General features: G+C 66.0%; 56 protein-coding genes, 2 pseudogenes and 1 riboswitch (2 of these 59 only partly in view). Of the genes and pseudogenes, 37 read left to right on the forward strand and 21 right to left on the reverse strand.

The features are described 5' to 3' along the window. The 5 genes and pseudogenes from AC1MEQ_RS08000 to AC1MEQ_RS08020 all read right to left on the reverse strand — a co-directional run. Nucleotides 1–382 carry the 5' portion of an ImmA/IrrE family metallo-endopeptidase gene (locus AC1MEQ_RS08000; protein WP_479795539.1) on the reverse strand. The gene continues 491 nt to the left of window position 1, outside the view, so the window shows 382 of its 873 coding nt (coding positions 1–382); the start codon lies at nucleotides 380–382; its stop codon lies beyond the left edge, outside the window. Beyond that, nucleotides 379–576, reverse strand: coding sequence for a hypothetical protein (locus tag AC1MEQ_RS08005; protein ID WP_479796190.1), 198 nt, complete (start codon nucleotides 574–576; stop codon nucleotides 379–381). The genes AC1MEQ_RS08000 and AC1MEQ_RS08005 overlap by 4 nt, the downstream gene beginning before the upstream one ends. Nucleotides 577–582: 6 nt before the next feature. Then, nucleotides 583–708 (reverse strand): annotated as a pseudogene (locus AC1MEQ_RS08010) (helix-turn-helix domain-containing protein); the annotation flags it as partial. Nucleotides 709–846: 138 nt separating this feature from the next. After that, the gene (locus AC1MEQ_RS08015) at nucleotides 847–2433 is read right to left on the reverse strand and encodes a GMC family oxidoreductase (RefSeq protein ID WP_479795541.1); all 1587 of its coding nucleotides are present in this window, start codon (nucleotides 2431–2433) and stop codon (nucleotides 847–849) included. Then, a complete protein-coding gene (locus tag AC1MEQ_RS08020; RefSeq protein ID WP_479795543.1) occupies nucleotides 2430–3008 on the reverse strand; it encodes a hypothetical protein in 579 nt (192 codons plus the stop codon). Before AC1MEQ_RS08020 ends, AC1MEQ_RS08015 begins: the two co-directional genes overlap by 4 nt. A gap of 176 nt (nucleotides 3009–3184) precedes the next feature. Here AC1MEQ_RS08020 and AC1MEQ_RS08025 point away from each other — a divergent pair, with 176 nt between their 5' ends. Further along, the gene (locus tag AC1MEQ_RS08025; RefSeq protein ID WP_479795544.1) at nucleotides 3185–3823 is read left to right on the forward strand and encodes an MBL fold metallo-hydrolase; all 639 of its coding nucleotides are present in this window, start codon (nucleotides 3185–3187) and stop codon (nucleotides 3821–3823) included. Nucleotides 3824–4004: 181 nt separating this feature from the next. Then, complete coding sequence (locus AC1MEQ_RS08030) at nucleotides 4005–4793, forward strand: acetoin reductase (protein ID WP_479795546.1); 789 nt, start codon at nucleotides 4005–4007, stop codon at nucleotides 4791–4793. A gap of 118 nt (nucleotides 4794–4911) precedes the next feature. On the opposite strand, the gene AC1MEQ_RS08035 is transcribed toward AC1MEQ_RS08030, so the two are convergent. Next, nucleotides 4912–5535, reverse strand: coding sequence for an NADPH-dependent F420 reductase (locus AC1MEQ_RS08035; protein ID WP_479795548.1), 624 nt, complete (start codon nucleotides 5533–5535; stop codon nucleotides 4912–4914). A 275-nt stretch (nucleotides 5536–5810) separates the two neighbouring features. Between AC1MEQ_RS08035 and AC1MEQ_RS08040 the strand changes: the two genes are divergently transcribed. After that, nucleotides 5811–6479 (forward strand): TetR/AcrR family transcriptional regulator, encoded by a 669-nt coding sequence (locus tag AC1MEQ_RS08040; protein ID WP_479796090.1) that lies wholly within the window; start codon nucleotides 5811–5813, stop codon nucleotides 6477–6479. Between the two features lie 64 nt (nucleotides 6480–6543). Here the strand turns inward: AC1MEQ_RS08040 and AC1MEQ_RS08045 are convergent, their stop codons facing one another. Beyond that, the gene (locus AC1MEQ_RS08045) at nucleotides 6544–7935 is read right to left on the reverse strand and encodes an MFS transporter (protein ID WP_479795550.1); all 1392 of its coding nucleotides are present in this window, start codon (nucleotides 7933–7935) and stop codon (nucleotides 6544–6546) included. A 271-nt stretch (nucleotides 7936–8206) separates the two neighbouring features. Here AC1MEQ_RS08045 and AC1MEQ_RS08050 point away from each other — a divergent pair, with 271 nt between their 5' ends. The 7 genes and pseudogenes from AC1MEQ_RS08050 to AC1MEQ_RS08080 all read left to right on the forward strand — a co-directional run. Then, entirely contained in the window at nucleotides 8207–9280 is a 1074-nt protein-coding gene (locus AC1MEQ_RS08050; protein WP_479795552.1) for a LacI family DNA-binding transcriptional regulator, read from the forward strand. 160 nt (nucleotides 9281–9440) lie between these two features. After that, the gene (locus AC1MEQ_RS08055; protein ID WP_479795554.1) at nucleotides 9441–10736 is read left to right on the forward strand and encodes an MFS transporter; all 1296 of its coding nucleotides are present in this window, start codon (nucleotides 9441–9443) and stop codon (nucleotides 10734–10736) included. Nucleotides 10737–10796: 60 nt separating this feature from the next. After that, nucleotides 10797–11576, forward strand: coding sequence for an SDR family oxidoreductase (locus tag AC1MEQ_RS08060; RefSeq protein WP_479795556.1), 780 nt, complete (start codon nucleotides 10797–10799; stop codon nucleotides 11574–11576). Nucleotides 11577–11635: 59 nt separating this feature from the next. Next, the gene (kce, locus tag AC1MEQ_RS08065; RefSeq protein ID WP_479795558.1) at nucleotides 11636–12568 is read left to right on the forward strand and encodes a 3,5-dioxohexanoate:acetyl-CoA acetone transferase; all 933 of its coding nucleotides are present in this window, start codon (nucleotides 11636–11638) and stop codon (nucleotides 12566–12568) included. Nucleotides 12569–12570: 2 nt separating this feature from the next. Beyond that, nucleotides 12571–13368, forward strand: coding sequence for a CoA transferase subunit A (locus AC1MEQ_RS08070; protein WP_479795560.1), 798 nt, complete (start codon nucleotides 12571–12573; stop codon nucleotides 13366–13368). Between the two features lie 5 nt (nucleotides 13369–13373). After that, nucleotides 13374–14024, forward strand: coding sequence for a CoA transferase subunit B (locus tag AC1MEQ_RS08075; RefSeq protein ID WP_479795562.1), 651 nt, complete (start codon nucleotides 13374–13376; stop codon nucleotides 14022–14024). 379 nt (nucleotides 14025–14403) lie between these two features. Beyond that, nucleotides 14404–14883, forward strand: a pseudogene (locus AC1MEQ_RS08080) (phospholipase D-like domain-containing protein); the annotation flags it as partial. A gap of 38 nt (nucleotides 14884–14921) precedes the next feature. Here AC1MEQ_RS08080 and AC1MEQ_RS08085 read toward each other — a convergent pair. Together AC1MEQ_RS08085 and AC1MEQ_RS08090 are read right to left on the reverse strand one after the other, a co-directional pair. Next, nucleotides 14922–16031 (reverse strand): AI-2E family transporter, encoded by a 1110-nt coding sequence (locus AC1MEQ_RS08085; RefSeq protein ID WP_479795564.1) that lies wholly within the window; start codon nucleotides 16029–16031, stop codon nucleotides 14922–14924. A 165-nt stretch (nucleotides 16032–16196) separates the two neighbouring features. Then, nucleotides 16197–17933, reverse strand: coding sequence for a long-chain-fatty-acid--CoA ligase (locus AC1MEQ_RS08090; protein WP_479795566.1), 1737 nt, complete (start codon nucleotides 17931–17933; stop codon nucleotides 16197–16199). A 142-nt stretch (nucleotides 17934–18075) separates the two neighbouring features. On the opposite strand from AC1MEQ_RS08090, the gene AC1MEQ_RS08095 reads away from it, so the two are divergent. Further along, nucleotides 18076–19203, forward strand: a complete 1128-nt coding sequence (locus tag AC1MEQ_RS08095) for an ATP-binding protein (RefSeq protein WP_479795568.1) — start codon at nucleotides 18076–18078, stop codon at nucleotides 19201–19203. A gap of 290 nt (nucleotides 19204–19493) precedes the next feature. Here the strand turns inward: AC1MEQ_RS08095 and AC1MEQ_RS08100 are convergent, their stop codons facing one another. Then, nucleotides 19494–20060 (reverse strand): type IV toxin-antitoxin system AbiEi family antitoxin domain-containing protein, encoded by a 567-nt coding sequence (locus tag AC1MEQ_RS08100; RefSeq protein WP_479795570.1) that lies wholly within the window; start codon nucleotides 20058–20060, stop codon nucleotides 19494–19496. A gap of 289 nt (nucleotides 20061–20349) precedes the next feature. Here AC1MEQ_RS08100 and AC1MEQ_RS08105 point away from each other — a divergent pair, with 289 nt between their 5' ends. The 7 genes from AC1MEQ_RS08105 (at nucleotide 20350) to AC1MEQ_RS08135 (ending at nucleotide 26336) form a co-directional block, all read left to right on the forward strand. After that, complete coding sequence (locus AC1MEQ_RS08105) at nucleotides 20350–21135, forward strand: SDR family NAD(P)-dependent oxidoreductase (protein ID WP_479795572.1); 786 nt, start codon at nucleotides 20350–20352, stop codon at nucleotides 21133–21135. Between the two features lie 31 nt (nucleotides 21136–21166). Further along, complete coding sequence (locus tag AC1MEQ_RS08110; protein WP_479795573.1) at nucleotides 21167–22009, forward strand: helix-turn-helix transcriptional regulator; 843 nt, start codon at nucleotides 21167–21169, stop codon at nucleotides 22007–22009. A 77-nt stretch (nucleotides 22010–22086) separates the two neighbouring features. Then, nucleotides 22087–22425 carry an ArsR/SmtB family transcription factor gene (locus AC1MEQ_RS08115; protein ID WP_479795575.1) on the forward strand — a complete coding sequence of 113 codons (339 nt, stop codon included), beginning with the start codon at nucleotides 22087–22089 and terminating at the stop codon, nucleotides 22423–22425. Further along, the gene (locus AC1MEQ_RS08120) at nucleotides 22419–23093 is read left to right on the forward strand and encodes a cation efflux transmembrane domain-containing protein (protein ID WP_479795577.1); all 675 of its coding nucleotides are present in this window, start codon (nucleotides 22419–22421) and stop codon (nucleotides 23091–23093) included. Before AC1MEQ_RS08115 ends, AC1MEQ_RS08120 begins: the two co-directional genes overlap by 7 nt. Before the next feature lie 142 nt (nucleotides 23094–23235). Further along, a riboswitch (glycine riboswitch) is annotated at nucleotides 23236–23327 on the forward strand. A gap of 166 nt (nucleotides 23328–23493) precedes the next feature. Further along, on the forward strand, nucleotides 23494–24243 hold the full coding sequence (locus tag AC1MEQ_RS08125; protein WP_479795579.1) for a DUF5058 family protein: 750 nt from the start codon (nucleotides 23494–23496) through the stop codon (nucleotides 24241–24243). A 28-nt stretch (nucleotides 24244–24271) separates the two neighbouring features. After that, nucleotides 24272–25057 carry a hypothetical protein gene (locus tag AC1MEQ_RS08130; RefSeq protein ID WP_479795581.1) on the forward strand — a complete coding sequence of 262 codons (786 nt, stop codon included), beginning with the start codon at nucleotides 24272–24274 and terminating at the stop codon, nucleotides 25055–25057. 46 nt (nucleotides 25058–25103) lie between these two features. Beyond that, nucleotides 25104–26336 carry an amidohydrolase gene (locus AC1MEQ_RS08135; protein ID WP_479795583.1) on the forward strand — a complete coding sequence of 411 codons (1233 nt, stop codon included), beginning with the start codon at nucleotides 25104–25106 and terminating at the stop codon, nucleotides 26334–26336. 273 nt (nucleotides 26337–26609) lie between these two features. Here the strand turns inward: AC1MEQ_RS08135 and AC1MEQ_RS08140 are convergent, their stop codons facing one another. Together AC1MEQ_RS08140 and AC1MEQ_RS08145 are read right to left on the reverse strand one after the other, a co-directional pair. Continuing rightward, complete coding sequence (locus tag AC1MEQ_RS08140) at nucleotides 26610–26939, reverse strand: helix-turn-helix domain-containing protein (protein ID WP_479795584.1); 330 nt, start codon at nucleotides 26937–26939, stop codon at nucleotides 26610–26612. A 1-nt stretch (nucleotide 26940) separates the two neighbouring features. Beyond that, entirely contained in the window at nucleotides 26941–27294 is a 354-nt protein-coding gene (locus AC1MEQ_RS08145) for a type II toxin-antitoxin system RelE/ParE family toxin (RefSeq protein WP_479795586.1), read from the reverse strand. 376 nt (nucleotides 27295–27670) lie between these two features. Here AC1MEQ_RS08145 and AC1MEQ_RS08150 point away from each other — a divergent pair, with 376 nt between their 5' ends. Beyond that, on the forward strand, nucleotides 27671–28492 hold the full coding sequence (locus AC1MEQ_RS08150; protein ID WP_479795588.1) for an alpha/beta fold hydrolase: 822 nt from the start codon (nucleotides 27671–27673) through the stop codon (nucleotides 28490–28492). A 74-nt stretch (nucleotides 28493–28566) separates the two neighbouring features. On the opposite strand, the gene AC1MEQ_RS08155 is transcribed toward AC1MEQ_RS08150, so the two are convergent. Next, nucleotides 28567–29376 (reverse strand): hypothetical protein, encoded by an 810-nt coding sequence (locus AC1MEQ_RS08155; protein WP_479795590.1) that lies wholly within the window; start codon nucleotides 29374–29376, stop codon nucleotides 28567–28569. 70 nt (nucleotides 29377–29446) lie between these two features. On the opposite strand from AC1MEQ_RS08155, the gene AC1MEQ_RS08160 reads away from it, so the two are divergent. Together AC1MEQ_RS08160 and AC1MEQ_RS08165 are read left to right on the forward strand one after the other, a co-directional pair. After that, a complete protein-coding gene (locus AC1MEQ_RS08160; protein WP_479795592.1) occupies nucleotides 29447–30583 on the forward strand; it encodes a hypothetical protein in 1137 nt (378 codons plus the stop codon). Nucleotides 30584–30652: 69 nt separating this feature from the next. Beyond that, entirely contained in the window at nucleotides 30653–31213 is a 561-nt protein-coding gene (locus AC1MEQ_RS08165) for a carboxymuconolactone decarboxylase family protein (protein WP_479795594.1), read from the forward strand. Nucleotides 31214–31232: 19 nt separating this feature from the next. Here AC1MEQ_RS08165 and AC1MEQ_RS08170 read toward each other — a convergent pair whose 3' ends face one another. Further along, nucleotides 31233–31685, reverse strand: coding sequence for a DUF1905 domain-containing protein (locus tag AC1MEQ_RS08170; RefSeq protein ID WP_479795596.1), 453 nt, complete (start codon nucleotides 31683–31685; stop codon nucleotides 31233–31235). Nucleotides 31686–31874: 189 nt separating this feature from the next. Between AC1MEQ_RS08170 and AC1MEQ_RS08175 the strand changes: the two genes are divergently transcribed. The 4 genes from AC1MEQ_RS08175 (at nucleotide 31875) to AC1MEQ_RS08190 (ending at nucleotide 35615) form a co-directional block, all read left to right on the forward strand. Then, nucleotides 31875–32030: a hypothetical protein gene (locus AC1MEQ_RS08175; protein WP_479795598.1), complete on the forward strand. Its 156-nt coding sequence runs from the start codon at nucleotides 31875–31877 to the stop codon at nucleotides 32028–32030. Between the two features lie 222 nt (nucleotides 32031–32252). Continuing rightward, nucleotides 32253–33035 (forward strand): SDR family oxidoreductase, encoded by a 783-nt coding sequence (locus AC1MEQ_RS08180; protein ID WP_479795600.1) that lies wholly within the window; start codon nucleotides 32253–32255, stop codon nucleotides 33033–33035. An 83-nt stretch (nucleotides 33036–33118) separates the two neighbouring features. Next, nucleotides 33119–34297: an acetylornithine deacetylase gene (gene argE, locus AC1MEQ_RS08185; RefSeq protein WP_479795601.1), complete on the forward strand. Its 1179-nt coding sequence runs from the start codon at nucleotides 33119–33121 to the stop codon at nucleotides 34295–34297. Continuing rightward, nucleotides 34278–35615, forward strand: a complete 1338-nt coding sequence (locus AC1MEQ_RS08190) for an MFS transporter (RefSeq protein ID WP_479795603.1) — start codon at nucleotides 34278–34280, stop codon at nucleotides 35613–35615. The genes argE and AC1MEQ_RS08190 overlap by 20 nt, the downstream gene beginning before the upstream one ends. A 60-nt stretch (nucleotides 35616–35675) precedes the next feature. Here AC1MEQ_RS08190 and AC1MEQ_RS08195 read toward each other — a convergent pair whose 3' ends face one another. Further along, on the reverse strand, nucleotides 35676–36944 hold the full coding sequence (locus AC1MEQ_RS08195; RefSeq protein ID WP_479795605.1) for a Fic family protein: 1269 nt from the start codon (nucleotides 36942–36944) through the stop codon (nucleotides 35676–35678). A 235-nt stretch (nucleotides 36945–37179) separates the two neighbouring features. Next, nucleotides 37180–37989: a DUF4352 domain-containing protein gene (locus AC1MEQ_RS08200; protein ID WP_479795607.1), complete on the reverse strand. Its 810-nt coding sequence runs from the start codon at nucleotides 37987–37989 to the stop codon at nucleotides 37180–37182. A 239-nt stretch (nucleotides 37990–38228) separates the two neighbouring features. On the opposite strand from AC1MEQ_RS08200, the gene AC1MEQ_RS08205 reads away from it, so the two are divergent. The 4 genes from AC1MEQ_RS08205 to AC1MEQ_RS08220 all read left to right on the forward strand — a co-directional run bounded on the left by AC1MEQ_RS08205 (nucleotide 38229) and on the right by AC1MEQ_RS08220 (nucleotide 41515). Continuing rightward, entirely contained in the window at nucleotides 38229–38801 is a 573-nt protein-coding gene (locus AC1MEQ_RS08205; RefSeq protein WP_479795609.1) for an NADPH-dependent F420 reductase, read from the forward strand. Nucleotides 38802–38987: 186 nt separating this feature from the next. Then, the gene (locus tag AC1MEQ_RS08210) at nucleotides 38988–39665 is read left to right on the forward strand and encodes a pullulanase X25 domain-containing protein (RefSeq protein WP_479795611.1); all 678 of its coding nucleotides are present in this window, start codon (nucleotides 38988–38990) and stop codon (nucleotides 39663–39665) included. Nucleotides 39666–39674: 9 nt separating this feature from the next. Continuing rightward, nucleotides 39675–40925, forward strand: a complete 1251-nt coding sequence (locus AC1MEQ_RS08215) for a phospholipase D-like domain-containing protein (RefSeq protein ID WP_479795613.1) — start codon at nucleotides 39675–39677, stop codon at nucleotides 40923–40925. Nucleotides 40926–41050: 125 nt separating this feature from the next. Continuing rightward, on the forward strand, nucleotides 41051–41515 hold the full coding sequence (locus AC1MEQ_RS08220) for an SRPBCC family protein (RefSeq protein WP_479795615.1): 465 nt from the start codon (nucleotides 41051–41053) through the stop codon (nucleotides 41513–41515). Between the two features lie 128 nt (nucleotides 41516–41643). Here the strand turns inward: AC1MEQ_RS08220 and AC1MEQ_RS08225 are convergent, their stop codons facing one another. Beyond that, on the reverse strand, nucleotides 41644–42024 hold the full coding sequence (locus tag AC1MEQ_RS08225) for an NAD(+)--rifampin ADP-ribosyltransferase (protein ID WP_479796091.1): 381 nt from the start codon (nucleotides 42022–42024) through the stop codon (nucleotides 41644–41646). Nucleotides 42025–42069: 45 nt separating this feature from the next. Beyond that, nucleotides 42070–42633: a dihydrofolate reductase family protein gene (locus AC1MEQ_RS08230; RefSeq protein WP_479795617.1), complete on the reverse strand. Its 564-nt coding sequence runs from the start codon at nucleotides 42631–42633 to the stop codon at nucleotides 42070–42072. A gap of 158 nt (nucleotides 42634–42791) precedes the next feature. On the opposite strand from AC1MEQ_RS08230, the gene AC1MEQ_RS08235 reads away from it, so the two are divergent. Then, entirely contained in the window at nucleotides 42792–43139 is a 348-nt protein-coding gene (locus AC1MEQ_RS08235) for a DMT family transporter (protein ID WP_479795619.1), read from the forward strand. Continuing rightward, nucleotides 43139–43459: a DMT family transporter gene (locus AC1MEQ_RS08240; RefSeq protein ID WP_479795621.1), complete on the forward strand. Its 321-nt coding sequence runs from the start codon at nucleotides 43139–43141 to the stop codon at nucleotides 43457–43459. The genes AC1MEQ_RS08235 and AC1MEQ_RS08240 overlap by 1 nt, the downstream gene beginning before the upstream one ends. Before the next feature lie 114 nt (nucleotides 43460–43573). On the opposite strand, the gene AC1MEQ_RS08245 is transcribed toward AC1MEQ_RS08240, so the two are convergent. Then, complete coding sequence (locus AC1MEQ_RS08245; protein ID WP_479795622.1) at nucleotides 43574–44215, reverse strand: maleylpyruvate isomerase family mycothiol-dependent enzyme; 642 nt, start codon at nucleotides 44213–44215, stop codon at nucleotides 43574–43576. Between the two features lie 349 nt (nucleotides 44216–44564). After that, nucleotides 44565–46415 (reverse strand): CocE/NonD family hydrolase, encoded by a 1851-nt coding sequence (locus AC1MEQ_RS08250; protein WP_479795624.1) that lies wholly within the window; start codon nucleotides 46413–46415, stop codon nucleotides 44565–44567. A gap of 182 nt (nucleotides 46416–46597) precedes the next feature. On the opposite strand from AC1MEQ_RS08250, the gene AC1MEQ_RS08255 reads away from it, so the two are divergent. From AC1MEQ_RS08255 to AC1MEQ_RS08265, 3 genes are all read left to right on the forward strand, one after another. After that, complete coding sequence (locus AC1MEQ_RS08255; protein ID WP_479795626.1) at nucleotides 46598–47716, forward strand: ArsR/SmtB family transcription factor; 1119 nt, start codon at nucleotides 46598–46600, stop codon at nucleotides 47714–47716. A gap of 163 nt (nucleotides 47717–47879) precedes the next feature. After that, nucleotides 47880–49436, forward strand: a complete 1557-nt coding sequence (locus AC1MEQ_RS08260) for an AbgT family transporter (protein WP_479795628.1) — start codon at nucleotides 47880–47882, stop codon at nucleotides 49434–49436. A gap of 345 nt (nucleotides 49437–49781) precedes the next feature. Next, nucleotides 49782–50225, forward strand: coding sequence for an HNH endonuclease (locus tag AC1MEQ_RS08265; RefSeq protein WP_479795630.1), 444 nt, complete (start codon nucleotides 49782–49784; stop codon nucleotides 50223–50225). Between the two features lie 79 nt (nucleotides 50226–50304). Here AC1MEQ_RS08265 and AC1MEQ_RS08270 read toward each other — a convergent pair whose 3' ends face one another. After that, the gene (locus AC1MEQ_RS08270) at nucleotides 50305–51198 is read right to left on the reverse strand and encodes a peptidase dimerization domain-containing protein (protein WP_479795632.1); all 894 of its coding nucleotides are present in this window, start codon (nucleotides 51196–51198) and stop codon (nucleotides 50305–50307) included. A gap of 600 nt (nucleotides 51199–51798) precedes the next feature. On the opposite strand from AC1MEQ_RS08270, the gene AC1MEQ_RS08275 reads away from it, so the two are divergent. From AC1MEQ_RS08275 to AC1MEQ_RS08285, 3 genes are all read left to right on the forward strand, one after another. Then, nucleotides 51799–53142, forward strand: coding sequence for an MFS transporter (locus AC1MEQ_RS08275; RefSeq protein ID WP_479795634.1), 1344 nt, complete (start codon nucleotides 51799–51801; stop codon nucleotides 53140–53142). 103 nt (nucleotides 53143–53245) lie between these two features. Beyond that, on the forward strand, nucleotides 53246–54013 hold the full coding sequence (locus AC1MEQ_RS08280; RefSeq protein ID WP_479795636.1) for an aspartate/glutamate racemase family protein: 768 nt from the start codon (nucleotides 53246–53248) through the stop codon (nucleotides 54011–54013). 4 nt (nucleotides 54014–54017) lie between these two features. Continuing rightward, on the forward strand, nucleotides 54018–54802 hold the 5' portion of the coding sequence (locus AC1MEQ_RS08285) for an amidohydrolase family protein (RefSeq protein ID WP_479795638.1). Its footprint extends 649 nt past the window's final position; 785 of the gene's 1434 nt are visible here — the first part of the coding sequence; the start codon lies at nucleotides 54018–54020; its stop codon lies off the right edge, out of view.

Consider the following 54802-nt stretch of genomic DNA (forward strand, 5'->3'; position numbering starts at 1 on the left):
AGGCAGCCGCGAGTCCTCCGAGGGGTACGAGGAGATGACGGGCGAAGGAATTTGCCCGGGACTCTTCTGCACCAGGCTCCCCCCAACCTTCAGTATTCGGATCCAGATGGTCGGCGAACACGATGTGGGCCAACTCGTGTGCCAAGGTACTGCGTTGCCTCATCGGGTGCCGTGTACACGCGACGGCGATCTTTACCCGCCCCGTCTTGAGGTCGCGCATGCTTAGACCGTGGGCTTCCGGATCATCGACGCGCAGAATGGCAACATCTGCCTGCTCCAGCTGCTCGATCAGTGCGACCAAATCCCCCAGCGGCTGGACTCCCAGCCCGTGTTCGAGCCGATACTCCTCGGCCCGCGTCCTCCCCTCCGCTTCCGCGCTCATGCCGGCTCTGGAATTGCCTGGCGGTCGAGGTAGTCCTCGACTTCGAAGTAATAGGCCAATTCGTCACGCATCCCCCGCATCGACTGGACATCAGTAGTCCGCGCGGCACACACCAGGCGCTCGGCAATGGTGTTTCCGGTGAGTTGGCCCAGCGGAACGCCGAGTGCATCTGCTATCGCGATCAGCTCGTTCATTTTGGGTGCCCTTGTGCCCGCCTCAATGCGGTGAAGCGTGGACTGGCTAATCCCCGTCGCGGCCTCAAGGTCGCGTTGGGTCATGTTGGGCAAAGTCCGCCGCGCGGTAGAAATACGACGTGCAACATCCATGTGAATCAAAACTCCCTAGTCTGATTCAATCCTACTCGCGTAGACCGCAGCGGCCAAGAGGCTCCCACCACTATGTGGGCGCACGACGATGGGGCCCGCGCCAGGCGAGCCCCGTCGTCGTACTCGGTGGCGCTGTTCCTAGAGCGCCGAGGTGGCCAGCTGGTCGGCGATGTACTCGGCCTGGCGGATGGCCAGGGCGACGATCGTCAGCGTCGGATTCGCCGCGGCACCGGTGGTGAACTGCGAGCCGTCGGAGATGAACAGGTTGGGCACGTCGTGGGTTTGTCCGTAGGCGTTGACTACCCCGTCCTCCGGGCGTTCGCTCATGCGCGCCGTGCCCAGGTTGTGGGTGGACGGGTACGGCGGGGTGCGGTGGCTCGAGGTCGCGCCGACCGCCTCATAGAGCAGGGAAGCCTGCTGGTAGCCGTGGTCGCGCATCGCCACGTCGTTGGCGTGGTCGTCGAAGTGCACGTTGGGCACCGGCAGCCCGAGCCGGTCGGTCACCGTGGTGTTCAGCGTGATCCGGTTCGACTCCTGCGGCATGTCCTCGCCGATGACCCACAGACCCGCCGTGTTGACGTAGTCGTCCAGCAGGGCGGTGAAGTCCGGGCCCCAGGCGCCGGGGTCCACGAAGCTGGCCAGGAACGCCGGGCCCAGCGAGATGGTCTCCAGGTAGTAGCCGCCGGCGAATCCGCGGTCCACGTCGTGGCGGGATTCGTCGGCGATCAGCCCGGCCATGGTCTCGCCGCGGTACATGTTCACGGGCTGATCGAACTTGGCGTACACCGAGCCGGTGGTGTGGCGCATGTAGTTGCGGCCCAGCTGGCCGGAGGAGTTGGCCAGCCCGTCGGGGAAGAGCGGGGAGGCCGAAAGCATCAGCAGGCGCGGGGTCTCGATGGAGTTGCCCGCGACGGCGACGATGCGCGCTTTCTGGCGTTGGACATTGCCATCGGCGTCGATGTAGTTCACGCCGTCGGCCGTGCCCCCGGCGGTGTGGGTGACCTGGACGGCGTGGGAATCCGGTCGCAGGTCCAGCAGGCCGGTTTTCAGCGACTTGGGGATCTCCGAGACCATGGTGGACCACTTGGAGCCGTTCTTGTCGCCCTGGAAGTTGAACCCGTCCTGGATGGAGGCGGGTCGGCCGTCATAGGGTTCGGCGTTGGTGGCGTAGGGGCCGGTGGAGTAGTGCTTGTAGCCCAGCCGTTCGGCGCCGGCGGCCAGGACCTTGTAGTTGTTGTTCGCCGGCAGCGGCGGGCGCCCGTGCCGGTGGGTGCTGCCCATCTTCTGCTCGGCGCGGTCGTAGTAGGGCTCCAGGTCGGCCAGGGTGATGGGCCAGTCCAGCAGGTTGGCACCGTCGATGCGCCCGTAGGTGGTGCGGGCCTTGAACTCGTGGGCCTTGAACCGCGGGGTGGCCCCGGACCAGTGGGTGGTGGTGCCGCCGACGGCCTTGACGATCCAGGCCGGCAGGTTCGGGAAGTCCCGGGCGATGCGCCAGGATCCGGAGGTGGTGCGCGGGTCCAGCCAGGCCATCTGGTTGAACGCGGCCCATTCGTCCTGGTGGTAGTCCTCGTTCTTCAGGTACGGCCCGGCCTCGAGCAGAACGACCTTGATCCCCTTGCCGACCAGCTCGTGGGCCAGGGTGCCGCCGCCGGCACCGGAGCCGATGATCACCACCACGGAATCGTCGTCGTAGTCAAAGCGTGCCGACGTCTGTTCTGTGCTCATCGTGTCTGTCCTTCCTGGACGGTTCCGGTTCCCTGGAAGACGTCGCCGACGGGTTCGATCCCCTCGTCCGGTGCACGGCGGGCCACCTGGTACGGCAGCGGGCCGACCTCGGTCAGCGTCTCGGTGCTCTCCTCGATGCGCGGATCGGGCAGCCAGGCGAGGTCGTTGAAGCCGCGGTTGATGTACCCGCCCTTCGAAAACGACTCGCCCTCGTAGCCCAGCGCCTCGTAGACCTCGGGGTCGTCGTAGAGGTTCAGGACGACGGTGCGCCGGATGAAGCCAAAGAACTCCAGGTCGGCGATGCGCTTGAGCACGGCGAGGGCCCGGTCATCAGGCAGGTCCAGGAAGTGCTCCTCGGTCAGCGTATCCAGGGTCACCAGGCCCTGGGTCAGTGCCATGCGGAACCAGCGCGACTCCTCGGACGCCTCGATGATCTTGGCCGTCATGCGTTCGTAGGGGCCGTCGGGGAACTGCGGGTGCGGGAAAGCGACCCGGATGATCCGGGTCAGGATCCGGCGGGCCTCATCGGAGAGTTCCAGGGCGTTGAGTGCCGAATATTTGGCGGGAAACACCATTGTTGTCACCTCGGTTGGTAGCGGTCACGTGGTGGTCCCCCGCCGCGGCAGGGGGACGCCGCGGCCGGGAAGCCGTACCAGCAGTCTGTGCCCCGCATCACATTCACGCCAACTATGGTTATCGGCTGGTGAGAATGTCCGCGCACGCGCCGCGGGTGATCGCATAGCCTGAACCCATGATTGATCTCGACGAAATCACCATCCGCAGCCGTTCCGTCAGCGAGATGGCGAACAACGTGTATCTGCTGACCTCCAAGACCACCGGCGTCCAGGTGCTCATCGACGCGGCCGACGACGCCGACGCCATCCGGGCGATGCTCGACCAGGCCCGCGCGGACTCATCGGAACCGTCCCGGGTGGCCTGCATCGTGACCACGCACTCGCACTGGGACCACGTCCGGGCGCTCGACGAGCTGGTCCGGGAGACCGGCGCCCGGACCGCCGCCGGCACCGAGGACGTGCCGGACATTGAGGTGCCGACCGATCTGGCGCTCGACGCCGGCCCGCTGGACATCGGGGGCGCCCCGACGTTGGAGGTCATCAAGCTGCGCGGCCACACCCCCGGCTCGGTCGCCCTGCTCTACCGGGACCCGGCCGGCCCGGCCCACCTCTTCACCGGGGACTCGCTGTTCCCCGGCGGGGTCGGCAACACGTTCGGCGATCCCGGGCACTTCGCCTCGCTGATCGCCGATGTCACCGCGCGGGTCTTCGACGTCCTGCCCGACGACACCGTCGTCCACCCGGGCCATGGGGACGGCACGACGCTGGGCGCCGAACGGCCGCACCTGGCCGAATGGCGCGAGCGCGGCTGGTAGCGCGGGCGCAACGCCACTGCCCCGGGCAGGCAACACCGGGCACGACGGCGGTGCCTCCTTTCTCGCTCTGCGATACAGGGGCTGCCCGGGAACGTGAGGCAGGGCACAGGCTGGTCGCATCGGGCCCCACCACCCCCGAGCGCCGCCCCAGCCCGAGCGGCCGCCACCAGGAGGAAGCACCATGACAGCAACCACTTCACGCGTCGCACTCATCACCGGAGCCGGCCGGGGCATCGGCCGGGCCATCGCCGAGCGGCTGGCCGATGACGGCCAGGACATCATCATCGCCGACGTCCCCGGCGCCCAGGAGAACATCGATGCGGCGGTCGCCGCCGTCGAACAGCGCGGGCAACGGGCGGTGGGCGTCACCGGCGACGTCTCGAACCCCGCGGACGTGGAGCGCATGATCGAGGAGGGCACCGATGCCCTGGGCGATCTGGACGTGTTCATCGCCAACGCCGGCATCGCCCAGGTCGACGAGATCCTCGACGTCGAACCCGACGCCCTGGACCGCATCATCGACGTGAACATCAAGGGCGTCTACTACTCGTACCAGGCGGCGGCACGGAAGTTCATCGCGCAGGGGACCGGCGGGAAGATCATCGCCGCCGCGTCGATCGTCGCCTTCCGACCCTTCCCCGTACTGGCTTCCTACTCGGCCACGAAGTGGGCCGTGCGCGGCCTGACCCAGGCCGCGGCAATGGAGTTCGCCAAGCATAAGATCACCGTGAACGCCTATGCCCCCGGCGTCGTGGGCACCGCCATGTGGGATCTGATCGACGAGAAGCTCACCGAACGGGACGGCAAGCCGCGCGGCAGCGCCCTCCAGGAGCAGGTGGACAACATCCTGGCCGGGCGGGTCTCCGAACCGGAGGACGTCGCCAAACTGGTCTCCTTTCTGGCGGGCCCGGACTCGGACCACATGACCGGGCAAACCGTGTTGATCGACGGGGGCATCAACTTCTCCTGACTTTCCGATTCCGGGGCGGGACCGGGTCGACGACGCCGATCGGTTCACCAGGCGACGCCTGGGTCTGGGCGGTCGCCTCCCAACGACCGCCCAGACCCAGTCGAGCCGTCAGTGGCCGTCAGTGGCCTTCGGCGCCCAAGGCGACGTCAAAGCCGGCGCCGTTGCTGGCCAGCCCCACCAGGAGCAGGCCAGCCCATTCAAGGGCCGAGGCCATCCGCAGCCCTCCCACGTCGCGGGGCCGCATGTCCAGGCTCTCCAGGAATTCCCCGACGCGCGCCTTCGCCTCGGCGCTGTCGCCGGCGAAGAACCCGTCCAGGGGCCTGTCTTGGGCCAGGACGCCGCCGAAGATCGAGTTGAAGGCCTTCACGACGTGGGCGCCCTGGGGGACGACGGCGGCAATCTGCTCGGCCACCGAGTGGCCTTCGGTCGTCATGAGTCCGCTGGCGTCGGCGTTGAACGGGTTGGTGATGTCAACGACGATCTTGCCGTCCAGCGCATCGCCGTAGTGGGCGACCACGTCGACCGCTCCGGCGTACAGGACGGCGACGATGACGATGTCACCTGCCGGCCGGGCGCCGAACGTGCCGACGGTGGTTCCGTTGCCGATCTGGTCGGCCAGCGCCTGGGCCTGGGCGGCGTTGCGGCTCATGAGCTCGACGGCATGGCCGTGCTTTGCCGCCCGGGCCCCGATGGCGGTGGCCATGTTGCCCGAACCGATGATGGTGATGGTGGTGGTGGTCATGATGTGTCTCCTACTGTGAGATGGGGCTGGGTTGTGGACGTCTTGCCGACGCGACGGGCTCGTTGGTGTTAATCGTCGCCACTCCCGTGGCGGTCGAGCCGGAGCACCAAGGTGAGGCACCCCTCCGGTATTGATGTTCGTGTAACCGGAGGAGTGCCTCACTTTATTCCGGAGGGATCCCCGGGTTGGCGGGAGGTCCTAGGGGCCCACCGCGCTCCCCCAGACTCCCGGACCACGCAGGAACTGAGGCCACCCTCCGTATCGGCGGTAGAGTGATGCGTGTGAACCGCAGCGACGTAGAGCAGGCGAGGATGCCCCGGCGCCGCGATGCCCGGGAGCGCCGCGACAAGCTCATCGCCGCGGCACAGCGCGGGTTCGCCGCACACGGCGTGGATGCCTCCCTGGAGAAGATCGCACGCGAGGCCGGCGTCGCCATCGGCACGCTGTATCGCCACTTCCCGACACGCCTGGACCTGCTCATCGCCGCCTTCACTCCCCGGCTCAGGGAGTTCCTCGAAGGGGCCACCAAGGCCCAGGAGATGGAGGACCCATGGGAAGGATTCGTCTACTACCTGGAAAACCTCTTCACCGTGCAGGCCGGGGACCGGGGCTTCAATGACTTCCTCTCCCGCCGCTTCCCCGAGAACGCCGACACCGAGCACATCCACGACCAGATGTGCCGGCAAATCGAGGACGTTCTCGCCCGGGCCCAGGAAGCCGGCGCGGCCCGCCCCGACATCACCCAGGCCGACATCGTCAACCTCATCTGGTCCAACGGCCGGATGATCGACGCCACCAGCACCACGGCACCCAACGCGTGGCGCCGCCAGCTCCACCTCATGCTCGACGCCTACCGGGCCGAGCGTGCCCATGCGATCCCCGAGCCGCCGATGACCGACGCGCAGCTCTACGCTGCCATGGCCCAGCTCAGCGAGCCGAAGTAGGGGCGACCGGAGGCGCCCGTCCCGGGTTCCCGCTCCACGGATCTTGAACCAGATGCCCGCGTATCTACCGCCCGGCGACGTGGGCGGCGGCACCCGACTCCATGCGCAGGGCCCCGGCCAGCGGCAGCAGCGTCAACGCCGCCATCACCACGAACGCCACCTGGTACTTGACCAGCCCGCCGTCCGGCAGCCACCCGCCGCCGGCCGCAGCCTGCAGCAGCAGCGCGGCCACGGCCACCCCGAGCCCGGAGGCCAGCTGCGAGACCGTGGCGGACAGCGTATTGGCCGACGTCAACTGGGGTGCGTCCACGTCGGCGAACTGCAACGAGTTGAAGGCCGTGAAGCCGATCGACCGCAACGCGCCGCTGGCCACCAGCAGCACCACGATGACCGCCACGGGCGTCCCCGGGTCCAGCAGCGTGAAGGAGGCGATGACGATCCCGCCGGCCCCGACGGATCCCAACAGCACGGGCCGGAACCCGAAGCGGCGCATCAGCGGCGTCGTCGTGTGCTTGATCCCCACGTTGCCCACGAACACGCACATGACCAGCAGCCCGGCGGTGACCGGGGACCAGCCGAACCCGTCCTGGAACATCAGCGGCAGCAGAAAAGGAACCGAGTTCACCACGGCCCGGTAGACGAACCCGCCGGAGTTCGCCACGCGGAAGGTCGCCACCCGGAAAACCCGCAGATCCAGCAGCGGCATCGGCGCGCGAAGCAGCCACCGGACGGCGAGCGCCAACGCTGCCGCCGCAAGCGCCAGCACCACCACGGCCACCACGGGATGCCGTGCACCGGTGGCCAGCTCCATCGCTGCGAGCACCCCACCGACCCCGAGCACCACCAGGACCAGGCCCGGCCCATCGAGCCGGCGCGGCTCAGTCTCCCGGTCCTGCACCAGCCGCAGCGCGGCCACCAGCGCGAACGCGCCCAACGGGACGTTGATCAGGAAGATCCAGTGCCAGCTGGCATACTCGGTCAGCACGCCGCCGAGGACCGGCGCCAGCACGGGGGCGAGCAGGGCCGGCCACGTGATGTAGGCGATTGCACGCATGAGATCGACCTTGTCGGTGGCCCGCAGGACCACCAGCCGTCCGACCGGGACCATCATCGCGCCGCCGAGACCCTGCAGGATGCGCCCGGCCACCAGCACGCCAAACCCCGGGCTGGCGGCACACAGCACCGAGGCCAGCGTGAACAGCACGATCGCGGTGCAGAACACCCGCCGCGCCCCGAACCGCGAGACCAGCCACCCGCCCACGGGAATGAACGTCGCCACCGTGATCAGGTAGGCCGTGATCGCCAGGCCCATCTGTGCGCTGGTGACCCCGAAGTCGCGGCCCATCTGCGGGGCGGCGGTGACCAGGATGTTCCCGTCGAGGATCTCCATGAACATCGTGCACGCGACGAGCAGCGCCAGCTTGCGGTTCCATCCGGGCGGGTCGGGCTGCTGCACGTGACCTCCCTGTCAGATGATGCACGACGGCGGTGCTCCCCCGCCGCTCCTACGGTAGCGGCCAGTGCGCGTGCGCGAGATGCTCCCACGCGATCAGGGCCTAGCTACTGTCAAGATGAAGCGTTTCGCGATTCACATCTGTCCAAAAATCCTTAAGACGATTTGAGCGAGCGAACTTAACGTTGCTTAATTGTTGGAACGCGACCTGTAATAGACATCACAGTGACGAGATGCCTCGATCACCCCGGAAGCCCCAACGGAAGGAGAAGCCATGTCGAACGGCGTCGGTACGGTCCTCGCACCCGCAGAAGTGGCCCTTCGTCCGACTAGGGTCTCCGCGGCTTCTGTGGCCCGTGCCTGTGGCGTTTCCGCTGCGACCGTCAGCTACGTGATGAACGGCCAACCCGGTGTTTCAGCCGACACCAGAAGACACATTGTCAAAGTCGCCAACGAGTTGGGATACCGCCCATCGACGCACGGCCGGCTTCCCGACCCGCAACTCACCCGTGTCGTGGGGTTGATCCTGCCGAACATCGTGAACCAGATGTACACCGGGTGGGCCCAGCACATCATCACCGCCACCGCCGCCGAGGGCTTCGAGGTCTTTGTTGCCACCACCCAGGACGACGCGGAATCCCTGGCCCAGGTCGCCTCAACGCTAGCAGCGCGGAACGTCGACGGGGTCATCATCGCCGCGGCGCTGCGTGAGGACTCGCGCGCTCTGCGCACCTTGCGCCAGAAGCACATCCCCTACGTCTACCTTTCCCGTCGATCGGAACACATCCCCGGCGACTTCGTCGGCATCGACGACGATGCCGCAGCCTCCGCCCTGATGTCCCATATCTTGGCCCACGGCTACACCGAGATCGCGACGGTGATCGGCCCGCGCTTCTCCACCGCGTCGCTCGCCCGCGAGCAGGCATTCGTGCGCACAGCAGCCGCGGCCGGCGTCGTCATCTCCGGCGAGCGCAAGATCAGCACTCGGCTCAATTCCGACGGCGGCCTGGTCGCCGCCGAGAAGCTGCTCGGCTCCCCCGCTCCCCCGCGGGCGATCGTTTGCGGCTCTGACGAGATCGCCATCGGCGTCATGGAGCACGCCCTCGCGCTCGGCCTGCGCATTCCCGAGGACCTCGCCGTCGTCGGCAGCGACGGTCTGCCGCACAGCCGCTCCCGGCTGATCCGCATGACTACCATCGTCCAGCCGGTCAAGACCATGGCCGCGCGGGCCTTCGAGCTCCTCCTCAACCAAATCACCACCCCGCGCACCACCTACGCACACACTGTCTGCGAGCACCGCATCCACGTGGGTACCACCTGCGGCTGCCCCCCTGACCCGCCCGACTGACACGCAACCCACCACGGCGCAGGAACAACCCCAGCGCCGCTGGCAGCACACCGACGCGGCACCACAAAACACCCGCCGAGGGGCACGATCCCATAGGCCCTACCCCCGCACACCCATCAACCAGAAGGCAGTCATGTCCATACCCACGAAAGCGACGGCAATGAGGCCACCGCACATCGTCAACAAGCTCATCTTCCGGCGCATCATGCCGCTGCTGATCGCCGCGTACGTCATGGCGTTCCTGGACCGCACGAACATCGGCATGGCCAAGGACCGCATGGAGATCGACCTCGGCATTTCCGCCACCGCCTACGGCGTGGGCGCGGGCCTGTTCTTTCTGACGTACGCCCTTTCCGAGATCCCGTCGAACCTGATCATGCACAAGGTAGGAGCCCGCTTCTGGATCATGCGCATCATGATCACCTGGGGAATCCTCTCGGCCTGCATGGCCCTGGTCCAGGGCGAGTGGTCGTTCTACATCCTGCGCATGCTTCTCGGCATTGCCGAGGCCGGGCTCTTCCCCGGCGTCATCTACTTCCTCACCCAGTGGTTCGTTGCAAACGACCGCGCCAAGGCCAACGGCTTGTTCCTGCTCGGGGTCTCACTGGCGAACATCATCGGTGCCCCGCTCGGCGGCGTGCTGCTAACCCTGGACGGCATGGGCGGCCTGCATGGCTGGCAGTGGATGTTCATCATCGAGGGCCTGCCCGCGTGCGCCCTGGCATTCATCGTATGGAAGTACCTTCCAAACAAGCCGACCGATGCCACGTTCCTCACGCGTGCCGAGGCGGAAGACCTGGAATGCCGTATCGCGGTCGAGGAGAAAGCCGGTGCCCAGGCGTCCGGGAACTCGAAACTGCGCCACGTCCTAAAGGACAAGCAGATCCTGCTGGTCGTCGGCATCTACTTCACCCACCAGATCGCCGTGTACGCGCTGAGCTTCTTCCTGCCCTCGATCATCGGGACCTACGGGGAACTGAGCACCATCCAAATCGGCCTGCTGACCGCAGTGCCGTGGATCTTCTCCGCTGCCGGTGCGCTCCTGCTTCCCCGCTTGGCCACCAACGCCAGCCGATCGCGCATGATTGCCACCTGCACGATGGTGGGCATCGTCGCCGGCTTCACGCTCGGAGCCATCGGCGGTCCGGTCCTCGGCCTGCTCGGCTTCTGCCTGGCCGCGTTCAACTTCTTCGCCCTGCAACCGATCCTCTTCACCTACCCCGCCACCCGACTCTCCGGCGCCGCGCTTGCCGGCGGTATCGCCTTCGTGAACACCGTCGGCCTCTTCGGCGGCTTTCTCGGCCCCTACGTCATGGGGCTCATGGAGGACGCCACCGGGTCCAAATTCGCGGGCCTGTGGTTCATCGTCGCCATGTGCCTCATCGGCGCGGTCCTCACGCGCTGGCTCAAGCGCGGTGCGGAGGACCCGGCCAAGGCCACGATTTCCGGCCACTAGCCATGCGTTTGCCGGATCCCCCGGCCACCCACACCACCCACCGATTCAAGGAGAAAACCAATGGCCTCCACCACTTTGAGCTACACGGGCCGCAGGGTCCTCGTCACGGCCGGCGCCGCCGGGATCGGGCTCGCCATTGCCAGCCGCTTCCAGGAGCTCGGGGCCACCGTATTCGTCACAGACATCAACCAAGAAGCCGTCACTGCCGCCCTCGATGCGGGGTTCGCCGCTGCAGTCAGCGACGTCTCCGACGAGGACGAGGTCCGCACGCTCATGGAGACCGTCGCCGCCGAGCTAGGCGGCCTGGACGTCCTGGTGAACAATGCAGGGATCGCCGGACCAACCGGCCCCATCGAGACATTGGACTCCGCCGCGTGGAAGTCGACGTTCGACGTGAACGTGCACGGGCAGTTCTACTGCATCAAACACGCGCTGCCACTGCTTCGCGCCGCCGAAGCGGGTTCGATTGTGAACCTGTCCTCGGCGGCCGGACGGTTGGGCATGGCGGGCCGGAGCCCCTACTCCGCCTCTAAATGGGCCGTCGTCGGACTCACCAAGACCCTTGCCATCGAACTGGGCGACGACGGCATCCGCGTCAATGCGATCTGCCCCGGTGCCGTCAACGGCCCACGCATCGACGCCGTCATCGAGGCCAAGGCCGCCATGCTGGGGCAGCCCGTGGAGGAGGTCTCCGATCTCTACCACCGCCAGTCGTCGTTGAACCGGCTGGTCGAGGCGTCCGATATCGCCAACATGGCCGTGTTCCTAGCCAGCGATCTTGCCCGCAGTGTCAACGGCCAGGCGATGGCCGTGGACGGCAACACCGAAAAGCTCTACTAGCCCCGGCGAAAATCTCCGTACGCATCAAAATCTTCAGCTCCACCACCAAAGGATCCACCATGGCCTCCAACCGCAAAGTCATCATCACCTCCGCCGTCACCGGCGCCATCCATACCCCCACCATGTCCCCCCACCTGCCCGTCACCCCCGACGAGATCGCAGATGCGGCGATCGGGGCCGCCCAGGCAGGTGCGGCGATCGTGCACATGCACGCCCGTGACCCCAAGGACGGCCGCCCCTCACAGGACCCGAAGCACTTCGAACCGATCCTCGAAAAGCTCAAGGCCAACACCGACGCGATCATCAACATCACGACGGGCGGCTCCCCCCACATGAGCGTCGAGGAACGCATGCTGCCGGTCGCCACGTTCAAACCCGAGCTGGCCTCCTTGAACATGGGCTCGATGAACTTCGGGCTCTACCCGATGTTGGACCGCTACCCCGAGTTCCAGCACGCATGGGAGCGCGAGGGCCTGGAGAAGTCCCGCGACCTCGTCTTCAAGAACACCTTTACCGACATCGAGACCATCCTGGGGATCGGCAACGCCAACGACACCCGATTCGAGTTCGAGTGCTACGACATCTCGCACCTGAACAACCTGGCCCACTTCCACGGACGCGGGTTGGCGCGCGGGCCTCTTTTCGTCCAATCCGTCTTCGGTCTGCTCGGCGGGATCGGCGCCCACCCGGAGGACCTGATGCACATGCGCCGCACCGCCGACCGCCTGCTCGGCGAGGAGTACCTCTGGTCGATCCTCGGGGCCGGCAAGAACCAGATGCCGCTGGCCACCATTGGGGCGGCCATGGGCTCACACGTCCGCGTGGGCCTGGAGGACTCCCTGTGGATCGGCCCCGGACAACTGGCGGCTTCCAATGCCGAACAGGTCACGCGCATCCGAACGATCCTCGAGGCCCTGAACTTCGACGTCGCCACCCCAGACGAAGCACGTGAGATGCTCCACCTCAAGGGTGCGGACAAGGTGGGGTTCTAGCCATGGCGTTGGACAAGAGCGTCGGGTCGGCTGCTGAGGCCGTGGCTGATGTCGGGGATGGTTCCTCGATTGCCGTGGGTGGTTTCGGGCTCTCGGGTAATCCGATGGCATTGATCCAGGCCGTGTTGGAGCAGGGGGCAACGGATCTTTCGGTTGTTTCGAACAACTGTGGTGTCGACGGTTGGGGATTGGGTGTTTTGCTGGCCGCTGGGCGGATCCGGAAGATGACGTCTTCCTATGTGGGGGAGAACAAGGAATTCGCCCGCCGTTACCTCCACGGTGAGCTGGAGCTGGAATTGACTCCGCAGGGGACCCTGGCCGAGAAGCTGCGGGCCGGTGGTGCCGGGATCGCGGCGTTCTACACCCGGACCGGGGTCGGCACGCAGGTCGCAGAGGGCGGGTTGCCGCAGAAGTATGATGCCGAGGGCAACATCGTGCAGGGTTCGCAGCCCAAGGAGGTGCGCACTTTCGCCCCGGGTGGTGAGCCCGATGAGTTCGTGTTGGAGGAATCGATCGTCACCGATTTCGCGCTGGTCCACGCTGCAAAGGGCGACAAGCACGGGAACCTGGTGTTCAACAAGGCGACCCGCCAGTTCGCCCCTCCGGCGGCGATGGCCGGGAAGGTCTGCATCGCCCAAGTCGAGGAGCTGGTGGAGCCCGGGCAGATCGATCCGGACGAGGTCCATCTGCCCGGCATCTACGTTCACCGGGTCCTGGAGGTCGGCAAGGACATCGAGAAGCCGATCGAGAAGCGCACGGTGCGTACGGCTGCTGCCGGTTCGACGACGAAGGAGGCCTGAAGACGATGGCGATGACACGTGAACAGATGGCGGCCCGTGCCGCGCAGGAGCTGGTCGACGGGGCGTACGTGAACCTGGGGATCGGGATGCCGACGCTGGTACCGAACTACATTCCGCAGGGCCGGACGCTGGTGTTGCAGTCCGAGAACGGGATCCTCGGCGTTGGCCCCTATCCGGTGGAGGAGGATCTGGATCCGGATCTTATCAATGCCGGGAAGGAGACCGTGACGGTCAATCCCGGGGCGAGCTTCTTTGACTCGGCAACGAGTTTCGGGATGATCCGTGGAGGGAAGATCGACGCGGCGATCCTGGGCGCGATGCAGGTCTCCGCTACAGGGGACCTGGCGAACTGGATGATCCCGGGCAAGATGGTCAAGGGGCCCGGGGGCGCGATGGACCTGGTCCATGGTGCCCGCGAGGTCATCATCTTGATGGAACACACGGCCAAGGACGGGAGCGCAAAGATCGTCAACGAGTGTTCGCTTCCGTTGACGGGCAAGGCCGTGGTGAACCGGATCATCACCGATCTGGCCGTCATCGACGTCACCGATCACGGGCTGGTGCTCGTGGAGACCCCTCCGGGAGTGAGCATCGAGGAGGTCCGTGCGGCCACCGAACCCGAACTCACCCTCGGCGGGGACCTCTCGAAGCAATAGGCCCCCCGGGGACGACCCGGCAAGCAAGTGGCCACGATCGGACTGCTGGTCTGGTCCGCGCTGATGTGGCACAGGAGCCGGAGGCAGCATCTCAGCCGAGTACGTATAAGGCGGTCGAAGCGTCCAGATCGCCTGAGGTTGTGTTGGGCGAAGATTTACTTCGGGCTCGGAACGTGTTAATCGTTGGGCATGAGCCGGCCATCGCTTCGATCCTCCTGTCCCGGTAGCGCCCCCGGAAGGCCAGATAGCAGGCGATGCCAGGGTGGGCGCAGGACATCGACATCGTCGCCCTCGTGGGCCTTCTGCTGCACGCCGCCTTCGCCGCAGTGGCTGCCGTCCTCGTTTGGGCGAACCGCAAAACCTCGGCCGCGATCGCGCACTCATCAACAAGGCCGAACATTGTGGGAGCATCACGAGCCCTTATTTCGTTCCCGACGAATCGATCTTGCTGGCCATCATCACGGCGGCATCCCGGGGACTGGATGTGGAGCTCTTTGTCTCCGAAATCGACGACCAGGCCATGGTCTACCACGCACAACGCTCGTACTACGAAGCCCTGCTCAGGTCCGGTGTCCGGATCTACCTGTACCGGGCACCCAGCGTGATCCATTCGAAGCATTTCACCATCGATGACGATGTGGCGGTCATCGGTTCAAGCAACATGGATGTCCGCTCCTTCAGCCTCAACATGGAGGTTTCCGTCCTGGTCCACGGGCGATCCACGGTAGGCCAGATGCGCGCCGTCGAGGATTTGTACCGCGCCAACAGCCGGGAGCTGCTTCTGGACGACTGGATAGGCCGGCCGATTCGCGACAAGGTCCTGGACAATCTGGCCCGGCTCACCTCATCGCTTCAGTAGGGGTACGGTCCAGCGAGTTCCGGCCAAACTTTCTGACCCTACTGATGCCCGCCGACCAGCCCCGACTCCCCTGCGCGGCTCGCGGGAACGCCGGCCCAGACCTGCAGTGCCGCCCACGCAGCCGCCGTCAGCGGGACCGCGAGGATCGCACCGAGCACCCCGGCGATGACCCCGCCGACGGCCAGCGCCAGCAGCACCACCAATGGGTGGATCTGCAGGGTCCGGCCCATGACGACCGGCTGGAGCAGGTTGCCCTCGAGCTGGTTGACCACGACCACCACCACGATGACAATGACCGCAGCCACCGGGCCGACGCCGAGCAGGGCGACGAGGGCGGCCAGCAGGCCGGTGACGGTGGCACCGATGATCGGGATGAACGCGCCGATGAAGATCAGCACGGTCAGGGGGACGGCCAACGGGACCTGGAGGATCAGCAGGCTGGCGCCGATGAGCACCGCGTCGACGGTGGCGACGATCGCCGTGCCGCGGACGTAGCCGCCCAGGACCGCCATGGCCCGGATGCCGGCCACCCGCGCCTTGGCACGCTGCCGACCGCGCAGCTTCTGGATGGCGAAGACCCACATGGCCCGGCCGTCCTTGAGGAAGAAGAACAGGATGACGGCCATGAGGACGAACCCGGTGGCGATCGCGGTCGCCTGGGCGGCAGCGGCCAGCGCCTCCGCCTCGGTCTGCTGGCTGCCCAGGATTCCGCTCACTGACTGTTTGGCCTTCTGCAGCATGGACTCGTCGATCGGCAGCGGGCTGCTCTTCAGCGTGGCCCACAGGTCCTCGACCCGCTCCCCCGCCTGCGAGGCCAGCGAGGCCCATTCGGATCGGATCGCGATGACGACGGCGGTCAGCACCCCACCGATGACGATCAGCAGGCCAAGGAAGGTCGTCGCCGTGGCCAACCCGGCGGACCAGCCGTGATGGCGCAGCCAGGTGACCACCGGCGAGATCGCGGCGGTCAGGATGAAGGCCATCACCAGGGGAACGGCCACGACGGTAACGTGCAGCAGGCCGAAGATGATGACGACGGCGAGCGCCAAGATGTACAGGACGCTGCGCGCCCGGTCGCCGGTCCGGCTCAGGCTGTGGGTCCAACGGACGTTGTAGGTCCCGTCCACGTCGTGTTCTCGATCAGCCATGGTGGCCTCCTCTGGTGGTCGCGCGTGCAAAGCTGCTCGTGGCGTGGATTGACCGCCCACCGGCAAGCGTTCCACCTTACCAACCGGCATCGACGACGTGCGGGAACACCCGCTTGGAGGGCCGGCGTCCGGGGGCGGTCGCCTTCGTCGTCCAGGCGGCCGGGCTCACAGTCCTGGCAGCACCTGTTCCCGGACCTGCTTGCGCAGGATCTTCCCAAGCATCGAGCGCGGCAGGTCCTCGATGGCCACGATCCGCTTCGGCACCTTGTAGCCGGCCAGGTGGTCGCGGCAGTGCTGGCGCAGCGCGGCCTCGTCCAGGTCCACGCCGGGCTCGAGTTCGACGGCGGCGACCACCATTTCCCCGCCCCGCTCCAGTGGCTTGCCGAAGGCGGCAGCGTCCTTGACGTCGGCGTGCAGGCGCAACACGGTCTCGACCTCGGTGGGCGAGACGTTGAACCCGCCGGTGATGATCAGCTCCTTGGCGCGGTCCACCACCGAGGCAAATCCGTCGTCGTCCACGGTGACGATGTCGCCGGTGCGCAGCCAGCCGCCGGGCAGCAGGGTCTTGGCCGTCTCATCCGGGTTGTTCCAGTAGCCGGAGAACACCTGGGGGCCGTGGATGAGCAGTTCGCCGGGGTCACCGGTGGGGACCTCGACGGTGGGGTCGTCCGGGTCCACGACCTTCATCAGCGTGGAGGGGAACGGCACACCGATGGTCCCGGTGCGGCGCGTGGGGTGGAACGGGTTGCCCAGTGCGACCGGCGAGGATTCGGTCATGCCGTAGCCCTCCACCAGCAGCCCGCCGGAGACCGACTCCCAGAGTTCGACGACGTGGCCCGGCAGGTTCATGGCCCCGGAAATGCAGTATTTCGCGGACTTCAGCGAGATCCCGCGTTGCTGCGCGGCCAGTGCGGTGCGCTCGTAGATCGGCGGGACCGCGCAGTACACGGTCGCCGGGGACTTCTTCATCGCGTCCAGCACCATGTCCGGGTCGAACTTCGGGAACAGCACCAGCATCCCCTGTTTGAGCATGCCGAACGTCAGGTACAGCGTCATGCCGAAGGCGTGGAACATCGGCAGGATGGCGTACAGGATCTCCTTGCCAGTCTGTGCGCCGGCCATCCACGCCTCGCCCTGCAGCGCGTTCGCGTACAGGTTGTAGTGCGTGAGCATCGCCCCCTTGGGGCGGCCGGTCGTGCCCGAGGTGTACTGGATCGCGGCGAGGTCCCCGACGGACGGACGCGGATGCGACGCATCCAGGCGGCCGTGTCCGAGCAGCTTCTTCCACGGCGTCGTGCCCGGCGCCTTGGCGGTCAGCGACGCCCGGGTGGCGCGCAGCTTGCCCACCGGCAGCGCCAGCGCGGCGCGTTTGACAGTGGGGAAGGCCTCCAGCAGGTTCACCGAGATGACGTGGTCGATCTCGATGTCGGCGGGGAACCCGGTGATCGCGGCGGCGGCCTTGTCCCAGACGATGGCGATGCGGGCCTGGTGGTCCTCGAACTGGTGGCGCAGCTCGCGGGAGGTGTAGAGCGGATTGTGCTCGACGCCGATGGCCCCCAGGCGCAGCACGGCGTAGAACGCGATGACGTGCTGCGGGCAGTTGGGCAGGATGAGGGCGACCCGGTCCCCCGCGCGTACCCCGAGGCGGCGCAGCCCCTCGGCGGCCCGCTCGACCTGTTCGCCGAGGTCGCGGTAGCTGGTGCGGCGGCCGAAGAACTCCAGCGCCGGGGTCCTGCCGGCCTCGGCCACGGAACGCTCGAACATGTCGATCAGCGATTCGGTGGGCAGCTCGATCTCGGCCGGGACGCCCGGCTGGTAGTTCCTGACCCAGGGCTGCGCGGTGGGCTGGCCATGGGGCTCGTCGGCGGCTGGCTGTCCGGTGGGGCCGGTGGCATTGTCCATGGTTCCCATCTTCCCGCGAATGCACGACGACGGCGAATCCCACCAGTTTCTCCTGCAGGTGCCGGTGCCGCCTGCAGCGCCGACTGCTAAGATTCGAAATATAAAGAGTATAAAAACTATAAACGAGTCTAAAGGACTTCCGATGCCCAACCCGTTCAAGCCGACCGCCGGAGCCCGGCCACCACTGCTCATCGGCCGCGACGACATGCGCGAGGACTTCTCCGACAGCATCGAGGATGGGCCGGGCGCACCTGGACTCCTCACTATCTTCACCGGGCCGCGGGGAGTAGGCAAGACCGTCATGCTCGGGGAGATGGAGGATGAAGCCGTCGAACACGGCTGGGTCGTGATCTCCGAAACCGCGACGCCCGGACTAGTGGGCCGGATTGCCGAGTCCGTTCGCCTCGCCGACGAGGAACTGGGGGACGGACCACCAACCCGGAAGCTTACTTCCCTGACGCTCGGCCCGGTCCGTTTCGACACCCAGCTTCCACCGGAGCGGCAAGTCCATTGGCGCCGCCTCGCAGCCCGGCTACTCGGTCGGCTGAAAGGACATCAGTCCGGGCTGATGGTCACCGTGGACGAAGTACACGCTGTCGACCGTACCGAACTATCCGAACTTGCCGCCGTGGTCCAGCACCTAATCCGCGAAGACCTGCCGATCGCCCTGGCTATGGCAGGACTACCCAAGGCCGTCTCCGACCTACTCAATGACGGGGTATCCACGTTCCTGCGCCGCGCCGAGCGTTACGACCTGCACAGTGCGGAAATCCCTGCGGTGCGGGATGCATTCAAGGAGACTTTCAAGAACAGCGGCGTGAGCATCGACCGCGAGCAGCTGGCCAACATCTCGGAGGCGACCGGCGGATACCCGTTCCTCATTCAACTAGTCGGCTACCACGTGTGGAAGAAGGCAGCCAAAGCCGGCAACGCCGTCACCGACGGCGCCTTGCAGGCCGGGGTAGAAGCCGCCCGCCGGCGCATGGGTGCCACTGTCCTACAATCGGCCTACACCTCGCTGTCATCCGTCGACCAGACCTACATGCTGTGCATGGCCGAAGACGAAGGTCCCTCCAGCACCAGCGAGATCGCCGCCCGCATGGCCGTTAGCAACCAATATGCCGGCATGTATCGGCGCCGTCTCATCGACGCCGGCGTGATCGTTGTCGACGGGCATGGGTTGGTCAATTTCGCCGTCCCCAGGCTCCGTGAATACCTACGCGAACAGCCGGGGTTCGGCGTTCGCCCGAAGCCCCCTCGAAGATCCTGATCCACGGGAACCGTGCTCCATCCCTGCCCCAGTCGCGCGCGGAACGCTTCCTCGAAGTCTGCTCCCCGTTGCCGAGTGGAAACGCTCCGTCGTGGCCCGCGTGTCTCGTTCCCCCATGCGGAGCTTGACGCCCATGCCGCCCTTGACGGCGACCGCGTCTGGCAGCATCTGGGTCACGATAAGCGTGCAGAGCATCCGCCGCACACGGGCAGCGGGCACCCCGAGGTCGCGGGACGATTCCTCCATCCGGGCGTTCAGCTGCGCGGTTTTCAGCGGTGGGACCACGGGGCTCATGCGACGTGTTGCTTTCGGCTACCCAGTCCATCGACGTCTCGTTCGTCGATCAGTTCGCGCTTGAACGCCTGGTAGACCAGCGCCTTCCAGTGCTCCGCCGGTATCCTGTCGCGGACATCCTCCAGGGCACGCCGGACGGTGGTCGCCGGGATGCCCTCGTACTGCGTCAGGTCTTCGTCGGGGACATCCGTGCGGTCCTCAAGGTCGACCCACTCGGGAAGAGCCCTACGCACTCGGCGGTGGGTCGCCACCCGGATACGGCGCGGGTTGAACTGCCCCAGGCCGAGCAGGTCGAGCACGGCCTCGCGCTGCAGAAAGGCCCCCTCGCCGGCTAGCGCTGCTGCTGCTGCCGGTTGGGTCAACTCGGTCGCGGGGACATCGCAGTGCACGTACACACCTTGGCCGTAGGCCCTCAGTGCGCCGCGGTGCGCGAGCTTACGCACCTCCACGGCGGGAACCCCCGCTTCCTCGGCCTCGGAAACAGTGACAACGCCGTGCTGCCCTGCGGCGATCTCCCACAGGTCGTGTCGGTAGCCCATCGCCTGCCCTTTCTTGAATGTCAAAAGCGAACCATTTTCGGTACGCTTTTGGCATCCCAAAGTTGCGACCCGTCGCAGACGCCGGTGTGATCGTTGACGGGGTTCGGCGTTCACCCGACGACTCCTCGAAAAGCCTGATTCATGCCGTGACCTCCCAGCCCGGTGCGTTCGAGGTCGAAAGTTCCTGATCCGCTTCTCATGAGATCGGTCCATTCCCACCCGAACGGCGAATCCCAGGCGCTGAGAGGGGGACCGACGATCCCCGGATAGGTGCTGCCTTGTCCAGGTTTTCCGGCCGGCGGAAGCTGGATCCATGACCACACAACAGCTCGAAACCACCACCCCCAAGACCGCTCTCGTGACCGGCGGCAACCGCGGACTCGGCCGCTCGTCGGTCCTGCACCTCGCCGCCAGCGGCGTCGACGTGATCCTGACCTACCGCTCGCACCCGGAAGAGGCCGAGGCCGTCGTCGAGCAGATCAGGGACACCGGCCGCCAGGCGGTTGCCCTGCAGCTCGACACCAGCCGGCCCGAGACCTTCGGGACCTTCGTCGATGCCGTACGCGGCACGCTGTCGGATTCGCTTGACCGCGAGACGTTCGACATCCTCGTCAACAACGCCGGCCACTCCGCACAGACCAAGATCGGCGACACCCGGCTCGAGGACGTCCGCACGCTGCTCGACGTCCACGTCGTCGGCACCGTCATGCTCACCGAGGCACTACTGCCGCTGCTCGCGGACGGCGGACGCATCGTGAACACCAGTTCCGGCCTGGCCCGCTTCACCGGCGACGACGGCTCCTCCGTCTACGCCGCCGCCAAGGGCGCCGTCGAGGTCTACACCCGCTACCTGGCCAAGGCCCTGGGCCCGCGACGGATCACGGCCAATACGATCGCCCCGGGCGTCGTCGCCACCGACTTCGGCGGAGGCAGGGTCCGCGACAACGCACCCGCCCGCGACCAGCTCTCCACGCTCATCGCCATGGGACGGGTCGGGCAGCCGGATGACATAGGGCCCGCCGTCGCCTCCATCGCCTCGGATGCCATGGGCTGGGTCACCGGCCAGCGGATCGAGGCCTCCGGCGGGATGATCCTGTGAACCGGGGGCCAATAAGGGCAGACTGGTGAGCATGGACCGACCGCAGCTTGCCGATTTCCTGCGTACGCGCCGCCACGCACTGCAACCGGAGGACGTCGGGCTGCCCCGCGGCCCGCGGCGGCGCACCGAGGGGTTGCGCCGCGAGGAGGTCGCGGCGCTCTGCGGGATGTCGAACGACTACTACTCCCGGCTGGAACAGGAGCGGGGGCCACAGCCTTCGGTGCCGATGTTGGCCGCGATGGCCCGCGGGTTGCGGCTCTCCCTCGATGAACGCGACCACCTGTTCCTGCTCGGCGGACACCCGGCCCCGCGGCATGCAGGAGGCCCGGACCACGTCGATGCCGGATTGATGCGGATCATGGACCGTCTCCAGGACACCCCGGCCATGGTCATCAACGCGGTCGGTGAAACCCTGTTCCAGAGCCCTCCGGCCATGGCGCTCTTCGGCGATGAAGCCCCGGGGGACGATGGCTTCTCGCGGTCGGTGGTATGGCGCTGGTTCACTGATCCGTCGTCCCGCGAGATCTACCCGGTCGCCGACCATGCCCAGCGCCAGGGCGAATTCGTGGCCACGTTGCGCGCCGCCTACGCCCGCGAGGGCCAGTGCTCACGGGCAGCCGAGCTGGTGGACCGGCTGCTCGCCCGCAGCGAGGACTTCGCCGCGGAGTGGGCCCACCACCAGGTGAGCCAGAAGCATACCCAGCTCAAGTGCTTCCAGCATCCTGAGGTGGGTGCCCTGGAACTGTATTGCCAGACCCTGTTCGACGTCGACCAGCACCAGGCGCTTCTCGTCTTCACCGCCGGGCCCGGGACCGCGAGCGCGGAGAAGCTGGAACTCCTCGCGGTGATTGGCTCCCAACAACTGCAGTCCTGACGCAGTTGCCACCCGCTGAACCGCACCGGGCTTGATTCACTATTTCGTGAATTCATGCTTTCGTGTATCGTTCGGGCATGACCACGACCTCCATGGCAACCGCCTCGCACACCGCAGCCTTGGCCCGCTTCGGGCACGCCGTCTCGGACCCCACACGCGTCGGCGTCCTGCTGGCACTGCGCGAGGCCCCGGCCTTCCCCTCGGACCTGGCAGACGCCCTGGGGGTCTCCCGCCAGGTCATGTCCAACCAGCTGGCCTGCCTGCGCGGCTGCGGACTCGTCGAAGCGGTCCCGGAAGGGCGGCGCTCCTGGTACCGGCTCAGCGACCCGCACCTCGGTGCCGCGATGGACGAGCTGCTGCGGGTCGTCCTCCACGTGGAGCCCGATTGCTGCGCCGGACCGGAATGCACATGCTGACCGCCGCGACGGCCCGGGAACAGCGCCGGTCGCTCCTGAAGCGCCGGATCCGGATCATCGTCGCACTCACCATCACCTACAACGTCATCGAAGCGGTCGTCGCCCTGTCCGCCGGCGCCGCGGCCTCCTCGGTCGCCCTGATCGGCTTCGGCCTGGATTCCATCGTCGAGGTGCTCTCGGCAGCAGCCGTCGCCTGGCAATTCTCGGCCCCCGATCCGGAACGCCGCGAGAAGAAGGCACTGCGCCTGATCGCCATCTCCTTTTTCGGACTGGCAGCATACGTCTGCCTCAGCGCAGTACTCACCTTGACCGGACTCAAGGAAGCCGAACACAGTACCGTGGGCATCGCCCTGGCCGCCATGAGCCTCGCCATCATGCCCATCCTCAGCCTGGTCGAACGCCGGACCGGCCAGGAACTCGGCTCGGCATCGGCAATCGCCGACTCCAAGCAAACGCTGATCTGCTCCTACCTGTCCGCAGCGGTGCTGGTGGGGCTGCTGCTCAACAGCCTCTTCGGTTGGGCCTGGGCGGATCCCGTCGCCGGTCTGGTCATTGCAGTGTTTGCACTCCGGGAAGGGATCGAAGCCTGGAAGGGGGATGCCTGCAAGCAACCGGTGGCGGCCCTGGCGGCGGACCAGGAGCCGGCCGGCACGCCGGGCTGCTGCTGACCGCCACAGCAAAAGTTCACTGACCGAACAATCGTTCAGAAATGTGACAGCATATTTCGTTGAACCTTTGGTGATCTGGATCACCTGGTGCATTCTTGCATGATGCGGGCCCCTTGGCTGGCGCCAATTGAATAGCTTCCGATCACACACGGCTGGAGAGTCCCGACCACACATTCGGGCACCGAAGGGGCAAGCACCCGCAATCTCTCAGGTACCAGGTACAGCCGGGTCAGGAAACTCTGGAGAGCAGCCGCCCGCCGGGCGGCTCACCGACGAGGCACGCCGACGCCCCAGGGTGCCGGTCCAACTTTCAGGTTCAGGACAGAGCGGGCACCGAGCACACGGGGACACCAAGTACCCCCACCGTGCCGCATTGCACCCTTCGATGAACGGCTGACCCATGAACCTGCCCACCGCACTGCCCGCTGCCGCGGACAACAACTCCACGGACATCCTCGCAATTGCCAATTCGCCGGTCCTCTGGGCCTGCGCGATCGGCGTCTTCCTGGTCATCGTCGTCCAGAGCGTCATCTACATGAAGGCCGCCAAGATCGCGGCCCCCGCAATCGGCATGTCCCAGGCCGAAATCAAGACCAGCTTCCGCGCCGGGGCCATTTCGGCGCTGGGCCCCTCCCTCGCCGTCGTGATGGTCGCCGTCGCCCTGCTCACGGTGTTCGGCACTCCCGCAGTGCTGGTGCGCATCGGCCTGATTGGTTCGGTCTCCTACGAAACCGCCGCGGCGGCCATCGCCGCCAACTCGGCCGGCGCCGAACTCGGCGGCCCGACCTACACCCAGGCCGTCTTCGGCCTCGCCCTGGCCGCCATGAGCCTGGGCGGCGCGATGTGGATGATCGCCACACTGATCATGACCCCCTTGCTCAAGAAGGGCGATTCGGCTCTGCGCAAGGTCAACCCTGCCATCATGCTCGTCGTCCCGGGAGCCGCCATGATCGGTGCCTTCGCCGTACTGGGCATCGGCGAACTGCCCAAATCATGGATCCACGTGGTGGCTTTCCTGTCCTCCGCGGTCATCATGACCCTGCTCATGGTCATCGCCAAACGCGTCGGGAAGCCATGGATCAAGGAATGGGCGCTGGGCATTGCGATCATCCTCGGCCTGGCCATCACCTACGCCGCCACCCGCCTCTAAGCGCCCAACAGACTTCCAGGAGCACACCATGCCCATTGCAACCGAAGCACACCAGGCGCTGACCGCGTTCGACAAGACCACCTCGCGGTGGGGCCGCATCACCATGATCGCCGGCCTCATCTTCTCCCTCTCCGCACCGGCCTACCTCGTCTTCTTCTCCGGCCTCGACATCCCGATCTCCGGCATCCTCACCGCCTTCGCGGCCCTGGCCGCGGTGTTCGGCGTGATCTGGATCGTGGAGCCGCTGACGTACTACCCGATCCTCGGCGCCTCCTCGATGTACCAGGCGTTCATGATCGGCAACATCTCCAACAAGCTGCTGCCCTCGGCGATGATCGCCCAGTCGACCATCGGCGCCAAGCCGGGCACCCGCAAGGGCGAACTCTCCGCGGTCGCCGCGATCTGCGGTGCCGCGACCGTCCACCTGGCCTCCCTGTTCGTCTTCGTCGGCCTGCTGGGGACCTGGCTGGTCAGCATCATCCCGGCCGACATCGTCCAGACCGTCCAGGTCTACATCCTGCCCACGGTCATGGGCGCCGTCCTCGTCCAGGCCATCGTCAGCCAGAAGGCCCCTCGCTCGACGGTGATCGCGATCGTCGTCGCCCTGGTCGTTGTCTACATCCTTGTCCCGCTGACCCCCGCCATGGCCCTCTTCTCCACGGCACTGGCAGTGATTGCGACGGCGGTGCTCGCCTGGTTCCTGCGCGATCGCAAGGCCCTGGGCACCCCCGACGACGACGATGCGGACAATGCCGTGAACCGGCGCGACGCGGACGACGACACCCCGGAATCCGTCTCGGGCCCGGTCTACTAGGCACTTCAACACCCCACCAGCCATACCCCTTCTGGAAGGACCACCCATGAGCACCGCCGTCCCGCAGTCGCTGCGGATGACCGAGGCCTCGGAAAACGAGCTCGTCGAAACCTACATGTACCTGCACGCCAACCCCGAGCTGTCCATGCAGGAGCACCGCACCGCCGACTACCTGGCGCAGCGGCTCGAGGCGCTGGGACTCGAGGTGTTCCGCTGCGGAGGCACCGGCGTCGTGGGCATCCTGCGCAACGGCGACGGCCCCGTCGTCGGGCTGCGGGCCGATACCGACGGGTTGCCCGTGCTGGAGGACACCGGGCTGGACTACGCCAGCACGGCGACCGGGGCGCTCGAGGACGGCACGGAGGTCCCGGTCATGCACGCCTGCGGGCATGACACGCACATGGCCACCGCGCTGAAGACCGCCGAGCTGTATGCGGCGGCGACGGATGCGTGGGCGGGCACGATCGTGTTCGTGCTCCAGCCCGGCGAGGAGACCGCGGCCGGCGCGAAGGCCATGGTCGCCGACGGGTTGTGGGACAAGGCACCGAAGCCGGAGATCATGTTCGGCCAGCACGTCATGGGCGGGCTGACCGGCACGGTGACGCTGATGCCCGGCGCCGCGATGACCACCGCTGACTCGTTCAAGGTCACGGTGATGGGCCAGGGTTCGCACGGGTCGATGCCCGAGCACTCCATCGACCCGATCGTCCTCGCCGCCTCCATGGTGGTGCGGTTGCAGACGATCGTCTCGCGCCAGGTGGCCCCGCAGTCCGCCGCCGTGGTGACCGTCGGGTCCTTCCACGCCGGCCTGAAGGAAAACGTCATCCCCGACCGGGCGGTCTTCACGCTCAATGTGCGCACCTTCGATCCCGCGGTCCGCGAGACGGTGCTGACGTCGATCCGGCGCATCATCGCCGGCGAGGCCTCGGCCTCGGGCGCCCCGGAGCCGCTCATCGAGGACATCTCGGCGTTCCCGGCGCTGTACAACGACCCGGCCGCCGCCGGCGAGCTGGCCGCCGAGTTCCGCGACGAGCTCGGCGCCGACCAGGTCATCGACGGCACCCCGGTCATGGGCAGCGAGGACTTCGGCGCCCTGGCCGCGGCCATCGACGTGCCCAGTGTCTTCTGGTTCTTCGGTGGCAACACCGAGGAGACCCTGGCCGCCGGTCCGCCGCCGGCGAACCACTCGCCGTTCTTCGCCCCGGTCCCCCAGCCGACGTTGACCACCGGCGTCACCGCGGCGACGCGGGCGCTGTTCTCCAAGGTCGGCAAGAAGTAGGGCCTTCGGCAACCACACAGGACCAAGGAGGACGACGGCGGTGCGCAGGCACCGCCGTCGTCCTCCCCATCGTGGTGTGAATTTGCGATATTTCCCAGAGAGCGCTGGAGGGGATCTTCCCCTGGGTTCATCCGCCTGATCTCGTGGAACAGGAAATGCAGGCTAAACGATCACAAACTTTCTTCTTGAAATCGCACGACATGGCTGAAGCACACCGAGCCCGTCGCTTGACGGAACGGGTGCTGGAAACGTCAGTAATTCCTCCAGAGCTGGCTATTCCTGGGTGGAAATGACAAGCTTCCGGCTCCCGAACGTTGCAATGATTTCGATACTGCCGCCGAGGGCTTCGACGTAGGACTTGAGGGTGGCCAGTCCGGAGCGGTCGAGGTCGCCAGATTCGAGTGCTGAGATAGTGGGCTGGGTGAGGTCCATACGCTCGGCGAGTTCCTTCTGGGTCACGCCCTGTTCTTCGCGGATCTCACGGAGCCGGTAGGCGCGCTCCTCAGCCTCCATCCGTGCGACATGCTCGGCGACAGCCTGCTCGTCTACGGGGCGCTTGGCGCGCACATCGCTCCACGGCGCGGTCTTAGTCTTGGTACTCATTTCAATCCTCCTCGAGTCTTAGCCACTCATCGAACCTGTCGTCGGCCATCGGTATGTGCACGTCGTACCACTGCTTCCACCTACCCGCCTTGTCACCGGCGATGAGTAGGATGGCCCGACGCTTTGGATCGAAAGCGAACAGGATCCTGATCTCGCTACGTCCCGCCGATCCGGGTCGCAACTCCTTCATGTTGTGGTGCCGAGAGCCCTTGATTCGATCGGCCGTTGGCCTCCCGAGTGTGGGTCCTTCGGACTCCAATCGGGTGATCGCGGCGCCGACCAGGTTGTAGGTCTCGTCATCCAGATCCAGAACCCACGACTCCACGTCTTCCCAGAGCCGCACGTCCCATGTCATGTCATCAGTATAGACCTGACTCGATATTGGCTCAAGTGAATGCCGGACCGATCGTGGACGCACCCGACGCCGTCCTGCACCACCATGTGCTGCAGTCCTCCAGGTTGGCCATCGGCTACACCCTGGCTGAGGCTGCGCACCGCGAACCACCCAAGTCGGCGGACGACCCCACGGCCAGGACCGTCAACGGCTCCCTGAACGATCCGAAGAACCCGCCCTGGGCGGCCGACGGGAATCCTATACGCCCCGGCGACTCCCCGCCTACCGTGGAACCACGAAGACCCGTCGTGCGCCGGATCGGCCGCGCGGTCCAAACCGCAGGACGCGCCGCTCCGAACCAGCACCCACCAGACAGCTACGAGGAAGGCCTGACCCCATGCCGCAGATCACCGGAGCCAACGACAACGCGCTGCACTACGAGGACACCGGGGGTACCGGGCGCCCGGTGGTCCTGATCCACGGGTGGCCGCTCAACGGCCAGGCGTGGAAGGACCAGGTCGGCCCGCTGACCTCCGCCGGCCACCGGGTGATCACCTACGATCGGCGCGGGTTCGGTGAGTCCGTACCGGCGGGTCCCTATGGCTACGACGCCCTGGCCGACGACCTGGCCGCGCTCATCGACGCGCTGGACCTGCGTGACGCGGTGCTGGTCGGCTTCTCCATGGGTGGCGGCGAAGTGGCCCGCTACGTCGCGCGCCACGGCCAGGACCGGCTGGGCGGGGTCGTCTTCGCCTCGGCTGTCCCGCCGTACCTGCTGCACACCTCAGACAATCCCGAGGGTCCGCTGACAGATGAGGCCGCCGCCGACATGGCTGCCGGGCTCACCGACGACCGGGACGCGTTCTTCGACGAGTTCACCACCCAGTTCTTCTCCGCCGGCGAGAAGCTGTGCGTCACCGAGGAACAGCGCCAGGAGGCCATTGCCCTCTGCCGGCAGGCGGACCAGATAGCAGCCCTTGAATGCATGACCTCGTTCGGGACCACCGATTTTCGCGAGGACCTCAAGCACGTCAGCGTCCCGGCCCTGATCCTCCACGGCGACACCGACGGCATCGTCCCGTTCGAGGGCTCCGGGAAGCGGACCCACGCGGCCATCGCCGGCAGCGAGCTCGTCGTCGTCCCGGGGGCTCCCCACGGGGTGAATGTCTCCCACGCCGAGCAGTTCAATACCGCCCTGCTGGACTTCCTCGGACGGTAGGGGCCGGGGAGCCTGGGAGGACGACGGCGGCGCGCAAGCTCCGCCGTCGTCCTCCTCTTTCCCGCATCGCACGGTCAGGGCAGGTGGACAGCCGCCGTTCCCAGGGGCGTAAGGCGGACCGCCATGAGTCCGTCGTAGCGGCTGAGGCGGCGCAACCCTCCGCCGTCCCACACCTGGTCAAAGTCGTCCCGGGCATCTTCGGGGGCGGTGAAGCGCACGTCGACCAGGCCCAGGGTCGCCGCGTACTCGAACAACAGGGCCATGGTGTAGCGGCCCTCCAGGATGCTGAAGGTGGCATGGCCCTCGTAGCCCAGCGAGCCGTACTCGGGGTCCTCGATGTACAGCTTCCACAGGGCCATGCCGTTGCGCTCGATCGTCGGGCTCCAGCCGTCGGCCTGCATGCGGTCGAAGACGTCGTCGATGTCGGTCCAGGCGCCCTCCTCCAGGACCGAGAGGCTCTGCGCGGCCTCGAGTCGCCGGGCCGCCAGCGCGGAGAGGACATTGGTGCGCCGCTGGCCCTTGATGCCCTCGATCCGGCTGAACTCGTCGATGATGCCGCGGCGCACCCACCGTGACCACAGCCCCAGCAGGACGTCGTACGGGTTTTTCTTCAGGGCCGCCGTTCCGGCGCGTGTCAGCTGCAGGCGCGGCCCGGCCGCCAGCCCACCGGCCTGCAGGAGCAGTGGCCAGGCAAAGGTGCTGATCGATTCCTCGGCGTAGAAGTCGCCGCCGGGGAGCTCGGCGCGCAGCAGTCGCATCGTCGTGGCCGACGGTTTCCGCGTCGCGGCGCTGCAGGTGAGACGCCCGGCCTGCACCAGCCCGAGGACGGCATTCAACTGGTCGGCTGCGCGCTCGATCACGAACGTTGTTTCAAGGGCCTGCACGCGAACCAGTGTTTCCCACAGAGGCCCCCGAATCAACCCGCCCGCAGAGAAATCAGGCATGATGGCTGCCATGGACTTTGAAGAACATCTGGGCCTTGCAGTGGAATTGGAAGGACAGCTCTGGGAGTATGCCACGTCGCCCGGCTTCGCGCGCCGGCTGGAGAGCGCCATGGGCGAACTCCACCAACTGGAACCCGACGACGCGTGGAGCGGCGCGGTGGAGGCCATCCTGTTCGACAACGACAGCTCGGGCCGGGAGCCCCTGCTGCAACGCTATCTGCGCACCAACAAGCAGCTGTCGGATCAAGCACGGCACGTCTACGGGCGGTGGATGTACGGGAATGTCCCGGGCCTGTTCCGGGTCAGGAAACGCGAGGGCAACCGCCTGGAGCTGTCCAATCTGCTGGACGACCTCGAGTACACCGCCTACAGCGATGCGGACCCGGCGGTGGTCGAGCACGTCGGCAAGGGCGACATCATGACCGCACGCCTCCTGCCCGTGGATGATTCCTGGTTGCTCGGCGGTCTCGTCGACATCCTGCCAGCCATGAGCCGCGACGAATTGCGGGCCGAGGTCCTCCTGGCCCTGATGGCCCGGCCCTGGCTGCCGTACCGCAATCCGGACCTGCTCGAAGTCGGGCATGAACAGAGCCGCAGGCACCACGACCAGTTCATCCAGCGCTTCGGCTCGTCCATGGTCCGCGGGACAGGGTCCGATGCACTGGAGGCCTACCGCCAGTTCACCGCCGACTGCCTCCAGGCGGAGAACCCGGCGGCCTACGGACCAGACAAGGCGCGGCAGCTGGCCGAAGAAGGCAATCCGGATGACTCGTTTCCCGGCGAGGTGTCCAGCGCGCAGGACGTGGCTCTGCACCATCATCCCCTGCAGTCGGTCACCTTCGCCGTTGACTACACGCTGGCGGAGCAGGCCCACCGCGAGCCCCCACGCTCAGCCGACGAGCCCGCCGCGCGGGTCATCGATGGCTACCTCCACGACCCGGCCATCCCGCCGTACCTGCTCGAGGAGTTGGCGGCCGCCCACCCCGACACGGTTGACGACCTGTACCGGGTGGTTCTCGACCGCCCTGGGTTCCGTTGGGAGGACGACGGCGAAGCGCTGCTCCACCGCCTGAAGGACCATCAATTCCCCCATCTGGATGTGCCGGCACTGTTCGTGAAGCCGCGCATCCTCGCACACAGCAGCTGACGCTCCTCCCGGTCTTTACCCTCGCGCCGATGCGGCCCATACTGGCCGCACAAGAGGGAGCGGGACACCATGAGCATCATCGAATCACCCACCGATTCGCCGGCCACCGAGGCGATCTACGAACGCACGCGCACGAGCCAGGGCTCCGTCCCTGACTACACGCGGGTGATGGCCGTGAACCCCGAGGCCCACGACGCCTGGGAGGCACTCGTCCGGGCGATCGCGAAGCCCCTCGGCGCCCGCCGCTGGGAACTGGTCACCCTCGCCGCAGCCGCCGGCATCCGCTCGAAACACTGCCGCCTCGCCCACGGCGCCAAGTCGCTGCCGGTCCTCGGGGAGGAGGAAACTCTCGCCGTCGCCCGGGACTACCACCATGCCGGTCTCACCGAAGGCGAGGTCGCCATGATGGACTTCGCCTACCGCATGAGCACCGAGTCGTCCGCGATGGACGACGGCGATGCACTGGCCCTGCGCGAGGCCGGCTTCAGCGATCGGGAGATCGTCGACATCGCCCTGGCTGCGGCGGCCAGGAACTACTTCAGCCGCGCCATCCAGGCGCTCGGCGTCGTCGTGGAGACACCCGCGGTGCTCGGCGACGAACTGCGGGATGCGCTGATGGAGGGGCTCTGAACGCGGCCGGGTCAGAGGGCTACGCCTGGTCGCCCCGCAACGCGGCCATCGCCTTCTCCACCCGCCGCAGTCGCGTCGCCTCGGCCGTGGCCGCGGCAATCGGCTCGGCGTGGGCGCGCTGCCTGCTATAGGACAACTTGGCCCAGGCGGCCGCGGCTGTTGGGTCGTCGGCGAGCGCCCGGGCGAGCTCCACGGGGACCTCGACGGTGCGCGGCTCGTCGTCGAGGTCGAGTTGCACGGTGACCTCATCGCCCGCTCCCCGGCCGGTTGCCTTCCGGGTCTCGGCGTTGAAGGAGATCAAGAACCGCCCGCCCATCGAGGCGATGGTGTTGCGGTAGCTGTAGCCCCCGTCGATCGTGACGCGGACGGGAACCCGCTTGCCCCGGCCGAACGACAGCACGACCTCCTCGGGGACGACGATCCCGACGTTGTTCCCTCCGCCGGGCGCAAGGATTGTCGTGAAGATCGGCATTGGGTCTCCTGGGGTGGGTGCGGGACGACGGGGCTTCCAACCTATCCGCGCTGCCAGCACGGCACCAGAGAAGCCGACGACCGTATCCGCCCCGGGCCGGCCACCCCGGGAAATGCTTCCGCCGCAGCGCCTCCCGACGTACCCAACGGCCGTAAAATGGTGTATCCCTCCAGCTGCCAGGTGATGGCCATGAAGCGCACGATCAACCACGAAAACCTTCGGGCGGGCGGCACATCCCCGCGCGAACACCCGTCCCTGCACGGAGCGGCAGGCAGTCCCGGCATGCCGAACCTGGCCGGCGCCCAGATGCCCGGCCCCGGCGTCGGGAGGGTCCTGCGCGGCTAGGACGGACGTCTGGTCGATGCCGCCGCCGACCCGTGGGAGTGGCGCGGCCATCTGGGACGTGCCGGCTGGTTGGGGCAGCTTTTCCGGTCGCCGAGACGCTGACCGCCAGACAGGACTCCGCCATCGGGCGGACCCCGTTCCCGGTTCCGGGAATACGCTGCGTAAATATGCGTTTGCATATATAACGGCGGATTTGCCGGGACACAGGGAAAGGGTTTCACCATGCAGAGGTTTGCAGGAAAGTCAGTCGTCATCACCGGGGCAGGTTCGGGGTTGGGCCGTTCGGCCGCGCTTCAGGTCGCCAGGGAAGCGGGCAAGCTGACGCTGGTGGACCTCAACGAGGCGGGACTGAAGGCGGCCGAACAGGAGATCCGCGAGGTCGCCCCCGATGCCGAAGTCCTGCTCGTCACGGCCAACGTCGCCAACGAACCGGAGGTGGAGAACTACGTCGCCGAGGCAGTCAAGCGCTTCGGCACAATCGACGGGTTCTTCAACAACGCCGGCATCGAAGGCAAGCAGAACCCCACCGAGGACTTCGGCTCCGACGAGTTCGCCAAGGTCGTCTCCATCAACCTGACCGGCGTGTTTTTCGGACTCAAGCACGTCCTGAAGGTCATGCGCGAACAGGGTTCGGGCGCGGTCGTGAATACCGCCTCCGTCGGCGGCATCCGCGGCGTCGGCAACCAGTCCGGCTACGCGGCGGCCAAGCACGGCGTCGTCGGCCTCACCCGCAACTCCGCGATCGAATACGGCCAGCACGGCATCCAGGTCAACGCCATCGCCCCGGGCGCCATCATGACGCCGATGGTCGAGGGATCCCTGAAGCAGATCGACCCGGAGAACTGGGAAGAGGTCGGCAAGGCCTTCGTCGAACCCAACCCGATGAAGCGCTTCGGCAAGCCCGAGGAGGTCGGCCAGCTCGTCGCCTTCCTGCTCTCCGGCGACGCCGGCTTCATCAACGCAGCGGTCATCCCGATCGACGGCGGACAGTCCTACAAGTACTGATCCCGCAGGATCCCAAGGCACGACGGCGGAACCCGGTTCCGCCGTCGTGCGGCGGTCAGGGGCCCGGGCGTAGAGTGCGGAACATGAATTCACCTGTTGACTGGCTCACACGCCTCGTCGCCTTCGACACGACCTCGCGCCGATCCAACCTCGAACTGATCGACTGCGTGGCTGGCGAACTGCGCCGCCTGGGCATCAAACCGGTGTTGTTCCCGCACGAGGAAGAGGACGGCACCCAGAAGGCCAACCTGTTTGCCACGTTCCCCGCGCATGACGGCCGGACCGAAGGAGGAGTCATCCTCTCCGGGCACACCGACGTCGTTCCCGTGGACGGGCAGGACTGGGATAGCGACCCCTTCACCGTCCAGGAACGCGACGGCCGGCTCTACGGCAGGGGCACGGCTGACATGAAGGGCTTCCTGGCGGTCATCATGTCCCGGCTGGACGCCATGGCCTCCGCCCGGTTGGCCGAACCGCTGCACCTGGCGTTCTCCTACGACGAGGAAGTGGGTCTGGTGGGGGCTGGCCGGATGATCAGCCAGTTCGCCGAGCACGGGATCAAACCGGAGTCCTGCATTGTCGGGGAACCGTCCGGCATGCGGGTGGTGCTCGGGCACAAGTCGATCAATCTCTTCACCGTGCGCTTTCGCGGCATGGCCGCCCACTCGTCGCTGACACCACAGGGCGTGAACGCGATCCACTACGCCGGCCGCTTCATCGAGTTCTACCGGAAGCTGACCGCGCAGTGGCGCCAGGACGGCCCGTTCGACAAGGCCTATTCCGTGCCCTTCACCACCGGTGGCGTCAACATCATCAGTGGGGGCATCGCCGGCAACACGGTCCCGGACTCGTGCGAGATCGAATTCGAGTTCCGCGCCCTGGGGACCGTGGACACGACCCCGCTCATCGAACAGATCCGCGCCTACCTCCTCGAGGTGCTGGAACCTGACATGCAGGCCGAACAGCCCACCGCGGGCATCGAGCTGACCATCAAGGCCCAGGGGCCCGGGCTGGAGACCGACGCCGATGCGCCCGTCGTCGCCCTCGCCCAGGAATGCGGAGGGCACCCCTCCGACGAAAAGGTCACCTACGGCACCGAGGCCGGGCAGTTCCACCGCGCCGGCATCGACAGCGTCGTCTGCGGGCCAGGGGAAATCGCTGTCGCCCACGCGGCGAACGAGTATGTAGAGATCGAGCAGCTCGAGGCCTGCGAGGCGTTCCTGGACGCCCTCATCGGCCGCCTTGGACAGGAACGCCCATGAGCGGGCCAGCGACCAGAACCGGGGCTCCGTCCCCGGGGGCACCATCACCGTGGAGGACCGCTCCCGCGCCCGCCGCGCCGTCGTCGCCTCCTCCATCGGCAACGCCCTGGAGTGGTTCGACATCATCGTCTACTCCTCATTCGCCGTCGTCATCTCCGCCCTGTTCTTCGAACCCGCAGGCCAGGCCGGCGGACAGGCCACCGGGATCCTGCTGACCTTCGGCACGTTCGCGGTCTCCTACCTGATCCGCCCCGTGGGCGCCATGGTGCTCGGCTCCTTCGCCGACCGCCACGGTCGCAAGGGCGCGCTGACCCTGACGATCATGCTGATGATGCTCGGCACCCTGATCATGGCCTGCGCGCCGACCACCGAGATGATCGGCCCGGCGGCGGCACTGGTCATCCTGTTGTCCCGGCTCATCCAGGGCTTCTCCGCCGGCGGCGAATTCGGCACGGCCACCGCATTCCTGATCGAGAACGCCCCGGACCGCAAGGCCTTCTACGGCAGCTGGCAGGTCGCCACGCAGGGTGTGGCGATGTTCCTGGCGTCGGCGTTCGGGTTCGCCCTGTTCACCTTCCTGGACCACGACGCCCTGTACAGCTGGGGCTGGCGCATACCGTTCTTCTTCGGCCTGCTCATCGGCCCGGTCGGCCTGTACATCCGGTTGAAGATGGAGGAAACGCCCGAATTCGCCGCAGAACGCGGCAACCTCGCCAAATCCCCGCTGGCCGAGACGCTGATCCATGCGGCGCCACGCTGGCTGACGTCCGCGGCGATCGTGGGGCTGGCCAGCGTCTCGGTCTACCTGATCCTGTTCATGCCCACCTACGCCGTGCGGAACCTCGAACTGCCGTCCTACGCGGGCTATCTGGGTGGCATCATCTCGGGGATCGTCACCCTCATCGGTGCCCCACTCGCCGGCAAATTGGCCGACCGGGTCGGCACCGTGCGCGTCATGCTGAGCGCAGCGATCGTCGCGGTCATCGTCGCGTTCCCGCTCTTCCTGATCCTGGTCGCCTCCCCCAGCGTCGCCATGCTGACCACAGTCCAGGTGGTGCTCGGAATCCTGATGGCCGCCTACTTCGGACCACTGCCGGCCCTGCTGGCCGACATGTTCCCCACGAACATCAGGACCACCGGCATGTGCATCTCCTACAACGTGGGCGTCACGTTGTTCGGCGGCTTCGCACCGCTGATCCTGGCCTGGCTGGTGAGCTCCACCGGCTCCCTGTTGGCACCGAGCTACTACTACATCGTGATCGGACTGATCTCGCTGGCCGGTCTGGTGGTTGCCCGCCGCAGCTTCGGCAAACGCTGAGCACGTACAACGAAAAGCAGTTCGACGGCGGAACCCCGGGTTCCGCCGTCGTGCGGCGATTCAAGGACGCCTTCTGCGGCCGGCCCGCAGGGCGAACTCATCCAAGGCCCTGATCACTGCGGGTGCCACCCATACCTTGCGCCCCTTGATGTGGCTGCTCGGTTTCAAAGCGCCAACCGCTTCCAGCGTGCTGATGCTGCGATATGCGGCACTGGAGGACTGGCCGGTGAGTTCCATCAGCATGTCGGCGGTGATGGCCGGCTCGCTGACAATCAAGTCGATAGTTGATCGCAGGCTCTCACTCGGGTGGCCGGGCAGTGAGGATTGGATCTCTGCGCGTGCTGTGCGGATGTCATCGGCGAGTCGGCGCCCGTTCTCCGTAGCCGAGAAAGAGGATTCGGCGAAGCGTTCCACGATGGGTTCCACGTCGCCTCGCTGGTAGGCACGCAGGGCATCGAAGTAGGTGTCCGTATTCGCCAGCAGCCCGGAGGATACGGGGATGGTGACCTTCTCGGTGACGCCCTTGCCGCGCAGCAGGGCGCTGACGATTGCACGTCCCGTGCGGCCATTGCCGTCAGGGAAGGGGTGGATGGTCTCGAATTGTGCGTGCGCGATGGCCACTTGCGCGAGCACCGGAACGTCGTCTCGGCGCATGAAGGCAACCAAGTCCTCCATGGCTTCAGGCACGCCTTCATGACGCGGTGGCACGAAGCGCGCCGTGTGCGGTGAATTGCCGCCAATCCAGACCGGCGCCTGCCGGAAGGCGCCAGCAATGTCCGGCTGTGAACCGGAGAGCAGGGCGTGGTGCATCAGCAGTACGTTATCCGTACTCACGTTTTCCGACAGGTCGATGGCCGCACGCATGGCGGCAACATTCGAGGCGATCAGGGAAGCGTTGTTGCTGGAATGGTCACCCAGCTGGGCCAGCGCGATCTTCTTCGCGCCGGCAGACAAATTTTCTATTTCCGAGCTTGCGGCCGACTCGCTGCGCAGCAGCAGGGCGGCAAACGGGGCGGCATCAGCTCCCAGGTCGCGGTCGAACCGGACCATGTCGATGATGGCCTCTTCGGCCAGGGCGGAAACGTGGCCGCGGACGGCTGGTTCGCTGGCAGAGATCCGCGGAACGACGGCCGCCTGATAGGGCCCACGGGCCAAAAGCCGCTGGCGGCGGGATTGGCTGGCATCCGGCGCAGCAGTCCAGATGACTTCCTCATGGCCGATGGCTGGCCATACGGCTACACCGGCGTCGCCGTTGGCAGTTCTCCGGGCCTGCCTCTTCCCCCGGTCGCCGGCGGTTTGACCTTGGCCATCGTCCGGGCTGTTCATCATGACCTCTCTGGGAATTTCGTTCGCTGGTTTCCCAGAATACGCATATTTTGGGAAAACGGATACGAAAAGTCCCAGGCTGTCGAAAACCGAGGGAGCAGCGCCATACTTTCCCGCCGCGGAACCCGCGGCCCGGACCCGCCACCACGAAAAAGCAGTTCGACGGCGGGCCCCAGCGTTCCGCCGTCGAACTGCTTTGGTCAGTGACCAGGTCGTTTTCGGCCCGGACGCTGCTTGGTTACTTCGTGGCCCAGAGGACCGCGTCGTCGTTGAAGGACATGGTCTCGCTGACGCGCAGCTTGGCGTCCTTGAGCGCGGCCTTCGGGACATCGAAGCACACCTGGTACGACGCACTGCCTCCCCGGGTCAGGCCGGGAGTCTCAGCGGCCGGATTCCCGGTCACGGCCATGCACGTCGAGGTGCTGTAGACGCGAGAGTCCGAGCCGACCAGCTCGGGATTCAGATCGATCCAAGCGGTCCCTTCCTTATCACCCTTGTAGGTCACCGACAGGTCGGCCAGAACATACTGCCCCTTGGCCTTGTCGTTGAATTCGTTGGCGGCTTCGACGGCCTTGGCGCCGTTCAGGTCAACGGACGTCACGGCCACCGTGTAGGAGCCGACGGTGGCCGCCTTGCCGAGGGCCAGGACCTTCGCCGTGTCGGCGGCCTGTTCGACGACCTTGGCCGGGGCGGCGACCTCGCCGTCCATCGAGTCCTCCACGGCAGTGCTAACGCTGTCGATGGCAGCCACATAGGCGGCCTGGGTCACGAAGACCATGACGATCGCCACCACGGAAATGACCGTCGCGGCAATGCCGAGGCCCTTGCTTCCGCGGCGCTTGGCGGCGATGACCAGCGAGATGATGCCCAGCACGAGCGAAACGAACCCGAGGAAGGCGGCGAAGTTGTTGATGATCGGAACCCAGCAGAGCAACAGGGCGACGATGGCCACGATCAACGCGGCGATGCCCAGGCCCTTTCCGGCGGTGGTCTTCGGAGCCGGTGCGGGCGCTCCGGGCGCAGGTGTAGTGGGATTTTGTACAGACATGATTCCCCCATGGAATTCAGCAGCGGACGCTGCGTGGTCGAGTGATCGACCGGAATGCCCCCAGGCAGACCGGCCGGCATCGATTGGTTGATGCATAAACTACCGTAGGCGCCACCCCCGACATTTTGGAAAACGGTCCACCCTCCCCCACGGAACTTGAATCTAATGCTTGACCATTAAATGATTAAGGCGTACAGTATTACTTGAAGGATCAACCAAATTTCACGAAGGAGTACACCATGGCGAATGTCAGCATCATCGGAACCGGGAACATGGGCCAGGCCATCTCGTCCATCGTCAGCGCGGGTGGAAACAACGTCGAGCTCCTGAACACCCAGGACACCGACAAGGCAGTCACCGGCGACATCGTCATCCTGGCCGTGCCCTACCCGGCACTGCAGGCCATCGTCGAGGCCCGCGGTGAACAGCTCGCCGGCAAGGTCGTCGTCGACATCACCAACCCGCTGGACTTCGCGACCTTCGACTCGCTGGTCGTCCCGGCCGATTCCTCCGCCGCCGCCGAGCTCGCCGCAGCCCTGCCACAGTCCAAGGTGCTGAAGGCGTTCAACACCACCTTCGCCGCCACCCTGTCCTCCCACTCGGTCGGTCCGAACACCACCACCGTGCTCATCGCCGGAGACGACGCCACCGCCAAGGCCGAGTTGGCCGGGATCGTCGCCGCCGGCGGCGTGAAGGCCCTCGACGCCGGTGCCCTGTCCCGGGCCCGCGAACTGGAGGCCATGGGCTTCCTGCAGCTGACCCTGGCAGCCGCCGAGAAGATCGAATGGACCGGCGGCTTCGCCATCGCCTAGGCAGTCCCCCGCTTCACCCACTCCGCAGAGGACGACGCCGGTGCACCAGCACCGTCGTCGTCCTCCGTCGTTTCACGAGGGCAACACGCCGGTGGACTTCGGCTGATGCGCTGCTCCCCCGTTGGGCGGCCGCTGCCACCGATACTGGACATTCCGCATCCCGCATCTGCACCCGAAGGAATTGCCATGGCTACGCCCGAGACCAACCTGCGTCTGAAGTCAGTACTCGACATCCTGGCCGAAGCACACCGGGACGGGTCCCGGCCCGACGCGAAGCAGGTCATCACCGAGGCACTGCTCCGAGTTCCGACGACGGCACACGAACGGGAACTGCTCAGCGGCGGCGTACCGCGGGGCTTCAAGAACCTCACCACCGCGACCGCCCGGCTCGTCAAGGCCGGCTGGATGACCAAGGGACGCGGCGGATGGACCATCACCGAGGACGGTCTGCACGCGGCCCAGGTGCTGGCGGATCCGCAAGCTGTGCTCGTTGCCCTCGACGGCGGAACGCCCCTCCCCGCGGCGCCCCCGGCGGCGGCGGCGGCGGAGGCTGCACCGCAGCTCTCCGTCGTTCCGGAACAGACCGTTCCGGCGCCCGCCCCCGGCCAGCCCTCGACCGTCGCGCTCGTCGGCGACTTCAACGTACTCCTCGGGGCAGACCGGGACTGGGATCCGGAAGCCGAGCAGGCCCAGATGGCCTATGACCCGGCCGACGGCGTCTGGAAGCTCGAGGCCGACCTGCCCGCCGGGTCCTATGCCTTCAAGTTCGCCCTGGAGCGCGCCTGGACGGAAAACCATGGTGCGTTCGGGCTCCGCGACGGAGCCAACCACGAGGTGTGGCACGACGGCGGGCCCGACGGATAAGGTCAATACATGCCTTCATTGATCCCGAAGCCCGTTGCCGCCGTGTTGAAAAAGACGACCGCCCGGTTGGCCTTGGCCTTCCTGGCCCTGCAGGCCACCGTCGTCGCCGGGCTGGTGGTCTTCGATGCATTCAAGCGCCATCAGCGGAGCAAACGCGTGGGTTTCCCGCGCCCGGGCACGTTCGATGGCCGGGTCGCGGACTCGGATACGAAGATCTACACGTATGGCCAAGACCTCTATGACGACATGCTCGCCGCCATCGAAGGCGCCGAGGAACAGATCCTTCTGGAGACCTTCATCTGGAAGGGCGACGCAACCGGGCGCCGTTTCCGGGACGCGCTGAACGCGGCCGCCCGCCGCGGCGTCGACGTCTTCGTCATCTACGACGGCTTCGCCAACCTTGTCGTCCCCGCGTCGTTCTACGACTTCGACAGCAAGATCCACGTGTACCGGTTCCCGGTCATTCGCCCGTCGCGGTTGTTCACACCGCTGCGCAGTACCGGCCTGGACCACCGCAAGATCCTGGTCGTCGATGGCCACACCGGGTTCGCCGGCGGCTACAACATCGGGGACCTCTACGCGACCGAGTGGCGCGACACCCACCTGCGCATCCAGGGCCCCGCGGCATGGGAACTCCGCCAGGCGTTCCTGGACGTCTGGAACACCGCCTACGGCCGACCGGAAATCGAGCACCAGCGCCCGGGCACCTGGGACCCGCACCTGAGCACGGCCAACAACATGCCCTCCCACCTGGTGTATCCGATCCGCGGCGTCTACCTCGACGCCATCAACCGGGCCAGCGACCACATCTACATCACCACCGCTTACTTCATCCCCGACCAGCAGATCCTCGACGCCCTCTTCGCGGCCAGCAGGCGCGGCGTCGATGTCCGGTTGATCGTCCCCGAGGATTCAAACCACGTCCTCGCCGACTGGCTGGCCCGCGGGTTCTTCACCAGTCTGCTCAAGGAGGGAGTCACCATACTCCTCTACCGCAACGCCATGATCCATGCCAAGACCGCGACCATCGACGGCCAGTGGTCCACCATCGGCACCGCCAACATCGACCGGTTGAGCCTGACGGGGAACTACGAAACGAACCTCGAGATCCACGATGCCGACATCGCAGCCAAGATGGAGCAGATCTTTGAGGTCGACAGCAGCAACAGCCGGAAGCTGACGCTCGCCGAGTGGAAGCGCCAGAACATCGCTGCCAAGTTCAGCGAATGGGTCCTGATCCCCCTCCGTCCCATTCTCTGAGTGGAAGTGGTTCCACGTGCAGATTCCGTGGACCTCATCCGCCGGAGCGTCTAGCGTGGGATTTTCCGGCCGGAACCATGCGTACCGGATTGGAAGGCAATATCGTCCGACGAAAGGCGAAGACCATGACCGAAACGAAAATCACCGCTTCGAGGACCATCGACGCTTCGGCTGACACCATCTTCCAGGTGCTCTCCAACCCCGAGCACCACGCACAAATCGATGGCTCCGGGATGGTGCAATCCGATCACAAGACGGACCGCATCACCGCGGTGGGACAGGTCTTCACGATGAACATGTCGTGGGACAAGATGGGTGGCGACTACAAGACGGACAACCAAGTTGTTGGTTTCGACGAAAACAAGTTGCTGGCCTGGAAGACCGCTCCCCAGGGCGAGCAGCCTCCAGGCTGGGAATGGGTCTGGGAACTCGAACCCCAAGGACCGGACGCCACCACCGTGTCGGTCACCTATGACTGGAGCGCCGTCACGGATAAGGAGACCCTGAAGAAGGTCAGCTTCCCCGCGGTCGACCAGGAGGCGCTCGAGTCTTCCCTCGGCAACCTCGCCGCCGCCGTCTCACAGGCCTAACGCCAGCGGACGAGGCGGCTTCGCGCCGCGAGCAACGAGCCGATCCGGGAGGCCGGTGGCCCTGCACCTGCAGGCCCACCGGCTTCCCCTGCTTTCCAGCAAGACCGATCGCCGGCGCGCTACGTACTTCAGTTGATGATCTCGGCCCGGGAGTCCGAGCGAATCGCTGCCAGCCGCCCTCTCCACATCTGGAGCGCCTCGGGCGTCAGCCGCGTCCAGTCGGTGACCTCACCGACGACGCGCAGCGGAGCGCTACTGCGGTAGGACCGGGTGGGGTTTCCGGGAAACTTCTTCTCCGTCACGTTCGGGTCGTCCTCGAATGCGCCGGTCGGCTCCACCACGTACACGCGCGGCACGGCGCCGCGCCCCGCGAGATCCGCCACGATCTCGGCAGCGAGTCCGGCGCCGTCGACAACGGCGGTGAAATAGATATGGTTCATCACGACCTCGGGTCGGTAATTCGACCGGTGACCCGCCGCGAGGGAATCGCCAACCCTGAGATCCGCCATGGTGCCGTGGAAGAACGGCCCTTCCTCGACCACGTCGCTCCCGCCCTACCGGCGGACGCGGTAGCGCAGGAACATGGATCCGGAATGGAACAGGCGCGTCTCGACCAGCTCCAGATCCACCCGCTGCGCCTCATGCGCGAAGTAGGGATTCCCGCCGCCGACCAGCACCGGGCACACCATCACCTGGTACTCATCGATCAGCCCGGCGGCGGCCGCCTCGGCGGCGAAGGCCGCCCCTCCGATCGCGATGTCTCCCGATCCCGGCTCGTCCCTGAGCGAGGCGATCTCCTCCGCGACGCTCCCGGTGGCCAACCGAGCGTTGCCCTGGACCTCGGACAGTGTCCGGGTAAACACCACCTTTGGCAGCGGCTTCCACAACTCCGTCCACTCGCGCTCTGCATCGGCCAGCGACGGGTCCTCATCGGCGGTTTCCCAGTACAGCATCGTCTCGTAGAGCCGCCGCCCCATGAGGTGGGCGCCGACCGCTTTCAGCTCGTCGATGTAGAAGCGGAAGACCTGCTCATCCGGTTCCGACCAGTCGAATTTTCCGTCCGGCCCGACGATGTAGCCATCCAGTGAAACGCTCATCGAATAGGTCACGCTGCGCATGGGAACCCCTCCTGGTTACTGGGGTTGATCCTACGACTCTCCGGCGCGGAATGACACGGTGAAATGGGCCGGGAGCACGACGACGGGGCTCACCTTTCGTGTTCCGGCACATGCTGTTGCCGTCACAGGACTGCCCGGCCAACTGGGACAATGGACCCATGACCAAGTGGATCCTGCTGGCCTGCGCCATCCTCAGCGAGGTCACCGGCTCGATGTCGCTCAAGGCCGCACTCGGGCACCCGGGGTGGTACGCGGTGACGGCCGTCGGCTTCATGGTGGCGTTCATCTGCCTCGCCGCCGTGCTGCGCCGGGGCATGCCGCTGGGCGTCGCCTACGGGATCTGGGGTGCAACGGGCGTCGCGCTCACCGCCGCCGCCTCCGCCGTCGTCTTCGACGAACCACTCACGGGCACGATGCTGGCCGGGATCGCGCTGATCATCGCCGGCGTCCTCACCGTCGAGCTCGGCTCCCAGCGGGCAGCCACCCGGGCCCGGGAGGCCAGCTGATGGCATGGCTCCTGCTCCTCGCCGCCATCGTCAGCGAAGTCGGCGCCACCCTCTCGCTGCGCATGGCCACCCATGGCAGCAAGCGCTGGTACGTTCCCGTCGCCGCCGGATACCTGCTCGCGTTCACCTGCCTGGCGCTGACCCTCGAGGCGGGCATGGGCCTCGGTGTCGCCTACGGGATCTGGGCAGCCCTCGGCGTCGCGCTGACAGCCGTGGCCAGCCGGCTCCTCTTCAACGAACCGCTGAACTGGATCATGGCCATCGGCATCGCACTCATCATGGGTGGCGTGCTCCTGGTCGAGACCGGCGCGGCACAGTAGGCACCAAAAGCTCTGGACGACGCCGGCGCACGCTGCCGGTGTGAAGAACTTCGGAATCCTGTCCTTCGGCCATGGGACCGACCCCGATCAGAAGACCCGGAGGTTCACCGATCCCTAATGGCGATCCCGCACCAGACGCTGTTCGAGCGTTGCCACTCCGTCGCCGTGAAGACTTGCAAGGTATGCAGGTCGTCCCGCCATCGCCATGACGAGGTCGAGCTGCTTACCCTCGACGAGCGGCCCCTGCCCCGCTTTGAAGGAAGAATCATCGGCTTGCAGCGTGAGGCCTTTCACGAGGCTGTTACTGTTCACCGCGAAATCGCGAGTAGCGAAGAAGCGTGCCACCTCGTGCACCCCCGAAGGATCGGGCACGAGATCGACACCGACGGGTCGGGCTATGTCCTGCCCGTGGACGATCACCTCGCCCAGCATCGCTGCGTAGTCCTTGGTTGGCGACACCGTCTTCGTGGCGGATGACCTGAACATCGCGAGCGTTTCTGCCGGCGTGGCCCCGAGGTATCTTCTCAACCGGCGCTCATTGTGCAGGCCCGGGTTCAAGCCGGCCAAGACTATGCTGAGCAGCCAGGCGCCAGTACCCGTGTTGGCGGCCGCCGTCAGATGCGCGACGACGTGGGACACCGACCAGTCACCGCACAGCGTCGGTTCTCGCCAGCGCTCGGGGCTCAACGACGCCAGCGCATCGACCAGACGAAGCCGTTCGGCATGAATCGCCGACCAGAACTCGGCCTTCTCCATGATGACTTCTCCGCTTCGCTCGCTGGTCGCGCCGCACCGGCTGTCGCTCCCGCCCTGGCGCATCAAGAAAGCTCCTGAACTCATACCAAGACACACGATGCCGACCTTGCCCGTCGGTTTCGATCAGCCTAGTACGGACTGCCCCAGGGTATTAGACAAGAAGCACCCGAACCGGTTCGGCGTCGACCTCGACCCCCACGTCATCGAGGTGAACCTGGCCCACGTCGCCCCTGGGCTCGGCTGGCGGTGACAGGCGCCGTCGACCGCGAAAAGACATAGCAGGGCCCTGCAGGTTCGACGTCGGTGCACGCGGCTTCCAGCCGAGGGGTGCGCGGGCGAGCGGCCTTCGCTATGGCGTCCGAGCGCGGACGCTTGGCACGACATCGACCACTAGAGCCGAGGGCGCTTCCGCTCCCGTGTACACGGTCGTCTCGGCGACGACGCAGCGGCGCTCGTCGCTGATCCTGGTTCCGGTATTCGGGTTGATGTCGAACCTCGGAAAGTTGCTGGAGGCGATGTCCACACGGAGACGGTGACCTGCAGCAAAAAGGTTCGCCGTGTCCGGCGCGCTGACAACGACGCGGTACACCTGGTGTGGTTCCAGGGGGGCGGGATCTTCAAACGAGTCACGGAACCGTAGGCGCAGGATGCCCTCGGTGAGGTTCATGGCGAAGCCCTGCGGGTAGTCCTGGCTCGGCGGGTACTCATCGATGAGTTTGATGGTCAGATCGGTGTCCACGACGCTGGTCGAGACGAAGATCTCTGCCTTGACACCTCCGGCGATGGTGATATCGCCGTCGAGCGGCAGCGTGCGGAAGGTCAAGACATCCGGGCGGGCCGACAGGGGCAGGTACGGCTCGGTAGCGCCGAAGACACCGGCATGCGTCCGTTGATCGTAGGCGCCACCGCGCATCACCGGCTCGCCACTGGTCACCTGTCCGCCGATGGTCGGAACGGGGTGGCCAGGATCGTGGGCATAGGTGAGCGTGCCGCCTTCCACCGGTGTCCGCTCTGCCAGCGTGCCGTCGGCGGCTAGGTGGAACCTGGTTTCGGCACTGCGCCTCGGCGGCCAGGAATCATCGTGATGCCACTGCCCACCATGTTCCAAACGCCCTCCGTCATTTCGCGTGCCGGGACCGCCACCCATGACGAAGTAGGTGACGGCGGGCCGCTCCGGAGCCTTTTGGTGGCCGAGGACTTCGTCGAACCAGTCGGCGCGAAAGTCCAGATAGGACGGAGCGATGTTCCCGTCGAAGTAAGCAGCGGCGCCGAAGTCCACGTCACCGGCGAAGGGGACGCACCGTTTGCCGTGCGTCCATGGCCCCAACAGCAGGTACGCAGGCTTCGTTTTCCGCCGTCCTAGTTCCCTGAAGTTCTCGATCGCCGAAGGGATATACGGGTCGTACCAGGAGGAAATGTGGAAGCTCGGGATGTCAGGAAAGGAGTCGTAGTGGCCCCTGGCGTAGATCGCCGGATGGGCCCAGTAGGCGTCGAAGGCCTCCCGGCCCCATTGCTCCAGCAGGTAGTCCTCGTAGGCCGGCACCAGAGTGAGAGGCGAGTTGTCCTTCCGCCATGGCGTGGCATGGAACCAATCGGCGATGTTGATCTCGGCCAATCCAGCCGCCGCCGTCGGGTCATTCGCGGCTTCCCGGCTGCGGACCGCGTGTCGGAAGGCCCACGTTGCCTGCTTCAGTTCGAAGGCCCCTCCCATCCGCATGCCCACCTCGTAGGCCGAGGAAAACCCGCCGGAGTCCATGAACATCGCTTGGAGTGCCTCTGGCCCTTCCGCCGCAGCCGCCGTTTGGACGTGGGCGGAATACGACACTCCGTTCATCAGCACGCGGCCGTCGCACCACGGCTGTTCGGCGATCCAGGACAGAGTGTCGGCGCCGTCCCTTCCCTCGTTCACGTATTTGACGAAGTCGCCCTCCGAGGCGCCGCGGCCACGGCAGTCCTGCCGGACCACCACGTAGCCACGGTCTACGAGGAAGGCTGAAGAATCCGCGGGCTCGGGCGTCGGCCCCGTGCGAACCGACTGGTCCGAGCTGCGTGAAGCACGCTTGCCGTACGGGGTCCGTTCGAGGATCACCGGCTGGGGAGATACCGGCAGCGCACCATAGACGTCGGTGGCCAGCTGGCACCCGTCTCGCATGGAAACTAGGTGTTCGACGGGATCTGTTGCGGGGAGTGCTGAAGTCAAGGAATGTCCTTCGGGGGACGCGAGGTAGGGATCATCCGAGCCTACGAACAGCGGACCCTGCCATCACGATGTTTAACCCGTTTCGGCCAACCGTGGATGACACGGATTGGTTTCCACCTCGAGGCCGGTTGCCACCATGTTGCGGATACCATGGGTCCGGCGCAGCCGGCCACAGACGGCATATGCTCGCCACGTTCAGTGGATCGGAGAAAACGTTGGCCATCGTCTTGAAGTTGGCGGGATTTGACTCGGCAAATGCCCGCGCGTTCCCCTCGGCCCTGACAGAACTCATGTCGCTGCTTCATGCCGTGGCCGAACCCGACCATCATTTTGAAGCCGGGGACACCCTGGACCTGGTGGCCAACTCGATGGAACCTGACGATCTGGACGAGTTCCGGGCTCTTTCTCCGTTGTGGGCCAGGTACCGTTGCCGCCTCTTCTTCCCCTTGGCACCGCATCCATCCACCTTCGAGCAACAACTTCAACTGCTGCGCGATTTGCCGGTGCTGGAATTCGTCAGGCTGTGCGCCGAGGGGATCCACGGTTATGGCCGGCAACTGCCCGGCGCGGAGGCATTGCTGAATGACGACGGGGCACGCACGCAGTTCCTGAATTATTGCGGTGCCCGTTCGAGTTCGAGGTTGGAACTGGCGGAGGCGCTTCTTCGCGATCCCCCGGCCTTTCGCCATCGACTGACCACCTTCCTTGCACGCTGCGAGGACACCTTCTTCGCCCGGGATTGGTCGGCGGTTCAGGACGTCATCCACCGCAGCGCCACACAGACCACGGCCAAGTTGCGGGCCGACGGCGCGTGGAAGACGCTTTCCGGTCTCAGCGAGACGGCCCGTGGTCGCGAGGACCTGCACGACGTGCGGTTCGACAAGCTACAGCAGCGTTCCGTCTCATTGGACGGCCGCCAACTCGTGTTGGTCCCCTCGATTCGTATTGGCCCGCATCTGACGATCAAGGACACCCCTGGGTACCCCGTCGTCGTGCATTTCGGTGCCGCCGAGGCCTCGGACGAGGGGCTGGGCATCCGCCAAGTCCGCGACCGGCTGTCGGCCCTCGCTTCCGAGACGCGTATGGAGATCCTCCGCCACCTTTCGGCCGAACCGATCACCACGTCCGAACTCGCGCTCCGGTTGAAGCAGAACCCTGCCCAGATATCGAGGGCCATCGGCGTCCTACGCGACGCGGGGTTGGTCCAGTCAGAGCGCCGGGGCAAGCTGGTGTACCACCGGATTGATACCGCCAAGGTCATGCGGTTGGGCCCGGACATCATCTCGACGTTGGTCCGGTAAGGACCCCGTCCGGGGGCCGTATCCCGGACTTGGTTGTCCAAAATTGGTCAATCGTTGGATCGGGCACAGCGGCCTGTAATACAAATCACTAGTCGGTATTTCAGTTCTGCCACCCGCAGGAGAGACGCCCCCAGCACACACGACCTTGCCCAACGGAGGACCCATGACCATGCGAACCACGCCAAGAAGTCGCCCTTCAGCAGGCCTGCGCATGCTCGCCGGCATCGAAAAGGCAGGAAACGCCCTTCCCCATCCGTTCTGGCTCTTCTGGATCCTGTTCGCAATCCTCGCCCTGTCGAGTTGGCTGTTGTCCGCGACGGGTATCACCGTCGTGGATCCGGCAAGTGGCGACACCGTGGGGGTGAAGAACGCCCTCAGCCCGGACGCCATACGCGGTTTGATCACCGGCGCCGAGGAATCCTTCGTGACCTTCGGCCCGCTGGGCACCGTCCTGATCGTCATGCTCGGCGTTGCCGTGGCCGAACGCTCTGGGCTATTCGAGACGATCGCCCGCAGGTCCCTGAGCAGTGTCTCCCCGCAGTTCGTGGTGTTCGCCGTGGCGCTGGGCGGCGCCATGTCCAAGTTCTTGTCGGACTCGGCCTACGTGGTCCTCATTCCCTTGGGTGCCATTGCCTTTCGGACCGTGGGCCGCTCCCCCATGCTGGGGATGATCGTCGCCTTCGTCTCGATCAACGCCGCCGGAGACGCGAACCCCCTCATTGCCCCAGGGGATGTCGTCTTCGCCAAACTCGCCACCGAGGCGGCCCAGCTGGTGGACCCCTCGGTGACGGTCCGTGCAACGGACAACATGTACTTCACCACCGTCTCCGCGCTAGTCCTCGCCATCACGGTCACCCTGGTCACCGAGCTGATCCTCAAAAAACGCGAACACACCCTGGTGGTGGACAGCGACCTGGACGAGGCTTCCGCCGCGACCAGGATGAAGCCTGTCGCCGCCCTCCCCGACCACTTGGAACGCCGCGGATTGCGCCGCGCAGGCCGGACCGCACTGATCGTTGCGGCGCTGGTTGTCGCGGCTCTGCTGGTGCCGAATTCCCCGCTACGAGGCGAGGATGGGTCGTTCCTCGAGTCGCCGTTCCTCGACGGGATCGCGCTGTTCCTGTCCCTGTTCTTCCTCGCGATCGGCCTGGCGTACGCGACGGGATCGCGCCAACTGGAAAGCTCGGCCGATGTGCCCGGTTTCATGGCCGACGGGGTTCGCTCAATTGCCCCCCTGATCGTCCTGTTCTTTGCTGTCTCGCAGTTTCTGGCCCTCTTCAAGTTCACCAACATCAGCACACTCGTTGCCGTCAAGGGCGCCGACACGATTTCGAGCTTGGGCATCCACAATGTGGGGCTGTTCACCATACTCGTCGTGGCAGTGGCCATGCTGAATCTATTGATCACCTCCGGCCAGGCCCTCTGGTCGCTGGTAGCGCCCATGTTGGTGCCGATGATGATGCTGCTGAACACCAACCCCGCAACCACCATGGCCCTCTACCGCATCGCGGATTCGTGCACGAACTCGATCACGCCGATGAGCACGAGTTTCGTCCTGTGTGTTGGGTACCTGCAGACCCTGAACCGGAAGGCCGGCATCGGCACGCTGATTTCGTTCACCCTGCCTTGCGCCATCGTCATGTTTATTGTCTGGTTCGCACTCTTCCTCGCGTGGTGGGCCCTGGGCATCCCCCTCGGACCGGGAGCACCCGTCCGCTGACCTTGAGCGGACGGCCACCCGCCTGGTGGCTCAGCCCCGGAACCGATCGAACACCGTGTACATGAAATCGCTACCCTGCTTCAGCGCCTCCACATAGATCCGTTCGTTGTCCAACACGTACGGGTAGACGCCTTACCCGGGGATCCCGTTCTCCCGCCACGGCCGATACACTAACTAAAATCACATCGGCTCGATGCTCCGACTGCATGTTCGCGGGAGCAGAGTAGGAAATTGGGGATGCTGCGGCGAGCTGAAAATGTCACACTGACTCACCGTCCCGGCTTTTGGACGGGCAAGGGGCCAGCGATACTGACCATTGGGAAAAGCGTGTTTATCCTCCCCAAAATGTCAAAAGCCGACTTTGAAGACCGCTGGCAATACCAGCAGCAGTATCCCAGTTCCATGGGGCGTCATTTCGGACGACGATACTGGCATTTCCAAAACGAGTTCTATTGGGACGACGAGGGACTAAGCGCCGATCAAGTACATGCCCTTATCATCACGCGTAAGCAGCGCAGGACGCAGCAGATCGACCGCGCCCAGGCGATTGTCGCCATGGGCTCGACTCCGCGGAACTCGGCGGCGCGCCAGGCGATTCCGGACGATGTGAAGCAGTATGTGTGGACGCGTGATGGCGGGCAATGCCGAAGTTGCGGCTCGACAGTTGAACTCCAATACGACCACATCATTCCCATCTCGATGGGTGGTGGGAACCAGGACGACAACCTCCAGATCCTGTGTGGACCTTGCAACCGTTCGAAGTCAGCAGGGTTGACTACCCGCCACTGAGCCCACCCGGACAGACGCCGCTCGGTCCATGCCGCTATTGACGGGCGACATCGTCCATCTATGGGACTCCCGGGACGGTTCACCCCCTGAAGCGCTCGAACACCTTGTACATGAAGTCGCTGCCCTGCTTCAGCGCCTCCACGTAGATCCGCTCATTATTGCCGTGCATCGCGATGAGCTGCTCGTTGTCCAACACGTACGGATAGACGCCGTACCCGGGAATCCCCTTCTCCCGCCAGGGGGCCAGGCTGGTTCCTGCTTCGAACAGGGCGGGGGCGAATGCGGCGTCCGGGTACGCTTCCTCGGACGCCCCGGACAGCGCCTTGAACAGGTCGGTGTCCGCGTCCGCTGGTGGGGTCGCCCACGTTGTGTCCAACGCGTCGAGCGTCTCGGCTTCGCTCATCCCGTCGGAGACCGCCAGTTCGACAGTGATCCCACGCTTCTTCATCATTGTGCGCACCTGATCCAGGAAGTCGCGTGGCTTCTGCCCGCCCGGAATGGCCCGGCAGTGCACTCGCACATGGGCAGAAGAGGGGATGACATTCTCCTTGTAGCCGGCATCCTCGATGACGAACGCCTGGGTGGTCCGTAGCAGGGCGCTGTGCAGATACGGGTAGTTGGACCGCTGGACCATGACCGCCGCTGCCCGTTCGCGGGAGTTCTGGCTGTGGGCCTTGAGCATCAGCTTGATGGCCTGCTTGAACCGGCGGTCGCTGGACGCGTCGGCGAGCGCGGCGAAGTACTCGCGGGTCACCTTCGTCAGGTAAACCGGGGCCTGCCACTTCCCCAGCTCGGCGACGCCGCGTGAGAGCGCCACGACGGCGGAATCTGGCATGGGCTTCGAGGAGTGGGTCGCGGTTCCGTCGGCGGTGAGGTCGAGGTTGAAGTAGACCTTGTCCTGCCGGGTGGCGGTGATGAGCATCGGGGTGGTCTTGTCGTCCTGCGCCAGGAACCAGCCGCCCTCGGTCAGCACCGCACCGGCGTCGAGCTTGTCCCAGTGGTCGCACGATGCCTGTGGCAGTAAGCGAAGTCCAATCGACGCACGTCGGATCAGATGGTCTTGGCCCAGACGGAACGCGTCCCGGCGTCAAAGACAAATAGTGGTCCGAAAGGTCAGCGTAGGGCGCCGCGTTTCCACAACAGGCGCTACTTCCGCCTCGCTTGGTCCAGCATCCACTCGGCGCGGGCAATGACCGTGGCGTCCATTGCCGCGTCGTGGGCCTCCCGAGTACCTGGAACCTTCACGACGACGATCCATTGACGCCGGTCCCGGCACGGAACTGGTGTGGGGAGACCGCACTAGGGCCCGGAGTGCGCATAGCAATGCAAGATTCACCCATGGGATACCAAAACCGTCCAGAGAATGGTCGATCCCGGGCGAGAGGCCGACGGAGGAGCGTCCTCTTCTAAGGCGATTTTCGCCAGAAATTGAGTAAAAGACAATACTCTTCACCCATTGACAGTGATGTGACCCACAATCTAATCTCAATTTTGGGATCCCAAACTAAGTGCTTCACCGTCCGGGTGTCGCACGCCGTTCATCGAACCACTCGCCCCTGCAAAGGACGCCTTCATGACCGTCAATGAGCCCCCTGTCCAGACGGGAACCAGAACGCTGGACCCCGACGACTCACAGAACACGCAAAAGCCCACCAAGACCCGCTGGAAGCTCTTCCTGCTGCTGCTGGTTCTGGTCACCCTCAACTATGTGGACCGCGGCTCGATCTCCGTGGCCATGCCGTTGATCCAGAAGGAGTTCAACCTGTCGCCGGAACTCATCGGCGTCATCCTCTCCGCCTTCTTCTTCGCCTACGCACTGATGCAGGTCCCCGTCGGTTGGCTGATCGACCGTTTCGGACCGCGCCGGATTATCACCGCATCCTGCGTAGGCTGGGGCCTGGCGACAGCCGCCAGCGGCCTGGCCTGGAACTTTGCGAGCCTGTTCACGACCCGGGCCGCCATCGGCGTCACCGAAGCCGGCGTCATGCCCGCCGGCGGAAAACTCAACGCCACCTGGATGCCGCGCAAGGAACGCGGCCGGGGTGCCACGATCCTGGATGCCGGGGCACCGTTGGGCGCCGGCATCGGCGGCGTTGCCATCGCCGGCCTCATTGCCCTCACCGGCGGCTGGCGTGGCGCCTTCATCGCCGTGGGAATCCTCACCGCGCTCTTCGGCTTCCTGGCCTGGCGGTACATCCGCGACCATCCCCGCGAGCACTCGAACGTCAACGCGGGCGAACTGGCACATATCGAAGCCAGCCACGCGAAGGAGGACGCGGAGGCCGAGGCGGGCGGCGGTACCGGCCGGCGCGCATTGCTCCCCTACCTGAAGTTCCGCTCCTTCTGGGCCATGTGCTTCGGCTGGTTCGGCTTCAACGGCGTCTTCTACGGCCTGCTGACGTGGGGTCCGCTCTACCTCTCCCAGGACAAGGGCTTCGACCTGGCCGCCGTCGGCTGGGGAACCTTCGTGATCTTCGGCGCCGGCTTCGTCGGGGAACTTCTCGGCGGCTACATCGCCGACTGGTGGCAGTCCAAGGGGGCCTCCGCCAATCTGGTCATGCGCACCCTGCTGGGCCTCTCCGGTCTGATCGTCATCCTGGGCCTGGTGGGTGTCACCCTAGTCTCGGATCCCGTGTCCGCCGTCGTCCTGCTCTCCACCGTCCTGTTCTTCCTGCGCTGGGTGGGGCTGTTCTGGAGTATCCCTGCCCTGCTGGGTGGCCGGGCCAATGCCGGCGTCCTGGGCGGAGCCATGAACCTCGGCGGAAACGTCAACGGTTTCATCACCCCCATTGCCGTGGGCTTCATCGTCGGAGCCACCGGCGGATACACCTGGGCGCTGCTCTACTTTGTCGGTGCCGCCGTCGTCATGACCATTTCGGTCCTGGCCATGGACTACAGCCGCCGCCTGCCGGTCTGAGCAGTCCCCGCCCCCATCCCGTCCGTGGGGTCCACCGGCAGCCTTCCGCTGGTGGACCCCACAGCCTCCACCTCCCCGCATCAACCCCAGACAGGCTTGTTCCATGAAAATACTGGTCATCAACCCCAACATCAGCGAAAGCGTGTCAGCGCTGATTCGCACGGAGGCCGAGCGGGCTGCCGCCCCCGGCACCGAGATCATCATGCGGACGGCAGCATTCGGGGTCGAGTACATCGAGACCCGGGTGGAGGCGCTCCTGGCCGGTGCCGCGGTCGCCGAAATCATCGCACGGGAGAGCGAACACGTCGACGGTGTCGTCGTCGCCGCGTTCGGGGACCCCGGAATGCCAGCGCTGAAGGAACTGGTCGATATTCCGGTCATCGGCATCACGGAGGCGGCCCTGCACACCGCTGCCCTGCACGGCAGCAGGTTCTCCATTGTCGCCATCTCCCACCGCATCCAGGCCTGGTACCGGGAATGCGTCGAACGCAACCACCTGCTCGACTGCCTGGCCTCCATCCGTTCCCTGGAGGATCCATTGGAAAGCATAGGTTCGGTGCAGGACCAGCACCGGGACAAACTCCTTCAACTCGCCCAGGACGCGGTCGCCCAGGACGGGGCCGACGCCGTCATCCTGGCCGGCGCACCACTGGCCGGCCTCGCCCGGGACATCGGGGCGGGCATCCCCGTCCCTGTCGTTGACGGGATCTCCGCCGGCGTCAAACAATGCGAGCTCGTTGTCAGCCTCGACGGCGGCACCCACCGGGCGGGCAGCTACGCACACCCCCCGCACAAAGCCAACGCGGGACTCTCCGTGGACATGGCACGAGCCCTGAACCACACCGACCCATCCAGCCGAAAGGGGCGGTAGGCACATGATCGTTGACCTGCTCATCACCCACGCACACATCGTCAACGCCGACGGCGCCACCAGCGGGCATATTGCCGTCCATGACGGCCAGATAGAGGCCATCTATGAGGCGTCCACCCCGGAGCAGCAGCTCCCGGAGGCCACGCGCATCGTGGACGCGGCGGGCCGAACGGCCATGCCCGGCGGCGTGGACGCCCACGTCCATGTCGAACAGGTCACAGGGGCCTACAAGTCCCTGGATACCTACGAGACGGCCAGCATCGCCGCCCTTTGGGGCGGAACGACGACGATGATGGACTTCGGGATTCCCGCGAATCCACAGGAGACACCGCTGGAGGCACTCGAAAACAAGTTGCGTCTGGCCGAGGTCTCCCGCTGCGACGTGGCGCTGCACGGAGCCGTCATCGACTGGGATGCCTCGGTGCCGGCGCAGCTGGAGCGCATGTTCGAACTGGGCATCAGCTCGGTGAAGATGTACACCACCAACCGCGGGTCGACGATGGCCAACAACGACACGATCCTGAAGGTCATGCGGGAAATGGTCCGTCTCGGCGGCCTGGCCTACATCCACGCCGAGCACGACCCGATCATCGTGGACTGCATCGAGCAACACGGCTTCGAGGCGGGGAACCCCTCCGGGGCGGTCCCCATCGACCAACTGCACCACACCCGTCCGGAATTGGCCGAGGCCACCTCCGTCGCCGAAGTCATCGCGATGGCCGAATACACCGGCGCCCCGGTCTACTTCGTCCACCAAACGATCCCGGAGGCGGTGGAGATGGTGACCGC

Source organism: Arthrobacter sp. ASL1, from assembly GCF_056680475.1.

Excerpts from the sequence above, each read along its gene's own strand:
- AC1MEQ_RS08005 (WP_479796190.1), bottom strand. The coding sequence starts at position 576 with ATGAACGAGCTGATCGCGATAGCAGATGCACTCGGCGTTCCGCTGGGC.
- AC1MEQ_RS08015 (WP_479795541.1), bottom strand. The coding sequence starts at position 2,433 with ATGAGCACAGAACAGACGTCGGCACGCTTTGACTACGACGACGATTCC.
- AC1MEQ_RS08020 (WP_479795543.1), bottom strand. The coding sequence starts at position 3,008 with ATGGTGTTTCCCGCCAAATATTCGGCACTCAACGCCCTGGAACTCTCC.
- AC1MEQ_RS08025 (WP_479795544.1), top strand. The coding sequence starts at position 3,185 with ATGATTGATCTCGACGAAATCACCATCCGCAGCCGTTCCGTCAGCGAG.
- AC1MEQ_RS08030 (WP_479795546.1), top strand. The coding sequence starts at position 4,005 with ATGACAGCAACCACTTCACGCGTCGCACTCATCACCGGAGCCGGCCGG.
- AC1MEQ_RS08035 (WP_479795548.1), bottom strand. The coding sequence starts at position 5,535 with ATGACCACCACCACCATCACCATCATCGGTTCGGGCAACATGGCCACC.
- AC1MEQ_RS08040 (WP_479796090.1), top strand. The coding sequence starts at position 5,811 with ATGCGTGTGAACCGCAGCGACGTAGAGCAGGCGAGGATGCCCCGGCGC.
- AC1MEQ_RS08050 (WP_479795552.1), top strand. The coding sequence starts at position 8,207 with ATGTCGAACGGCGTCGGTACGGTCCTCGCACCCGCAGAAGTGGCCCTT.
- AC1MEQ_RS08055 (WP_479795554.1), top strand. The coding sequence starts at position 9,441 with ATGAGGCCACCGCACATCGTCAACAAGCTCATCTTCCGGCGCATCATG.
- AC1MEQ_RS08060 (WP_479795556.1), top strand. The coding sequence starts at position 10,797 with ATGGCCTCCACCACTTTGAGCTACACGGGCCGCAGGGTCCTCGTCACG.
- kce (WP_479795558.1), top strand. The coding sequence starts at position 11,636 with ATGGCCTCCAACCGCAAAGTCATCATCACCTCCGCCGTCACCGGCGCC.
- AC1MEQ_RS08070 (WP_479795560.1), top strand. The coding sequence starts at position 12,571 with ATGGCGTTGGACAAGAGCGTCGGGTCGGCTGCTGAGGCCGTGGCTGAT.
- AC1MEQ_RS08075 (WP_479795562.1), top strand. The coding sequence starts at position 13,374 with ATGGCGATGACACGTGAACAGATGGCGGCCCGTGCCGCGCAGGAGCTG.
- AC1MEQ_RS08085 (WP_479795564.1), bottom strand. The coding sequence starts at position 16,031 with ATGGCTGATCGAGAACACGACGTGGACGGGACCTACAACGTCCGTTGG.
- AC1MEQ_RS08090 (WP_479795566.1), bottom strand. The coding sequence starts at position 17,933 with ATGGACAATGCCACCGGCCCCACCGGACAGCCAGCCGCCGACGAGCCC.
- AC1MEQ_RS08095 (WP_479795568.1), top strand. The coding sequence starts at position 18,076 with ATGCCCAACCCGTTCAAGCCGACCGCCGGAGCCCGGCCACCACTGCTC.
- AC1MEQ_RS08105 (WP_479795572.1), top strand. The coding sequence starts at position 20,350 with ATGACCACACAACAGCTCGAAACCACCACCCCCAAGACCGCTCTCGTG.
- AC1MEQ_RS08110 (WP_479795573.1), top strand. The coding sequence starts at position 21,167 with ATGGACCGACCGCAGCTTGCCGATTTCCTGCGTACGCGCCGCCACGCA.
- AC1MEQ_RS08115 (WP_479795575.1), top strand. The coding sequence starts at position 22,087 with ATGACCACGACCTCCATGGCAACCGCCTCGCACACCGCAGCCTTGGCC.
- AC1MEQ_RS08120 (WP_479795577.1), top strand. The coding sequence starts at position 22,419 with ATGCTGACCGCCGCGACGGCCCGGGAACAGCGCCGGTCGCTCCTGAAG.
- AC1MEQ_RS08125 (WP_479795579.1), top strand. The coding sequence starts at position 23,494 with ATGAACCTGCCCACCGCACTGCCCGCTGCCGCGGACAACAACTCCACG.
- AC1MEQ_RS08130 (WP_479795581.1), top strand. The coding sequence starts at position 24,272 with ATGCCCATTGCAACCGAAGCACACCAGGCGCTGACCGCGTTCGACAAG.
- AC1MEQ_RS08135 (WP_479795583.1), top strand. The coding sequence starts at position 25,104 with ATGAGCACCGCCGTCCCGCAGTCGCTGCGGATGACCGAGGCCTCGGAA.
- AC1MEQ_RS08140 (WP_479795584.1), bottom strand. The coding sequence starts at position 26,939 with ATGAGTACCAAGACTAAGACCGCGCCGTGGAGCGATGTGCGCGCCAAG.
- AC1MEQ_RS08145 (WP_479795586.1), bottom strand. The coding sequence starts at position 27,294 with ATGACATGGGACGTGCGGCTCTGGGAAGACGTGGAGTCGTGGGTTCTG.
- AC1MEQ_RS08150 (WP_479795588.1), top strand. The coding sequence starts at position 27,671 with ATGCCGCAGATCACCGGAGCCAACGACAACGCGCTGCACTACGAGGAC.
- AC1MEQ_RS08160 (WP_479795592.1), top strand. The coding sequence starts at position 29,447 with ATGGACTTTGAAGAACATCTGGGCCTTGCAGTGGAATTGGAAGGACAG.
- AC1MEQ_RS08165 (WP_479795594.1), top strand. The coding sequence starts at position 30,653 with ATGAGCATCATCGAATCACCCACCGATTCGCCGGCCACCGAGGCGATC.
- AC1MEQ_RS08170 (WP_479795596.1), bottom strand. The coding sequence starts at position 31,685 with ATGCCGATCTTCACGACAATCCTTGCGCCCGGCGGAGGGAACAACGTC.
- AC1MEQ_RS08175 (WP_479795598.1), top strand. The coding sequence starts at position 31,875 with ATGAAGCGCACGATCAACCACGAAAACCTTCGGGCGGGCGGCACATCC.
- AC1MEQ_RS08180 (WP_479795600.1), top strand. The coding sequence starts at position 32,253 with ATGCAGAGGTTTGCAGGAAAGTCAGTCGTCATCACCGGGGCAGGTTCG.
- argE (WP_479795601.1), top strand. The coding sequence starts at position 33,119 with ATGAATTCACCTGTTGACTGGCTCACACGCCTCGTCGCCTTCGACACG.
- AC1MEQ_RS08195 (WP_479795605.1), bottom strand. The coding sequence starts at position 36,944 with ATGATGAACAGCCCGGACGATGGCCAAGGTCAAACCGCCGGCGACCGG.
- AC1MEQ_RS08200 (WP_479795607.1), bottom strand. The coding sequence starts at position 37,989 with ATGTCTGTACAAAATCCCACTACACCTGCGCCCGGAGCGCCCGCACCG.
- AC1MEQ_RS08205 (WP_479795609.1), top strand. The coding sequence starts at position 38,229 with ATGGCGAATGTCAGCATCATCGGAACCGGGAACATGGGCCAGGCCATC.
- AC1MEQ_RS08210 (WP_479795611.1), top strand. The coding sequence starts at position 38,988 with ATGGCTACGCCCGAGACCAACCTGCGTCTGAAGTCAGTACTCGACATC.
- AC1MEQ_RS08215 (WP_479795613.1), top strand. The coding sequence starts at position 39,675 with ATGCCTTCATTGATCCCGAAGCCCGTTGCCGCCGTGTTGAAAAAGACG.
- AC1MEQ_RS08220 (WP_479795615.1), top strand. The coding sequence starts at position 41,051 with ATGACCGAAACGAAAATCACCGCTTCGAGGACCATCGACGCTTCGGCT.
- AC1MEQ_RS08225 (WP_479796091.1), bottom strand. The coding sequence starts at position 42,024 with ATGGCGGATCTCAGGGTTGGCGATTCCCTCGCGGCGGGTCACCGGTCG.
- AC1MEQ_RS08230 (WP_479795617.1), bottom strand. The coding sequence starts at position 42,633 with ATGCGCAGCGTGACCTATTCGATGAGCGTTTCACTGGATGGCTACATC.
- AC1MEQ_RS08235 (WP_479795619.1), top strand. The coding sequence starts at position 42,792 with ATGACCAAGTGGATCCTGCTGGCCTGCGCCATCCTCAGCGAGGTCACC.
- AC1MEQ_RS08240 (WP_479795621.1), top strand. The coding sequence starts at position 43,139 with ATGGCATGGCTCCTGCTCCTCGCCGCCATCGTCAGCGAAGTCGGCGCC.
- AC1MEQ_RS08245 (WP_479795622.1), bottom strand. The coding sequence starts at position 44,215 with ATGGAGAAGGCCGAGTTCTGGTCGGCGATTCATGCCGAACGGCTTCGT.
- AC1MEQ_RS08255 (WP_479795626.1), top strand. The coding sequence starts at position 46,598 with ATGCTCGCCACGTTCAGTGGATCGGAGAAAACGTTGGCCATCGTCTTG.
- AC1MEQ_RS08260 (WP_479795628.1), top strand. The coding sequence starts at position 47,880 with ATGACCATGCGAACCACGCCAAGAAGTCGCCCTTCAGCAGGCCTGCGC.
- AC1MEQ_RS08265 (WP_479795630.1), top strand. The coding sequence starts at position 49,782 with ATGTCAAAAGCCGACTTTGAAGACCGCTGGCAATACCAGCAGCAGTAT.
- AC1MEQ_RS08275 (WP_479795634.1), top strand. The coding sequence starts at position 51,799 with ATGACCGTCAATGAGCCCCCTGTCCAGACGGGAACCAGAACGCTGGAC.
- AC1MEQ_RS08280 (WP_479795636.1), top strand. The coding sequence starts at position 53,246 with ATGAAAATACTGGTCATCAACCCCAACATCAGCGAAAGCGTGTCAGCG.